Source organism: Desmonostoc vinosum (genome assembly GCF_059505385.1).
This window is the reverse complement of record NZ_JCACKM010000037.1, coordinates 1-52,499: the sequence shown is the minus strand read 5'-3', so window position 1 is coordinate 52,499 and position 52,499 is coordinate 1. Positions and strand designations below refer to the sequence as shown.

The window sequence follows — 52,499 nt, the reverse complement described above, 5'->3', positions numbered from 1 at the left end:
TCCCCAATCCCCAATCCCCAATCCCCAATCCCCAGTCCCCAGTCCCCAATCCCCATTTCCTTCTTCAATGTGCTGTTCAAAGTCTATGCTAGTCATGGGGGAAATCTCAGTTGAAAAGTTGGTAACTTTTATCTGCTTAACTTCTCCCGCCTTTTTTCTAATCAACATTAGGCGTAATTCCCCATTCCTGACAAATGCCTCGCACTCCCACATTAACTTTCAACCGCGGTACTCTAATTTTGCATCCACCACCACGCGGTAAAGCTTGGATGGATTATGCTACATGGGATGATAGAGTAGAAAAATTCCGCATTCCCGCGATTAAATACCGCTGTTTAGTAGAGGCACTACAGGCAGAAGAAACTGACTTTATCGATGATGCCAAAGAATTTTACTCTCTAGATTTGATTCCTAGTTTGGAGATGGAACCTTATCCCCACCAGAGTGAGGCGTTAGCAGCTTGGAAATTGGCAAAAAGGTGTGGGGTAGTGGTGCTTCCTACTGCGGCGGGAAAGACTTATTTGGCACAAATGGCGATACAAGCGACGCCGCGCACGACGCTAATTGTGGTGCCAACTTTGGATTTAATGCATCAGTGGTATGCACATTTAGTTGCGGCGTTCCCTGATGCTGAGGTGGGGTTGTTGGGAGGCGGTTCGCGAGATAAGACGCCTATTTTAGTTGCAACTTACGACAGTGCCGCAATTCATGCTGAAGCGCTAGGAAATCAATATGCTTTGATTGTTTTTGATGAATGTCATCATTTACCGACAGATTTTAATCGGGTAATTGCTGAGTATGCGATCGCACCCTATCGTTTAGGACTTTCTGCTACGCCGGAACGTACTGATGGTAAGCACGCTGACTTAAATATCCTCATTGGTAGAGAAGTATATCGCAAACGTGCTGAGGATTTAGCGGGGAAGGCATTAGCAGAACATGAAATCGTCCAAATTAAGGTGAAGTTATCACAAAATGAACGAGAAAGATACAACGAATTAATTCAAATTCGCAACGATTTTTTACGACAATCTCGAATCTCTTTAGGGAGTATTCAAGGTTGGCAAATGTTTGTACAAATGAGTGCGCGATCGCAAGCTGGACGCAGAGCTATGTTAGCGCACCGCGAAGCTAAAGAAATCGCTTTGGGAACTGATGGTAAGTTACGCATTTTACTTGATTTATTAGCAGAAAATTATCCGAAACGAGTTTTAATTTTCACTGCTGATAATGCTACCGTTTATCGCATTTCACAAGAGTTTTTAATTCCGGCAATTACTCATCAAACACCAGTTAAAGAACGACATGAAATATTAACCAAATTTCGTGAGGGTGAATATAATACTCTGGTTGCTTCTCATGTATTGAATGAAGGTGTTGATGTCCCTGCGGCTTCTGTGGCAATTATTTTATCGGGAACGGGTTCAGCAAGGGAGTATATTCAACGTTTAGGCAGAGTTTTACGTAAGGGTAATACTCCAGACAAGCGAGCAATTTTATACGAAATTGTTGCGGAAGATACGAGTGAAGAAGGGACTTCGGCACGGCGACGAGGTGAGCGGAAGACACGGGGACAGGGAGATAAAGAGAATTTGCAGGTTGTTTATGGAAGTGGAAAAAAGAGGGATTTGAGAGCTGCGGAACAGTTAGAAATAAATTATTCAAGCGAGAAAGGAAATGTTGCCGACAGAGTTACTGATGCATCGCCAAAATGGGGAGGAGATCATTCCGAAGAGACTGAAAATTGATGATAAAACTTCGGAGTTGGCAATTGAGTTGATTAATTATTTTCAAGCAGCTGTTAGTAAAACTCAGGGTATGCTTGAGCGTCAATTAACTGATTTTGAAGGAGATGCGACAGATTATCGAGTGAAGCGGGGATTAGCCTATATTCTTAAAAGTAGTTTTTGTACTTTTGAGGTTGTCAGTCCGCTAGAACCGCAAATGTTGAGAGAACGAGTGTTTTCTTTGGCTGCAAAATCGGTTGCTAGTCGTGAATCAACACAAGTTACTTTAGAAAAAATTGCTGATGAGTTAAGTCAAGAACTTGAGCGCGAAGTTTTATCAGAACAAGTTCGTGATGGATTATATGCTGATTTAAGCGAGAATAAAATTTTAACAGTTTTTGATGCGCCCACATCTACAGATTTATTGCATCGCTATAACTTGTCTCAAGTTCAAGGTATCTTTTATAAAGCTAGTCAACTTGTGTTGAATGCTCATCGCAATGTTCCAGGAGAATATAAGCTGTTATTTCGCTATCTGAAGTTATTTCAATTAATGGCTTATGTTGAGGGCGATGCCGATCACGGATTTACAATTACAATTGATGGGCCGACGAGTTTATTTAGTCCGAGTACGCGTTATGGTTTGGCAATAGCTAAACTCATTCCTGCCTTACTTCACGTGACAAAATGGAGTCTTTCATCTGTTTTACAAACTCGTGATTTCTATACAAATACTTGGAAAACTGGACGTTTTACTCTCAATTCTGAATGTGGTTTAGTGTCACATTACCCCAAAGGCAAGCCTTACGATAGTATGCTGGAAGCATCATTCGCTGATAAGTGGGATTCATTAAAAAGTGGCTGGATGCTAGAGCGAGAGGTAGATTTAATCCCTATTCCTGGTAGTGTGATGATTCCCGATTTTCGTTTGGTGCATCCTGATGGACGTAGCTTTTTATTAGAAATTGTCGGTTATTGGCGGCCAGAATATTTACAAAAGAAATTTTCTCAAGTGCGACGTGCTGGATGTGAAAACTTAATTTTGGCAATTTCCGAACGGTTGAATTTGGAAAAAGCGGGAGTCAAATTAAATAATGTCCCGGCAAAAATTGTTTGGTTTAAGGATAAGTTACTGCCCAAATCTGTTTTAGCAGTAATGGAATAAAAAATGGATCAGTAATATCAGGCTTCTGGTTCAACGCCGAGCGATCGCAATTGTTCAGCCAGGCGATCGGCTCGTTGGCGTTCTTGCTCGGCTCTTTCATCACCAGTCAACAATAAATTACCTTGCAAATCCCACCACCGTAGCCAGGGTAATTCCACATTTTGATATTCTCCCTGCCAAATGCCTAACTCCACTTCCATAGGTGCGATCTGATAATGTCCGCGCTCGTTTGCTGCTAATAACTGATATTTTCCACCAACCAATTCATAGACTTCTACACTAGCTTTTTTAACTTCATAGATACCGTAGAAGGCAGGACGAATAACCTGCTCATAAATCCAAAATTTACCTGTCCAAGGTGTTTTGTCTCGTTCTTCACTACCATCCCCAGAAACAAATTCTAAGACAATCGACGGGGCAATATATTCTCGCCAATATACATAAGACCTCCGCGTTTGTCCATTCAATAAAGGCGGTACATTCGGTACAAAAAACCAATCTGGTGCTTCTGCTCCTTTTTCTGGGGGATCGGTTAAGCGCCAATAAATACCCAAGTCTTGACCAATACAATATTGACCATTGGGATGTAATTGCTTGAGGACGGGTGTAATTGAGTCAGTCAATAAGATGCTTTGAGGATGTTCTTGCCAATTCTTCACAAATGTGCCATTGGAGTCTGGTAGCTGCGTATGGTCTGGGAAAGGAGTGAGTTCGAGATCGGTCGGTGGGTTGGTTGCAGAGGTCATAAGGCTACCTTTGCTTTGGGTAAGGGTGTCCCCTGAGCGGAGTCGAAGGGTTGTTTTTTAGTTTAGCAATAGAGGCGGGATTAAGCGATTGCATTAGTTATAAGAAGCTATTTAAGTCTTTCTTGTTTAAGCTGTTGCGCTTTTAATTTGCATGGTTCAAACCGCTAGAAAGACGCGGGGACGCGGGGACACGGAGACGCCCAGATGTAATTTGAATGACGATTAGCTTAAAACGTTTGCACCTTTTAACCAAAGACCTAAGCTTCTGGTTCAAAGCCGAGCGATCGCAATTGTTCAGCCAGGCGATCGGCTCGTTGGCGTTCGATTTCAGCTCGTTGACGTTCTTGTTCGGCTCTTTCTTCACCAGTCAACAACAAATTACCTTGCAAATCCCACCAACGCAGCCATGGTAATTCTATATTCTGATAAACTCCTGACCATATACCTAGCTCAACGCCTAAAGGATCTATAGGATAATGCCCACGTTCATTTACTGCTAATAACTGATACTGTCCATCAATCAGGTGATAAACTTCAACGCTGGCTTTTTTTACTTCATAAATGCCATAAAAAGCTGGATGAATTACCTGCTCATAAATCCAAAATTTACCTGTCCAAGGAGTTTTGTCTCTTTCCTCACTACCATCACCAGAGACAAACTCCAAGGCAATTAAGGGGGCAATAAATTCTCGCCACAGTACATAAGACCTGCGTGTTTGTCCATCAAGCAAAGGCGGTACATTCGGTACATAAAACCAATCTGGTGCTTCTGCACCTTTTTCTGGAGGGTCAGTCATCCGCCAGTAAATACCGCTATCTTGACCTATGCAATATTGACCATCAAGATGACGTTTTTGCAGTATCGGTTGAATCGAGTCTGTAATGAGAATGCTTTGGGGATGTTCCTGAAAGTTTTTCACGAAAGTGCCATCAGACTCTGGTAGCTGCGTATGGTCTGGGAAAGGAGTGAGTTCGAGGTCGGTGGCTGGGTTGCTTGCTGAGGTCATAGTGCTACCATTATTTCTGGTTCAGCGCCAAGCGATTAATTGCATTTTCGCCTATTAAGCGCATTAAATAATTCGTAATTCGTAATTCGTAATTCGTAATGACGCTCGCGGACTCGCTACCGCTGCGAAGCGCGTAATTAAGTTTTGTAATGGGGATTTGACCCCAACACAAAACTTGCCGGTTATAAAACCGGGGGACTTAAACCCACGGAACTTGTTAATCTAAACTTTCACATCTAAGGTACGTACCAAAAAAGCCCACATATCTGCGGCTTCTTCGATAATTTTAGCTGTGGGTTTACCTGCACCATGTCCGGCTTTAGTTTCAATTCTAATTAAAACTGGTGCATCTCCTGCATGAGCAGCTTGCAAAGCGGCGGCAAATTTGAAACTATGGGCAGGGACGACGCGATCGTCGTGATCGGCTGTGGTAATTAAGGTTGCAGGATAAGCTGTTCCTGGTTTGAGATTGTGTAGTGGTGAATAGGCATAAAGCGTTTTGAACTCCTCTGGATGATCTGGGGAACCATATTCAGAAGTCCAAGCCCAGCCGATGGTAAATTTGTGGAACTGCAACATATCCATCACACCTACTGCTGGTAAGGCTGCACCGAATAAATCAGGACGCTGAGTGATGCAAGCACCTACTAGTAAACCTCCATTGCTACCACCTGCGATCGCTAGTTTGGCAGGTTTTGCGTAACCATTGGCAATTAGCCACTCCGCAGCAGCTATAAAATCATCAAAAACATTCTGCTTTTTCTCTTTCATGCCAGCTTGATGCCATTCTTCGCCATACTCCCCACCACCGCGGATATTAGGCATAGCGTAGACACCACCCATCTCCATCCATACCAAGCGACTGACAGAAAAAACTGGCGTCATCGAAATATTAAAACCACCGTAACCAGAAAGTAAAGTAGGGTTATTTCCATCTAATTTAATGCTCTTTTTATATGTAATAAACATGGGCACTTGAGTACCATCTTTGCTTTGATAAAAGACTTGTTTAGTCTCATAATCACCAGAATTAAAATCTACTTTTGGTTCACGAAAAAGTTCGCTTTTTCCTGTCACCATGTTGTAGCGATAAATAGTTCCCGGTGTAGTAAAGCTACTGAAACTATAGAAAGTTTCAGTATCAGTACGCTTGCCATTAAAGCCACCTGCTGAACCAAGACCGGGTAATTCTACCTCCTGCACAAATATCCCATTGAAGTCAAAAACTTTAATTTTTGTGTGGGCATCTTGGAGATAATCAGCAACAAATTGGTTATTTAGTATATTGACGCTTTCTAAAGTTGCTTCCGATTGAGGAATAATTTCACGCCAATTTTCTTTATGGGGTTTTTGAGTATCAATCGCAATTAATCTACCGCGTGGCGCATCTAAATCTGTGCGAAAATAAAAGACATTATCATCATGCTCAATAAAGCCATAACCTGCTTCAAATTGATTAATTAGTTCTACAACTTCGGCATTAGGATTAGTCAAATCTTTGTAGAAAACTAAATTTTTAGAATCAGTTCCTAGCCAAACTGAAATTATCAAGTAGCGTCCATCTTCAGTTACCTCACCACTAAACCCCCATTCCTTTTGGTCAGGACGATGGTAAATTAGTATGTCTTCTGATTGGGGTGTATCCAATTTGTGATAATAGAGTTTTTGATAATAATTAACCTCTTCTAATTTGGTTTTCTCATTTGGCTCATCGTAACGACTGTAAAAAAAGCCTTGATGATCGTGTGTCCATGATGCACCAGAAAATTTAATCCAATTCAAGTGGTCTTCTAAGTCTGCACCAGTTTCAATATCGCGCACTTTCCACTCTTGCCAATCGGAACCAGAGGTAGATAAACCATATGCTAAAAGTTTACCGTCCTCGCTGATGGATAATCCTGAAAGCGCAACAGTACCATCTTCTGAAAGTTGGTTGGGATCAAGTAAAACTTTAGGTTCAGCGTCAAGGGTTTTTAAAGTGTAGAGAACGCTTTGATTTTGCAGCCCGTCATTTTTAAAATAAAAATAGCGTTCGTTAGAACCGTCTTGTAGAGATTCACCCTCTTTAAATGGGATGCCATATTTTTCATAATCCCAAAGTTTTGTCAGACGCTGTTGAATTTTTTCTCTAACAGAAATTTCGTCTAGATAGCTAAAAGTAACTTGATTTTGTTCCTCAATCCAAATCTTTGTTTCTTGCGAGTCTGGATTTTCTAACCAATTATAGGGGTCTGCAACTAGAGTACCGTGGTAGTTATTGATTTGCTCACTTTGACGGCTAGGTGGGTAGGTTAGACGCTTTTCAGAGTCGGGCATAATCTTAAATTAAATGCGATTGTGTTTAAGAGGGGCATCATTTATATTAGCTGTCTTCAGGGTAGTCTCAGCAAACATAAACGTCTTGCCGCAGGCTAGCGGCTACTCTGACAAATTCTCTGTAGAGTTTGGTAGTGGACTGACACAGCTAAAATAATGCAATAAAAAGGGTTCGTGGTTGCTCTGTATTCTCCCTCTTAACCATAAATATAATGCACAAATTTAGTTATGCCACGTTACTAACAACCAAATCGAGATACTATAATCCTAGCGATCGCGAAAAGTTGCTGATAATTTTCACAAAATATAATAGTTTGCGAAACTACGAAGTTCGCTGGAAAAAACCAGTCAAGCGTAAAAAATTAACCACCAATTTGGGTATAAATAGTATGGTGTGTCATTATGAATATTTAAGTATTTTCTGGGAATCAAATGCTTAAATATGAGTTTGGTTTGTTTTTAAATATCTTTTTGTATTGTTCATATTTGACTAAGTTAAACATAATTTGCTTAATTGAGATTTTATTTTTGATTTTAATAAATATTATAACTAAAGTTTGATTCCAATTATTTTTAAAGCTTCTATAGTAAAGACATGAATCAGATTATTTATATCAATACTGGCTCTAATTTCTAGCTTTTAGAGAGTATATATGCTTTTTAATATTCCAGTTACAAGTGCTAAGATACCGGAGGAATCAAAAAATAAAACCCGCTCAAATCATCGGGGATAGATTATTTCATACTTCCTTTCACTCAGAAGTTTTGAGGAATTAATCTCTATTTGAGGTACTATTGCTACTTCACTCAAACTAAGTGAAAAATCTAGAAATATTATGCGTGTTTTCTTGAGTTAAAAAAGCACGTTCTATTTTTTTGCGTTCAAGTGGTGTGGTTATTTGACATAAGTTTTAAGCAGTAAATATACAAAAGTAAGGAGACAAACAAATGCATGTGTTTGTAACTGGTGGTTCGGGGTTTGTTGGTCGTCACCTGATAATGACTCTTGTACAGCGAGGGGTTCAAGTACGGGCACTCGTCAAATGGGAGGATGAAATTGACATACTTAAGTCCTATGGCGCGGTTCCAATCTTTGGAGATATTAATGATAAAAAAGCGCTCAACTCTGGGATGGAAGGATGTAAAATTGTATTTCATGCGGCTGCAAAGGTAGATGATTGGGGAGTTTTAAAAGATTTTCAAGAAGTTAATGTTGGTGGAACAGAACAAGTCATTGCTGCTGCCAAAAAAACAGGTATATCACGTTTGATTTACGTAAGTACTGAAGCTGTATTGACAGGAGGAGAAGCAATCATAAATGCTAATGAAACCCGAATTCGTCCAGCAAAGCCTAACGGTTTTTACCCTTTGACTAAAGCAATAGCAGAAACAAAGGTTATTGAAGCAAACTCAGAAACTCTCACAACAGTGGTGGTTCGTCCGCGTTTTGTTTGGGGTAAAGGAGATACTACGCTGTTACCACGTTTTATTAAAACTATGCGTAATGGAGAATTTACTTGGATTTCTGGAGGTCACTATCTAACTTCTACCTGCCACGTAAAAAACTTGTGTGAAGGACTTATTCTTGCAGCAGAACGAGGTAGGGGAGGTGAAATTTACTTTATTAGTGATGGTTTACCTATAGAGTTCCGAAGCTTTATTACAGAGTTAGCACGCACTCAAGGAGTAGAACCAGGTACACGCAGCATACCGCGTTGGTTAGTGTGGACGTTAGCATGGTTTTTAGAAAGTGCTTGGAAGTTATTTAAATTTAAAGGTTCACCTTCTATTACTCGCACAGCTTTGTCTATGATTGGGTCTGAAGTCACGGTAGATGATACCAAAGCACGACGCGAACTAGGCTACACACCAATTATTTCGCGGCAAGAGGGATTATTAGAAATGTTATAAACCACCCAAACCTACTTCGTTGAGGTTTGGGTGGTTCATACCTTCAGGCCTGTAGATACTGCAAGACAACCCGCGCGCGATCGCGTGTTAAATCCATTTACTTTGGGCATAGCCTCCAGGAAGTTCTTGACTGTGTTCTAGGGGTTAATTTTCTTGATTCATGATTAAACAATAATTTTTTCCATGACAAAATTTGTAAACTTTTGACCTCTACGTTCTACTTCTTGCTTGATAACAATAATAAATCCCTTGTTTTCAAAGAAAGGCTTAGCTGTAATACTGGCTTCTACAAATAATTTGTTAATACCTAAAAATCTAGCTTTTAATTCAATTTGTTCTAAAATTTTTGTACCAATTCCTTTGCTTTGAAAATCTTGATGGCAATAAAAACAATCAATATGACCATTGGCTTCTAATTGCCCAAAACCAACAATTTTAGTTTCCTCCTCCGCTACATAGGTAAATTTATCTGCTAGGCGTTGCTGCCAATCCCCAAAATCCATATTGATTGGTGCCCAAGCATCTACTTGCTCTTTTGTGTAATCATGAATATTCACCTCATGCACAGTGTTATAGAACAATTCGATAATCTCTTGGGTATCTCTTATTTCATATGTGCGTACTCTCATAGACAAGTTAAAGATGTCCTTTCACAGTAACTTTCCAGTAATCAATAAAATGCGTCATTTCGGGGTTTTTAGTACTAAAATTATGTCTACCTTCATCATCTGTACTGATAATATAGTTTTCCGATTCCAACTGATTTATAAACCAATTGAGAAACATTTGCAAATCATCAGCAAAAACAAATTTACTATCTTCGTCTCTACCAAAATTAATAATTTGTCCTACTTTGCCATGCTTTCCAGGATCAAGATCCATGCCTAAGTGGTTTCCTCCCCAATCATAAACAAAGGGAATCCACTTTTTATTGGCATACATCTCTTTGATTTTTCCTCTCACATGAGATTCGCCGAGAATAATCTGATTTATACCTTCATCAACAAGTTCCGCCCACGATCGCCAATTTCTAAAAACCTCTTCTAGAGACAAAAATTCTAGTCCGTAAAAAAGTCCAGGATAAGCCCCACTCTTCTGACCATTATGCCATCTGTACAATTCTTTAAAAGCTGATGGTAGCTGAATTTGTATTTGATTTTCTAAAAGCTCAATCTCGCTTGCATTTGCTCCAGAATTCAAGCTATCTAATACTTCTGGTAGATGCTCTTGAAACCACGCTTCAATTCTATTTAATATCTCTTTCATACAACCTCATGATAAGTTTAGAGAAATCTTACCTTATAGATTGAGGCAATTAATTATAAGTATTTTTACTAATCTGTCTGGTTTAACAATCTCAGCTAGCCCTTGGGAGATTGAGAGTGACGTAATCTGTGGATTAGGCGAAAGCACCTAGCTTTTAGTGAAGTTCCAAAGCGATAGGTCTTGCGAACAATATCGAGCAAAAAGTAAGGTACTCGCAGCCGGAGTGGACACAACACAGGTAGATATAACCAGTAGTAGGCCTTTTTTAAGTTTTTCCATTTTGAGCAGGTTTCCTGATGGAGAAAGTCTGAAATATCTACGACTAAGCCTCTACCCTGATGCATCATCACATTACGACCGTGAACATCGTGAGGGTAGAGGCCACGACTACATGCATAATCTAGAGCTTCATCAATATCTTGTATAACCTGTCGGGGGATAGGTAAACCCAGATGCATACATTCGTAGAGAGTGACTCCGTATAACCGCTTTAAGACTAAGAAATCTTCTTGGGCATAGTAACATTCAGAAAAAGCAGGATGGGAACCCAAGCGACGATAAACTTCCACTTCCTCGTCAAAGCCTGGACGACCAGGTGCGTAAATTTTCACTACCTGGTTTGGGTGGTTGGGATGATAAAATACTGCGGCATAGTTTCCTGTACCGAGAAGTTTCCAAGGTTCCGGGAGATATTGTACTTTTACTGGATTATGGGGAACGACACTCTCAATTTGTAAGCTAGGAAGTAGATCTTCGTGAATACTTTTGAGCAACTGCTCTAGGTGTAATTTATCCATAGAGAATTGGCAAGAGATTTTCGTGCCATCATTGTGTGATTTGTCACATACTTGTCACAATAGTTCGTAATGGCGATCGCAAACTCGCTACCACTACAAAAATTATATTTAATTACGAATTACAAATTACGAATTACGAATTATTTGTCGCCTTCATAAGACTCTAAAATTCCACTACGAATCATCAGTTGTGGCCAGATAAACACAAAAAAGCTCATCCAAGTTAATACAGGGACGGATATCAAAATTGTTAACCAAATAGTTTTAAATATTAACCAACTACCACTAATCAGTGTTACACCTGTGAGCAGTATAGACCAGGGCTGACACCACCAGGGTTTGTAGTTCCAGGGATTGAGCAGCTTTTGTTTAGACATTTGTTTTAACTTACAGCCAATAACCAAGGCTAATCTAAATTAGACTTCTTAGTTTAAAAAATTTTCTGTACTTTGTCTATGCTGTGAGTGTTTAATAAGACATCCGAAAGTAAAAAAACACGAAAAGAAACTAGGGATTAGGGACTAAGGGCTAGGTATACTCAAGAATTTAAAAAGACATAAATTCAGTGATTAAGTCTATAAAAATATTCTGAATAGCTTGATTTTTTAAACCCTAATTATCAATAATCTACCCATACAAAAAACATGCAAGTAGGGCCATGACGCGTCTCTACTTCTCGTGGAATAACGAAAAACCACAGTATGAGTTGTGATTCAAAATATTTGTCACAATTGTTAATTAAAAAAATAAAATATAACATCATGACTTAAGTCTAAAAAAATATTTTTTAGACTTGTTTTATTTAAACTAATTAGAAAAAATACTGAAAGAACTAAATCAAAACTTTTAATGCTAAAGCCACCTTAACATCAAAGAAAAAACTGTTTCGATAATAGGATATTCAAACTATGCAATTCAAATCTCGGCTTTGGTGGCGCGTGCTACTTCTCCTAACTACTATGACTGGAACAATGATTATTTTTCCCCTTATATATCAGTATCAAATAAGAATTGAGCAATTTCCTTCCCTACAGGACGCCGCGCAAACAGAGACGCCAAGCAAAAGGGTATTAGATGCGAGAAACTGGGACAATTTGTATGGAAATGCCAACTCCAACCAAATTGTGAAATATAGTCTATTTCAGTATCCATTATCCAGTACACAGTCCACAAACCTTGAGCATCATCAATCAGGAAAAACACTTTGGGATTGGCTAAGTTTAGTTGGGATATTAGCAATTGCAATTGTACTATTCCGATTTGAGTATAGAGAAAAAAAACGGGCACAGGAACAATCTCAAATTACTAAAGATATAGCATATACTAATTTACGAGAATCAGCTTTACAAAACTATATTGATTATATGTCTTATTTATTAGTTGATAAAGAGTATAGAACAGAACTTTTAGATGATGAAAAACAAACTAATTTAAGTTACGGTTCTATACGAGATATAGCGCGTGTCAGGACATTAACTATACTACGTATCTTAGAAAATGATCAAGCAAGGATAGCCAGAGTTTTATATTTTCTCAAAGATACTGAACTTTCAAAATTTATTTTAAAAGGTGCCCATCTCACTGGTCTTAATCTTAAAGATACTTACCTCAAAGGTGCTAATCTGGCTCTTGCCAATCTGTTTAATGTTAATCTTTCTGGTGCTAATCTTTCTGGTGCTAATCTTGAGAGTGCCAAACTTAGAAATGCTGACCTTAGAGGTGCTGAACTCTTTCATGTCAACCTTGCGTATGCAGATCTTGTGAGTGCAGATTTGTTCGGTGCTAACCTGTTTGGTGCAGATTTGTTTGTTGCAGACCTCTTTAGTGCTAACCTCTCTGGCTCCAAGCTGACAAATGCTAATCTCTCTGGCGCTAAGCTCGAAGGCGCTAAACTCAGAGATGCCAACCTCAAAGAGGCTAACCTTCTTGGTGCTAATTTATTTGGTTGCGACATGTTTGGCGCAGATCTCGTTGGCGCTAACCTCTTTGGTGCAGATTTTGAACGTACCGACCTTACACTTGCTAATCTCTTTGGTGCAAACCTTGAACGTGCTAGAAACCTAACTTTTGACCAAGTTAAATGTGCCACAAATTGGCAGCAAGCAAACTACGATAAAAATTTTCGTGACAAACTTGGGTGAAGGAAATTGGGGGAGAAATGACAAATACACCAATTCCCCATTCCTAATTCCCAAATGTATCAAATTGGTAAGCGCACTTGAAACCGCGTGTTTCCTGGTTGGGAGAAGATGCGAATGTCGCCTTGATGTTGTTCTACGACAATGCGATAAACAATGTGCAAACCTAATCCTGTGCCTTTACCCACTTCTTTTGTAGTAAAAAATGGCTCAAAAATATGAGATTGAATTTCTGAAGGAATGCCAGGGCCATTATCGGCTATTTCTACTAGCAAAAAGTCATTTTCACAAGCCGTGCGAATCCAAATTTGCCCTTGACCATTGACGGTATCTACAGCATCAATGGCATTATCAATTAAGTTAGTCCATACTTGATTGAGTTCTCTACCATAAGCAGAGATGCGCGGCACTTCACAGTCATACTCCCGCGTTACAAGTACACCCTGTTTCAATTTATGGCTCAGAATTGTTAGTGTACTCTCTAATCCTTCGTGAACATCTATTTCTTGTATGGGTGCTTGATCCATGTAAGAGTAATCTTTTACTGCCTGCACAAGTGTAGATATTCGTGCCGTACTTTGCTCGATTTGGTTTAAAAGTTCCTCTTCTTGCAATGTTTTATCTATCCAAGTGATGATGTTTCCTAGCAGTAATTCGCCAATGTTGGCTTTGACATTCTCTAGCCAGTCGAGATCTAATTCTGCTGTTACCAATGTGGGTGCAAGTTTCCATGCATGGGAAATTTTATGCCTTTCTAGCCAGTTTATAACTTCTTCTTCGCGATCGCTCTGCGTCAATGGGTCAAGTTTGGCTGCTTTTCTGGCACGCGCTACAGTATCTTTTTGCAAGTCAGCTAAAAATGCTTTTTGAGTACAGGTTATCTGTTGCTGATTTAGCTTGATTGTCAATGGTTGCAATACTTGCACTGTCTCTCTCAATTGTCCCGCAGCCCTGCGACCAGCCGCAGCAGGATTATTTAACTCGTGTGCTAACCCCGCCGCTAATGTGCCCAATGCTACCAGTTTTTCCTGTTGCTGCGATATCGCTTGTACACTTTGCAATCGTTCCGCCATTGTCCGCAGGATTGCTGTCATGACGCAAGTGCAACTCGAAAGCATTTCCCAAAAAGCTGCGTTGGGTAATTCAAAAATATGACATTGAGTGACCGCGCGACCACTGGCCCAAAAATATTCTTGACCCATCAATACTGGTAATTCACCAAATAGTGTTTTCGGTTCGTACATTGCCAACAATATCTCTTGATTGCCGACTTTTTGCACTATTCTGACTCGGCCTTCTAGCAAGATAAATACATGGTCGGCTGGTTCTCCTTGATGACGGTGAACTTCACCTGGTTGTCGCCATACTTCTTTTCCTTGGGTTAGTAACCATTGCAATCGTTCTTCTGGTAGTTTGGTGAACAAGGGCACTTGGCGTAAAGTTTCAATGTTAAGCATAAATGTTTGGGAATGGCCGAGAACTAGAAGTTATTTAAGATAGCTTGAAATCTCTTTTGTTGTGGACAACCTAGTTTTGCCTGTTCCCTTTCATCAAATTGGTTTCTCTCTAGATTAACCACCAGCAACAGCAGGGACGATACTAACTTCGTCGCCATCTTTTAAAGGTGTTTCTGTCCCTTCCAAAAAGCGAATATCTTCGCTATTAACGTACAAATTCAAAAACCTGCGAGGTTTACCAGCTTCATCGCACAACCGCCCTTTGATCCCTGGACAGAGTTTTTCTAAGGAATCAAATAATTCAGCGATCGTGTTACCGCTACATTCTAAGGTAGCTTGGTTATTAGTCAGATTTTGAAGGGCAGTAGGGACTAAAACTGTTACGGACATAGTTATCAGTGATCAGTGATCAGTTGCTTGTACTGAGAGGCTTGCCTTGAGTGAAGTCGAAAGGAGTCGAAGTATCAGTTACTTGTCTGACTAAACGAGGACTTGTTGCCATTCCAGACGATCTAGTGTACGCGATCGCTCTAGGGCACGTTCAAAGCTATCGAGTTTGGCATCAATTGTCAAAGGTTCGCCAATATAGCCTTGGATTGCTTCTTGGGTTTTTAAACCATTGCCAGTGATGTAAACCACGGTCGTCTCATCTGGATCTATCTTGCCAGCTTCTACCAATTTTTTCAGCACGGCAACGGTTGTACCACCAGCTGTTTCTGTGAAGATGCCTTCAGTTTCTGCCAACAATTTGATGCCTTCGATGATTTCAGCATCATCAACTGTTTCGATATTACCGCTTGTTTTTTGAGCAACTTCCACAGCATAGATGCCATCCGCTGGATTGCCAATTGCAATCGATTTAGCGATTGTATTCGGTTTCACCGGCTTGATAAAGTCGCGGTTTTCTTTGAAGGCTTGAGCAATGGGAGAACAGCCTTCAGCCTGGGCCCCGCTAAAACGCACGTTCTTACCTTCTACTAAACCAACTTCTACAAATTCTTGGAACCCTTTGTAAATTTTAGTAAAGAGCGAACCAGAAGCTAAAGGAGCAACGATATGGTCGGGTAGTTGCCAACCCAGTTGTTCAACTACTTCATAGCCCAAAGTTTTAGAACCTTCGGAGTAATAGGGACGCAAGTTGATATTGACAAATCCCCATCCATGTGTATTTGCAACTTCTGAACAGAGGCGATTGACCTGATCGTAGTTGCCTTTTACAGCCATGAGGGTAGGACTATAGATTAAGCTACCCAGAACTTTGCCGACTTCTAAGTCTGAGGGGATGAACACGCAGCAATCTAAACCGGCATGGGCGGCGATCGCGGCTGTAGAATTAGCTAAATTACCTGTACTAGCACAAGAAACAGTGGTGAAACCCAACTCTCGTGCCCGACTGAGGGCAACTGACACCACCCTATCCTTAAAGCTCAGGGTGGGCATGTTGACGGCATCATTTTTAATGTAAAGCTTATTTAAACCCAGGCGACGCGCTAGACGATGAGAACGCACCAAAGGTGTCATACCAGTTCCCACATCTATAACGTTGTCAGTTGCAACGGGCAAAAAGGGACGGTAGCGCCAAATCGAATTTGGCCCTGCTTGGATTGTTTCACGAGTCACAGTGCGACGTAGAGCGCTGTAATCATATTTGACTTCCAACGGCCCAAAGCACAATTCACAAACATTTTTAGCTTTGAGTTCATATTCTGCTCCACATTCCTTACACTTCAAAGCTTTAAATGTGGCTGTTGCTTGGGTTTGGGTTGTTGTTGCCTGAGTCATAAACTAGCTTTCCCTGTTTTTCCGTCAACTGTCGGATGAATACTAACACGAGCAAAAATCCCAGTCAAACATACCCGACTATTTTTATCGGGTATTGCTAGTACCCAAACCAGTAATTACTGTAAAATTTAAATATAAAGATACGTACACACCCGACTTTTACTGAAAATTCTCCTCTTTACTGAACAAAAGTAGTAGTTTAAATTACTCAATTTTATTACTGTGATTTATATGTATCAATTTTAAAGTGAAACGGTATAAGATTCCATCTCAGAAGGTTTATTAGACCTCTTGTAAAAGTCGGATACTCGCCAGAAAATAAATTTTCTGGCTGATAACTCAAGTCGGTTGAAACCGACTAATAACAGTATTTTTAGTCCGTTTCAACGGACTTTTGCTATTAGGCAGAGACTTGAGTCTCTGACGGTTCAAGTATTTTTGCAAGAAGTCTATTACTTTGTGTTGGAATTTAAATCTCCATCACAAAACCACATTTCTGATTGATTTCAGATCATGATTTTGAGATGTTAAAATAGTCAATCTCCAAAAGCATTGTTATATATGACTTTTATTATTTTTTTAAAAAGTAAAAAGCAAATGTTGAATATACTTATTCCTTTTTGTATAAGTTAGTTGTTTATACTGAAGTTAATTTATAAAACGAAATGTACATTTATACTTACACGTAATCGAGGGCGAGTTATTCACAGCATATAGCAAGTAAATGAAGTACAAATTTTCATCAAAAAGTTAGATAACAACAGACTTTCAACCCTGTTCCCTGCTACAAGTAAACTCCCTCAATAAATTTTTGAGGTGAGCTAATAATTTAATTCCCTCAGATATATAGGACTCATATTTGATTTTTGAAATATATGTAGTGGCGTTATGCCGTAGGCTAAAGCACCGTCCAAAGGCTTTGGTGCCGTACTCTCGCTGATAACACACCCTACAGATACTTAGATTTTTTCAGAAATCAAATCGGATTCCTACAGATTCCCAAAATACTAAAGCTCTGGGTTGAGATGACTGGTAGTTCCATAGGAATTACCAAGTTTTATATTGCTTAGAAATCGCAGATAAAAGTCCGAAAATCAACAAACACTTTTCTATGGTAAAACGAAACCAATCTATTAATCATCGGCGTAAGCGCTACCGATATTTGATAGCATCAGCATTATTAACTAGCAGCTATTTTCAATTGATTGCACCTGTATTAGCTGAAGGTACAACAGCTGGTCAATCAATCACCAACAGAGCAACTGCTACCTATGAAGATCCATCAGGAACAAGAGTTGATGCGACTTCCAACACAGTTACAGTAACTGTGGCAGAGGTTGCAGGTATCACCGTTACCGCCTCTGGAGTCACAGATAACAATGGTGGTAGCGTCGCTGTCAATGATTTATTGATATACACCTACACCATCACGAACGTAGGTAACGACCCAACCCTATTTAGAATTCCAAACTTCGCTTCTACAACCGGGCCGGGTACAGTATCAGGAACCTTACCAGGTGGTACAGCTAATAACCTGCAATACAGCACCGATGGCGGTAAAACTTGGGTGAACATGACTGGTAGTGAAGTCCTTACACCTTCGATCGCACCTGGTAATACTGTACTAGTACGCATACCAGTTACTGTACAAGCTGGGGCTATATCTGGCGACATCATTAAAGTTACTCTAGGTAATACTCCTGGTAATGCTCAAAACCAATTGCGGGTTCCCGATGGTGGTGACGTTTACACGGTAGATAATACAGGCACAGCGAACGGTGATATTGCTGGCGATCCTGTCAACGGTACACGTGAAGCTAGCGCCATCGATCAAATAACTGTTGGTTCAACAGTCAAAAACTACACCCTAGCAACCGTTCTCAAAACTCTCAGTGCTAATAATAATGCTGGCACATCCCAGATTACAGATGACAAACTCACCTACAATTTGAGTTTGCGGGTTGAGTCTACTGACTTAACAGGAAAAGGAATTACCCCAGCGCCATTGATAGGTACAAGTATCACTGTTGATGGTGTTGCTGGCGACTATATCTTAGTTTCTGATGCCATTCCTGCGGGTACAGATTTAGCAGCAGCACCAACTCCACCGCCTAATTGGGAAGCTGTTTACACAACCGATGCCATTACAACTGATGCGAATACAGCGAGTTGGAAGACTTTCCCTTTAAAAGGCGCTGACACACTTCCAGGCATAACCCGCGTTGGTTTTATTAATAGACCAACTAATCTAGGGTCTGTTGCTCCTGGTACAACAGTAAGCGGCTTCTCAATTCAGCTAGCTGTGGAATCAACAGCTACCTCACCATTGACCGTTGCTAACATCGCTCAATTGTTTGGTAAAACCCCTAACAATAACTTCCCAGTACACGACGAATCCGGCGACCAAAATCCCAGTAACTACAGTGGTTCTCCGGGTAATATGACACCTGCTGCTGGTACAGATAGTCCCGTTGGAACTGACCCCGGTGATGGTATTCCCGATACCCTACCTGCTGCTAGTGTTGATGATGGCTATATTAATAACCCAACCACACCTGAAACCGGAACCGACCCAGCTAATAACAACACTGGTGATGGTTCAGTAGGTGGTGAAGCAAACATCATTAAATTGGAAGTAACTGCCGCCTCAGCAATACTCAATGGCCCACAAAATGCACCAGATGCAATTGGCCCATCAGGTGGTACTAACGATGACTTCACAAACAAATCTTCCCTCGTTCCTGCTGGGACAGCACCGGGTAGCACACTTGACCCGTCAACAGTCGGTTTCACTAACACAATCAAGAATAGTGGTACGGCTACAAACAGTATCTCTCTTTTACCGACACCACCCGCTAACGCCGCTGATTTACCGACCAATACAATTGTCGTCATCACCTACAATAGTGAGTCAAGAAGCTATGTATGGAATGGTACGCAATTTTTGTATGATGCGGACGGGAACCCCAGCACACCAGGTACTGCAATTAATGCCACTTCTCAATACATTACAATTCCTAACGTAGCAGGGGGCGCTAGCGTCAATTATGGCGTAGAGGTCAATTTACCTTCAGGTACACAATTATCTACTGATATTGAGAGAGGTTTCCCTGTTCCGGTGACGGCTTTTGTAGATGATGCAACCCCTGGTTTAGGTGCAGAGACAGTCAAGAATATCACAATTGATCGCGTTTACACTGGTTTCTTAAAACTGACGAAGGTGTCACGAGTTTTACAAGGAACTGGCCCCGCAGTCCAAGGTACTGATGGTACTTTCAGTAGTACGTTGAAGAAGCCTGCTCCTGGGAATATTATTGAGTACCAGATTCAATACAAGAATATTTCTGATCCTCAAGCAGGTAGTGGAAATGTGATTTTGAATGCCGACAAGGTTGTGATTACTGAGGATGGTACGCTAACTCCCAATAATTGGGCGTTAGATAATGACGCTAATGGAAAAATTGATACTAGTAATGTTGTAGGTTCGGCGAAAGATTCTGGAACTGCAAATATGCAATTTTTCAGTGGTAATCCTGCTACTACTTCTAGCATTGACCAAACGGGAACTACGGTGAACACTGATATCACAAAATATGTGGATAGTGTGACTGGTCAAGTAACCCCAGGTGAGCAGAGAACGTTTACTTTCCAACGCAAGGTTAATTAGTAAGCTGTTCCACATATAACTTGCATAATTAGGGCGGGCAAGATGCCCACCCCACAAGAGTTTTATTTAATTTGATTATGTAATTTAGATGTTTTTTAGCTTACTCTGGCAACCCAAAATTACTGGGTTGAGTCTGACACAAAGACTTGGGGAAGGGGGACGCGGAGTTCCCTCCCTACACCAATAAATTTAATTTTGTGCAATTACTTATCAATCAGCAATTACAGTTTCAGAGGTTGTCTATTATGAATCGGGTTTCTATTGCAAGTGTCGGTGTGTTGGCTTTCATCGCCACAGTTCCTTTTGTTGGTTTCGTGTCGGGAATTTCGCACTCTCCAATTGCTGTTGCTCAAAATATCAAACCTCAACCGCAGTTGCAGTTACGGCTGGAGGCTGAAAAGCAAGTTGTAACTCAAAATCAGCAAGGTAAACAACAACTTAGCTGGCAACCACTGCAAGGTAAAGCCGTAGTACAACCAAAAGATGTGTTGCGTTATACCTTAATTGGTGTAAATAAAAGCGATCGCCCAATCAAAAATTTAACTCTCAATCAACCCATTCCCCAAGGAATGATGTACGTCTTGCAATCTGCCAATGCTAGCAATGATGCCAAAATTACCTACAGCATTGATGGCGGACGCAATTTTGTTGAAAATCCCACCCTTAAAGTTACTCTCCCCAACGGCAAAGTAGAAATTAAACCAGCACCAGCCAGTGTTTACACTCACATCCGTTTACAAATCCCATCATTAGCAGCAAAGACGACAGTCAAAGCAATCTATCAAACCCAAGTGCGCTGATTAAATCAGTGATCAGTCACTTGTGTTGATAACTGATCACTGAATCGCTGATAACTGATAACTGTCCAGGAGATGTGTTTAGTGAGCCGTCCTCAAAAACAAAAGCGGATTAATTCTCAAGGTGGCTGTTGCCGACGGTTAACAGCTACTTTTCTGCTGGGAAGTGCTTTGTATATAAATATACTTAAACCAGCAACAGCGCAACAAGTTAAAGAAATCTTCAATCAAGCTACTTATACATATACAGAGCCAGATAGTAGATATAGATACGAAGGAATTTCTAGTCGGTTGAATTTGAGTACTAACTCATTAATTGACCCATTTGGGAGGATTTTGGGTTGTGCAGGTACGCTCTTGCCTGATTATACAGGTTTTTCGGTCAGTATATACGAACCTAGCCCTGGCGATCGCACAGGAACAGAGTTGGGTAATTTGGTTTCTCTGACTCGCACAGAGTTGCCGGATGTGCCAAATAATCAGGTTCCTAGTGGTATCCAACCAAATATTGAAAATAGTAATCCCTACTTCCTGACGAATAACCCTGCCGGTCAATACAATTTCCTGCTTGATCCGAGCAAGGGTCAAACAAATGCAGGGAAAATTTATATTTTTGTGGTTAATCCCCCGGCGAACTCCATTTACAAACAGCGAAGGATCAAAATTCAAATCGTTGATAGTAGCGGCACAGTGGGTAATGAGGTTGTGCGTTATATTGCAACTTCTCTAGATGGTCAACCTATATCAATTACAGGTGAAACTACGGTAGAGGCAACAGTTGTTTCAGTTCCTAATGCAGAAGTAATAGGACTGAATTTATTAGCTTTTGAACTGACTACAAATATGTGTCCACCCAATCAGGTGCAGATTATTAAAACAGGCGATCGCGCCACCGCTGAACCTGGAGATACGATCATCTATCGCTTATCGGTCAAAAATTTGACTGATGTCGGTTTAACAAATGTGGTTGTCACGGATAATTTACCTTTAGGATTCCGGTTTTTAGCTAACTCTGTGCGGGGAGAGATAGATGGTCAATCAGTGACGGTGACTTCTGAACGCAGTGGAAATACGGTAATATTCCGTACAGATGCAACTATACCTACGGAAAAAGTCTTAAATATTGCCTATGCGGCGCAGCTGACGAGCGATGCTTTGCGTGGTAATGGTCGCAATAGTGCGATCGCCAATGCTCAAAGGGTTGACAACCTGTTTGGCGCTAAGGATGGCCCGGCAACACACCAATTAAAAATTCGTCCCGGAATTGTCTCTGACTGCGGCACGATTATCGGCCGGGTGTTTGTTGATAAAAATTTTGATGGTGAACAGCAACCTGGTGAACCGGGAGTACCGAATGCGGTGATTTTTCTGGAGGATGGCAACCGGATTACTACTGATCCTAAGGGTTTGTTTTCTGTGGCTAATGTTTTGCCTGGAAGTCATACGGGTGTATTAGACCTGAGTAGTGTTCCTGGTTATGCGATCGCTCCTAATCGAAAGTTTCGGGAACGCAATAGTTTATCTCGTTTGGTGCGTTTGTCACCTGGGGGGTTGGTACGGATGAATTTTGCAGTCACGCCTACCTCTGTGGAGCCAGTGAAAAAATGAATCCCAGACTGGATTATGCAACTATTTTTAATTTGAGGTTGATCGGGATAGTTACAGGGGGATTGAGTCTGGTTTTATACTCTGCTGTGGTCAGGGCTGAATCTGTAGAGCAAACACTGGTTTCTTGTGTGGGTCTAAATTCTAGCGTTGCTGAATTTGGGGGTGAATGTCTCACGCAAAGGCGCAAAGACGCAAAGGTAAGATTTGAAAGTGACATTGAAACTGCTGCACAAGGATTTCAACCAACCGCTGAATTATTTAGAAGTTCACGTACAATAATTACTGCTCAAGCTCAAGAGCAAGTTACTGCCTCATCTCCTCTGAAAATCCTCGCTCCAATGCCTGATGCTGTTCTGGATGTGCCAGCGACTACGGTGATTTTGCAATTTCCTGTTGGTAATCGGGTGGAATTGCGGGTGAATGGGAAGTTGGTGGATTCTTCGTTGATGGGCAAGACGGAAACTGATACTAGCACCAATTTGATAACGCAGACATGGTACGGTCTTTCGTTGATGGCAGGTGATAATAGTATCTCTGCACAGGTTGTGGGAGGGACTGAACCGCCTGTGACGGTGCGTGTGATGGTACGAGGGACGGCGCAACAATTGAAGTTGGAGACGGTTGAGTCTCGTATCCCGGCTGATGGACGTTCTGTGGCTACAGTCCGGGGTCAATTGCTGGATAAGAATGGGAATCGGTCTGATCAAAATGCTGTTGTGACTTTGAGGGCGACTGCTGGGGAGTTTGTTGGTACAGATTTTAAACCTGAGCAACCCGGTTTTCAAGTGGAGGTGCGTAAGGGGGAGTTTAACGCAAGTTTGCGATCGCATATCAAAGCACAAACTGTACAAATCCAAGCAACAGCTAACAATTTAGAAGCCTTTACCCAACTGCAATTTGAAACAGCACTGCGTCCTAGTTTGGTGACTGGGGTGATAGATTTGCGCTTGGGAGCCAGAGGCACAAATTATTATGGGAGTTTCCGTGATTTTCTGCGTCCAGATCAGGACGAAAGTACGCAATTAGATATCAATTCGGCGATATTTGCGACAGGTGCGATCGGGGATTGGTTGTTTACTGGAGCATACAATAGTTCTCGTAGCCTCAACGAAGATTGTAACTGTGATAATCGTCTGTTTAAGACGTACCAATTCAGTGAGCAAAACTACCCCGTCTATGGCGATAGCTCTAAAGTTGATGTATTTGCCCCTTCGATTGACAGTGTATTTCTACGTTTTGAGCGATCGTCTCCCATTCCCGGGGCTGCCCCTGATTATGCTATGTGGGGAGATTATAACAGTGAGGAGTTCGCCCGTTCATCGCAGCAATTTACTGCTATCACTCGTCAACTGCATGGCTTTAAAGCTAACTACAATTTGGAGAATCTGCAAGTTACGGGTTTTTATGGCAACCATCTAGAAGGGTTTCAACGCGATACTATTGCTCCTGATGGCACTAGTGGCTTTTACTTCCTGTCGCGGCGGATATTGGTTCCAGGTAGTGAAAATGTATTTGTCGAGTTAGAAGAACTCAATCGTCCTGGGACTGTGCTGCAACGTCAACAGCTCGACCGAGGGGCAGATTACGAAATCGATTACGATCGCGGTACTCTCATATTCCGTGAACCGATTCTCCGCACTGATATCGATCAATTTGGTCAAGTGTTAGTACGTCGGATTATTGTGAGCTATCAATACGATAGCCAAGACTCTGATAGTAATATCTTTGCTGGTCGTCTGCAATATCATCTTTCTCGCACACTCAACCACGAAAGTTGGTTAGGAGCTACTTATATCCAAGAAAATCAAGGGGTGCGTGATTTTCAACTCTATGGTGCAGATGCACTAATCGCTTTAGGGAATAGGGGTAAGTTAATCGCAGAGTATGCCCATTCCACCAATGATTCGGAACTGATGGGAGAGGTTGATGGTGATGCTTATCGTTTGGAAGCTGAAGGACAGATTACTGACGGTATTCAAGGACGTGCTTATTATCGCTTTGCGGATACAGGCTTTGCCAACAATGCCACTATCAGTTTTGTCCCTGGACAAACCCGCTATGGGGCGCAGTTAATAGGTAAGCTCACTTCCAGTACTAATGTCAGAGTGCAATATGACCACGAAGACAATTTTGGTATTGCACCCCAACCCCTAGATACTTTTGAAGAACTATTTACACCGCGATCGCAAGCTGTACCGGGTAGTAAGGTCGATAATTCTCTGACAACAATTACTGCTGGGATTCAACAACGTTTTGGTAAAGCCACTGTCGATTTAGATTGGATTCACCGTGATCGAGATGACCGTATCGCAGTGAATGCATTAACTACTAATTCTGATCAATTGCGATCGCGTTTTACGTATCCCCTAGCTAAAAATCTTACTTTCCAAGCCCAAAATGAATTAACTCTCTCTTCTGAGGTTGATTCTATTTACCCAGACCGTACTATCTTGGGGTTGAATTGGGCAGTAATTCCCGGTATAAATGTTAGTTTAGCTCAACAATTTTATACTCGCGGTCAGTTTGATGGTAACTCTATCACTAGTTTAAGTGTGAATGGCGAACACAAACTTGGCTCGGATACTATCTTAAGTGGTCGTTATTCGATTTTGGGTGGTGCTAACGAACTAACTACTCAAGGGGCAATAGGTTTGAATAATCGCTGGATGATTGCTCGTGGATTACGGCTCAACCTGGCGTATGAACATGTATTTGGCGGCTTCTTCGGACGGACTGCCACAGGTCAACAATATGCTCAACCCTACGCTTATGGTCAAGCTGCATCGGCGATCGGGTTTGAGGGTGGCGATAGCTACAGCGTTGGGCTGGAATATTCTGATAATCCGCAGTTTCAAGCTAGCGCTCGTTACGAGTATCGCTCCTCATCTAGTGGTTCTAACACGGTAATTTCCGCTGCGGCTACAGGTAAAATCTCTCCAGCCCTCACAGCCTTGGTACGTTATCAACAAGCCAACTCCGCCAACCAGAAGTTTTCGGGATTGGGAGATACTGCCAATCTCAAACTGGGTTTAGCTTACCGCGACCCCAACAACGATCAATTTAATGCTTTATTGCGTTACGAATATCGCCAAAATCCAGCCACTATCCCAGACACGATTTTATTAGGTAGTGGTACAGGTTCTGAAGACCATACCTTTGCTTTAGAAGCTATCTATGCCCCCAATTGGCAATGGGAATTCTACGGTAAGTATGCTCTGCGTAACAGTACCTCATACTTAGCTAACGATTTAGTCGGCACAAGTATGGTTAATCTGGCACAACTCCGAGCTACCTACCGCTTGGGCTACAGCATGGATTTAGTCGGTGAAGCCCGTTGGATTGGTCAATCTAACTATACAGAGACGGGCTTTGTTGTCGAGTCAGGGTACTATCTCACGCCGAATCTGCGCCTTGCTGCTGGATATGCCTTTGGTAATGTTGATGATCGAGATTTCTCTGGCACGCGCTCAGCAGGTGGGCCATATTTGGGTTTAACCCTCAAACTTAATGAATTATTCGACGGTTTTGGACAGCAAAAAGCTTTACCACCGCCACAACAATCCACAACTTTAGTAAATAGACTCAAGAATGCAACATTGGGTAGAAATTGAGGAATTAAATATATGACATCACTTAATCAACATGGTAGATTTGCGGATACATTGGGCAACCTAGAGAACAAAGAATTTAAGAATGTGGTAGTGCGATCGCTGTTATCCAATCAAAATCAGGAGCTAGTAAAGCATCAATGAGTCTACTGTTAAAATGTCTTTTAGCGGTCAATCACAACCCCCTCAACCGCTATAAAAAACTACTAAGTAGCCTTGCTCTCTCATTATGCGCCCTGAGTTCTGGCATACAAGTTGCTCAGGCGGAAGGCAGTCGCACACTATACCCAAGTAGCGCTCCTGCCAACAGTAACAGAGCTAACATCGATTGGCGTACTGATAAGTATGGTAATCTCATTTTGCGGCGTACCCTGCTTAAGGTCTTTGCCAATAAAGATGAGTATATTCTTTTGGGTTCCAGCGCAGTTGGGGTCGATAATGGTAACATCCGCGTTTATAATCCTGGTCGTGTAAGTGGCAGTATTGGTAGTGAAACTGTTCCCAACACACCAGATTTTATCTGTACTTCTCAAGCTGGACGAGGCTTTATCTCAACTCGCCAACAAGAGTTAAATGGCCCCCGCGCTATTTCTGGTGGAGGCAATCCTAACGGCTACATTCCCTGCTACTATCAAGCTCCATCCACCGGAGTTTATGACATCGTTTTCTATGGCCCTTTGGGAGATAACTCTTCAGAAAATGCTACTCCCACTGGTGAGATTGGTTTGAGTAGTGGGAACAACTTTAATGCTGAACAAAAAACAAGTGTTGCAGCTTGGGATGTAACTGTCAGGAGTAGTGATCAAACTTCAACAACCGATATAAACGGACGGCTATTCAGCTATTATCTGGCTTTATTTACTGGTAATAACGGTCGATATCTGAATTTCTCGGTCTATCCAGTGACTACAGATGGCTTCCGATACAAAGTAGAACTTAGAGGCACTGATCCCAATGGATTCGCTCTCTATGGTAATCAAGCTGGCTTTTTTGACAGTGATGGTAAAACGCCTCTCTACCACGACGTATTAGGCTCGAGTAGTCAGCTGACTAGCTTGGAAGGTAGTGTTAGTTTAGCTCGTCCTCAATACGCTACCTTTTTTAACCCCATTGACGCCAACGTACTTCCATACGTTGAACGTTACAAACAAGATGGTACTTTAGAAGCAACTGGTACTCCCATTAACCCAATTATTCCTGTTATTAATAACTTACAGTTCAACGGCACAGTGACAGGAAATAACAGTACTTACGGTACGGGTGGTACTTTTAGCTTTGGCAGCAATGTTACAGGTACTTACGAACTAATTATCAGCCGAGATGGCAGCAATTTTGATCCCAGCAATTCACAAAACCGTATTTTGCGAGGGGTTATGACCACAACGGGATCACAAACGGTTAATTGGGATGGTAAAGATAACAGTAACAATTTTTTCCCAGTTGCCAGTGATTACAAAGTCCGCGTCCGAACTTTTGGAGGTGAATATCACTTTCCCTTACTGGATGCAGAAAACAATTTTACTGGCGGCCCTACCATTACAATGCTGAATGCTACTAATCCTATAGGCAATACTAGAGGATTCTATGACGATCGCGCTTATAAAACTATCGGTGGTACTCAAATCGGTATTGCTGGGCAAGTACTCTGTGGTATCAATCCACCAAACCCAGCCTTCAGCGACCCAATTAACGGTTTTGACACCGCCAGCAATGACAGGAAGTTTGGTCAATCTGGTAACGCTGGTAACGCCGGGACATCATGCAACGGCTCTTTTGGAGATACCAAAGGACTAGATTTATGGACTTATTATCCTGGTCAAACTGAACCAACTCCATTTAATATTGTTGATGCAGTTTCCACCAACGCCGGCAAAATCATCATTAACGAAGTTTTGTATAGCGAAACGGGTACTACTAGCAGCGCTAACGATGAGTTTATTGAAATTTATAATGCTTCTTCTTCAGCTGTAGATTTAAGTGGTGTTAAGTTAGCAGATGGACACCTAACTGCTAGTGATAACGATAATACTAACGGTTTTACTTATACATTCCCTAACGGCACAATTTTACAACCAGGGCAATATGCAGTAATTTGGATTGGCGATAACAACACTAATCATCAAGCCACAGCCGCCGCTTTTCAAGCTTGGTTGCGACAAACTCCCAAACTCAACAACTTGGGTGATGATATCTGGCTGTACGATAATCAAGATAAAATTATTGACTATGTAGCCTATGGCAGTGCTAACGAGATTAACACGCCTCCCGCAAGTGTGCTGAATCTCTGGAATAATACTTATCAGGCTTCTCTCGTTGGGGCTAGCAATGGTCAATCGATTAGCTTGACCCCTAATGGTCAAGATACTAATACTAGTGCTTGCTGGGAAGCCAGCACCAGCGGAAACGCCAGTACACGCTGTCCAAACTACCTGCCAACTAGAGACACTGATACTATTACGGGTCGTGTGACTAGCGTCGGCGAGAATAATAACGGTGCTACTGCTGCTAGTGCCAAGTTGCTGTTAGTAAAACGCATCACCCGCATTAACAACCAAGACTTAACTGATATTGTGGATGGTCTGAGTAGTGTTCCTACTAGCGCTGCTAACTATGTACCAGAACCCTATGCAGGTGATGATAATGATTCTATCTGGCCTGCTGGTTACTTGCGGGGATTGATCAATGCTGGCACTGTTAAGCCGGGGGATGAGTTGGAATACACTATTTATTTTCTATCTAAGGGTGCGAGTAGTGCTACTAACGTGAAATTCTGTGACTTAGTTCCTAGTAATAGTACTTTTATCCCTATTGCTTTTAATGGTAATACGCCATCCGACGGTGGTTTACCAAAATCAGACCAAGGTATTGCATTGGGGTTTAGTTCTAATACCCCTACGGTTTACCTAAGTAATATACAAGATACAAGCGATCGCGGGCGTTTTTATCCTGTCAATGACCCAGACACACCGTTATCCTGTGGTTCCAACACCAATGGCGCTGTGTTCGTGAATGTCACACGAAATCCAGATTTACCTAATTTACCCGCAGCTACTCAAACCAACAAGCCAGCCAATTCTTATGGTTTTATTCGCTTCCGCGCTAGGGTTAAATAATTCGTAATTCGTAATTACGTCTGATGTGAATTAAAAACGGCTCTATCGTACTTGTTATACTAAATAAACACTCTGTTAAGAGGGAACAGGGAACGGGGAACAGTGAAAAGAGCAATCTGAAAGAGTCGATTGCCTCGTGAATTTCTTCAGAATAGTTTCAATCCCTAATAGGTTGTTTGAAAAGTCTAAATTAATACTAAAATAGGCGATTAGAAATCGCGACTATACAGACAAAACCTACCTTCGTGGGTTTCAAGAACTCGATTTTCCGTATTTTCCAAAGGAGGTGGACTTCGCTTGTGTAGTAGCGAATTATATGAGACTGTTGGTCAATTCACGATGGGTTAAACCCCCCACCCCTAAAGCCTTGTTTTTGCGTTTCTTTCCCGCCCTGCAATAAATTGATTGCTCATAGCCCAAGTGCATTTAAACGCACTGAAATTAAAGAAATTTAAGATTGATTTGGGCTGATGGGTTAGACCCCTTATCAATTCGCCAACAGTCTCATTATATTCGCCCAAAACTTTTCAAACATCCTCTTAGGTTAATTAAAACCAACTGGGAATTTAGCGCTTAAATAGCTCCTAAATTCGTTTCAATCCCTAATAGGGGTTTAGGTTAATTAAAACCCAAGAAATTAGTCAATAGAACGCGATCGCCTTGTTTCAATCCCTAATAGGGATTTAGGTTAATTAAAACGTAAGTAGTGGCACTAATTCTTCAACATCTGCGTTTCAATCCCTAATAGGGATTTAGGTTAATTAAAACTGAGTGAAAATTATAAACATTTGGCGAATCATCAAACTAATGTTTCAATCCCTAATAGGGATTTAGGTTAATTAAAACCCTTATCCGACTCCCCATCTACAAACAATAAAATGTTTCAATCCCTAATAGGGATTTAGGTTAATTAAAACGCTGTGCCTCCATCGCATCGAAAATTTTTTGTTGAGTTTCAATCCCTAATAGGGATTTAGGTTAATTAAAACCTGGTTAAATACCCGACACAATAGACATAAAATGTTTCAATCCCTAATAGGGATTTAGGTTAATTAAAACGTTTCTCGAATTAAAGTGGAATATTGACGGCAAGACGTTTCAATCCCTAATAGGGATTTAGGTTAATTAAAACAGGATGGAAAAAGCTTTGTCATCAATGAAAGTGATGTTTCAATCCCTAATAGGGATTTAGGTTAATTAAAACAATTGAATTTCAAGGGATTGTCCAGATTTTTTGATGTTTCAATCCCTAATAGGGATTTAGGTTAATTAAAACCGAACTGAACCCACAGAAAGAAGATTATCTATGGAAGTTTCAATCCCTAATAGGGATTTAGGTTAATTAAAACACCCTCACCTAAAGATGGTTCAAGGCTTGTAACTTGTTTCAATCCCTAATAGGGATTTAGGTTAATTAAAACACACCATCAACAGCACCCAAAATATTTAATGTCGTTGTTTCAATCCCTAATAGGGATTTAGGTTAATTAAAACCCTTAGACTCCATCATTTGGTAATTAGTGAGTGTTTGGTTTCAATCCCTAATAGGGATTTAGGTTAATTAAAACTTTCTTACGATATCGCCCTAACACTGGATACCAGTTATTTAGTTTCAATCCCTAATAGGGATTTAGGTTAATTAAAACTCAACTATTAGGAGTATAAAAATTTTAAAGATCGTTTCAATCCCTAATAGGGATTTAGGTTAATTAAAACAAAATAAAAATACAGTTGGCAGTTCAAATGTAGGGTTTCAATCCCTAATAGGGATTTAGGTTAATTAAAACTTTCTGAGAGTAATTATTTTTGGTCAAAATTTCCAGGTTTCAATCCCTAATAGGGATTTAGGTTAATTAAAACGGATTAAATAATTAATTACCTAATATTTTGTTCGTTTCAATCCCTAATAGGGATTTAGGTTAATTAAAACGATGTGAACTGTGAGCAACTGCCCAAGCTGTAATTGTTTCAATCCCTAATAGGGATTTAGGTTAATTAAAACTTGAATCCGGCTAGCAGTTCAGTGGCATTTATGCGTTTCAATCCCTAATAGGGATTTAGGTTAATTAAAACCTCTTGAAGAAGACAGAAAGCTCCGTCTAGGTAGTTTCAATCCCTAATAGGGATTTAGGTTAATTAAAACGTGATGTTCTGGCTACGAAAAGTTTACTTACAATGGTTTCAATCCCTAATAGGGATTTAGGTTAATTAAAACTGAACTACGGAGGATACATAGATTTATTAGAACAAACGTTTCAATCCCTAATAGGGATTTAGGTTAATTAAAACCGTAAGTGTCAGCAATATCAAATGTCACTGAAGAACGTTTCAATCCCTAATAGGGATTTAGGTTAATTAAAACGTTGTTCCGTTTTCACCAACTACAAAGGTTAAAACGGGTTTCAATCCCTAATAGGGATTTAGGTTAATTAAAACTGTGGCAGAGCAAGTATCTTTAGTGGTTGCGAAAGACGTTTCAATCCCTAATAGGGATTTAGGTTAATTAAAACGGGTATTGTTGCCGTGTGGGTAGCGTCAAAGATGTTTCAATCCCTAATAGGGATTTAGGTTAATTAAAACGGCCGGGGTCTGCGAGCCTTGGTATATTTGGTTTTCAAGGTTCAAAAGTGGCAACCTGTAGCTAAGATACCTTTTCAGACGTTTGGTTGTCAAGAGCGCAAGAATAATAAATAACCTCAAAAGCAATTGTGATAAGGATTTGAGGGGGTGGTGTCAACCTCCAAAACACTCAAAGAGGATTCAAAGCTAGAGAGGATAAGCTTTTCAGGCGCAAAATTTTGTTTTGTTTGAAAAACACCTACTGGTTGACCCCATAATTACTAATTCACATTAGGCGTTAATTCGTAATTCGTAATTACGCTCCTTCGGACGCTCGTACCTCGCTCTAAGCGAGGCTATACCGTAGGCTTTACGCTGCGCTAACGCTACCGCTACGAAGCGCATAATTCGTAATTAAGTTTTGTAATGGGGATTGAGCGCCAAGTCACCAGGGGGAAACCTGCGCTCTGACGGCAGTTGTTCATGGGGGAAACCACGCCACTTGCGCGGCTGCTGGGAAACCCGTCCAACGCAGTGGCTCCCCAAGATCACACTGCCTCAACTTTGTGATACCAATTCTCTAAAATTCGGCTACACATTCAAACTCCGAAACCCATACTAAATAAGAGTTTCTTAATTACGAATTACGAATTACGAATTACGAATTGGTATAAGACAGACTCCAACACAAAACTTGCGGACTTAAACCCACGGAACTAGTTAAGGGAGGGGTACGCTAACAAAGCTGGCTGGGCTAACGCCGAAATTCCCATTACCCCTAATCCCCACTCCCTTTCACAACGATCGCCTGATCTATCGCCTTGTCAAAAGCTTGCAGTGCCTGGTTGACTTCTGCCTCTGTGACAATCAATGGAGGTACAAATCTCACAACTTTTGGCCCGGCTGGTACAAGCAATACGCCCTCATCGATGGCAGCTTTGACAATATCAGCAGCAGTTAGCTGAGTATCAGATGTCAATTCCAAACCGTTGATTAAACCCCAGCCGCGAATCTCCCTAATCTGGTGCGGATATTTGGCAGCGATCGCTTTTAATCCAGCACGTAACTGTTCGCCTCGTGCTTGCACATTCTGCAAAATGTTTTCTCTTTCTAATGTTTGGCAAACAGCAAGTGCTACTCCACACACAAAGGGATTACCGCCAAAGGTGCTAGCGTGTTCTCCGGGTTGGAAAACATCACAGAATTTCTTACTCATCATTGCCCCAATGGGGATACCACCACCCAAGCCTTTAGCACTGGTGAAAATATCCGGTTCAACACCCAGATGTTCGTAACCCCACCAATAACCAGTGCGCCCCATGCCAACTTGCACTTCATCGAAAATTAACAAAATCCCGGTTTCGTCGCAAATCTGCCGTAGCTTTTTGAAATAGGCGACATCTCCCGGACGCACACCGCCTTCTCCCTGCAACGGTTCAATCAAAATCGCCGCTACACGGTAGTCACCTTCATCTAACTCGCTAATCGCTACTTCCACAGCGTTAATGTCGTTGTAATTGACGTAATGGAAACCAGGCATCAAAGGATCAAAATGTTTTTGATACTTTGGTTGCCCTGTGGCGGTAATCGTTGCCAGAGTCCGCCCGTGGAAACTAGCGTTGGCGGTTAAGATAATTGGTTTTTCAATGTCTAATACCGTGTGGGCATATTTTCGCGCTAGCTTAATTGCCGCTTCGTTAGCCTCAGCCCCAGAGTTGCAGAAAAATACGCGATCAGCGCAGGAATGTTGAATAATCCAATTTGCCAACTCACCTTGTTCTGGAATGTAGTACAAATTAGAAACATGATGCAGCTTTTGGATTTGACGTGTCACCGCTTCCACCATTGCTGGATGGGCGTGTCCCAAAGTACAAGTGGCAATTCCTGCTACAAAGTCCAGATATTCCCGCCCCTGTGTATCCCAAACCCGACATCCAGCACCCCGTTCTAAAGCTAGGGGAAAACGGGCATAGGTAGACATGACAGCCTCATTGAAGCTGTCTACATTAAAAGGACTAGAAGCGATGGAATCGGAATTTGGGGGAATGGTGGCTTGTTCAGCTAGAGTTTGTACGCTCATTACCTCTCCTCCTGAAAGTTTTTGATCATATATATTTACTAGTGTCCTCGAAATCCTTAAAAAATTTTTACGAAAAAAAGTAAAGATTCAAAATTGAACTGGGCTTTCCCCGTTACCAAGAAGACGCGGAGACGCGCTTAAGGGGAGACGCGGAGCGCGACCCTTCTCAAGGTCGAAGCACTGGTCAAAAGCCCCCGAATGCGAGTTGTGGAGGCAAAAAATGTTTTCCTTGCTTGAATCCCCTAGCTTTTAGTTATGGGGACTCTCCGCGTCACCCGAAGGGTGACGCTCGCAAGCTCGCTAACGCAGTCGCCTGCGGAGGGAAACCCTCCTTTACTCGCTGTCTCACCGCGTCCAAACGTCTCCGCGTCCTCATCAACTCACACCCTTTTTAAACGCCTTATTTATCACTTTTAAGCGTTCCCTCTTCCCTTGAGGCTAACGCTGAAATATCCTCAAACATATCGCAGTAGTAAAAAACTTTGTACTCAACTCTTGAGCAAAAATATCAACGTATCCAAAAAGAACTAATGATCGGAGCGATCGCTCTGGGCGGAGTTTTCCTCATTGGTACTTTGTGGTATAGATTTATAGAGGGCTGGTCTTGGGAAGACGCGGCTTACATGACAGTAATTACCTTAGCTACTGTAGGATATGGAGAAACACATCCACTTGGTAGCCGAGGCAGACTATTTACAATTGCTTTAATTTTTTTAGGTGTCGTCAATATCGGCTACATTGTCAACAGATTCACAGAAGCGATTATTCAAGGCTACTTTCAAGAGGGTATTCGCATACAGCGACAGAGGCGATTGATGGAATCTCTCATAGAACATTACATCATCTGTGGATTTAGTCGCACTGGTCGTCAAATTGCTAAGGAATTTCGGGCAGAAGGCGTCAGCTTTGTTGTGATTGATTCAGAACTAGAATCTGTCCAGAGGGCACAAGTAGAAGGTTATACAGTATACCAAGGTGATGCAACACTTGATGATACACTTTTGAAAGTTGGTGTTGAAAGAGCGATTTGTATTGTTGCGGCTCTGCCCTCAGATGCAGAAAACTTATACACAGTATTATCAGCAAAAACACTTAATCCCAAGATTAGGGCGATCGCTCGCGCCAGCACAGAAGAAGCCTTACAAAAATTGCAGCGTGGTGGGGCGGATGCGGTGATTTCCCCCTACATTACCGGCGGTAAACGGATGGCTGCTGCTGCTTTGAGACCACAGGTATTAGATTTTGTCGATGGTATTCTCACAGGTGCAGATCGCCAATTATACATGGAAGAATTTTTACTTGACCCGGCTTCTTGTCCCTTTGTTGGTCAAACTCTGCAAAAAGCGAAATTGCGATCGCAAACTGGGGCATTAGTTCTGGCAATTCGCCGCTACGATGGCACCCTCATCGGTGGCCCCACAGGTGACACAGTTCTGATACCAGGAGATACCCTAATTTGCATGGGCACAGCTGAACAACTACGTAGCCTCAACCAAATTCTCGGCCCCATTGGTTCACAGAACTTGCGTAAACCAAAAAATACATAAATTTTGGCCGGGTGTTTGTGGGCTGGCAGGCTAACGTTGCCCATTCACCCGCCGCTAGTAAACTTTTAGACTCAACCAACCATTCTTATACAGTCGGTGTGCAACGCGATTATTAGACCGTTTTTACAGGAATTTGAAGTATAAACTCTGTGCCTTGTCCCAATAAAGAATTCACTTCAATCGTTCCACAGTGCTTCTCAACGATGATTTGGCGAACGATCGCCAATCCTAAACCAGTTCCCTTACCCACACCCTTGGTCGTAAATAAATTCTCAAAAATCTTTTGCTTAATTTCCTCGGTCATCCCGATCCCATTGTCTTGAATCTTGATCATTGCCCATTGCCGATCATTTGATAGTTGGATCGTGACCGTGATTCGGTTAGGGTGTAACTGAATTTCTGAAAAACTTTTACCTTGATTAGAATCATCCAGCGCATCGATCGCATTGGCGAGTAGATTCATAAAAACCTGATTCAGTTGTCCTGGAAAGCACATGATAGATGGCATCTCATGATAGTTTATGACAACCTTAATGGCTGGGCGATGTTCATTTGCCTTCAGGCGATGCTTAAGAATAAGCAACGTGCTGTCAAGACCTTCATGAAGATTGAAGAGGACTCGATATTCTGCATCGCTTCTAGAGAATGTTCTAAGACTAGTGCTGATATTTGCAATACGCTTGATGCCTTCACGCATGGAATAGAGTGTTTTGGGTAAATCTTCCCGCAAATAAGCGAGATCGATTGTTTCGATCTTCTCCTCAATTTCCCGCCCTGGATTGGGAAATGTTTTCTGGTATAGATCAACCAACCCAAATAGATCTCGCACATAGTCTTGTGCAGGTTGCAAATTGCCTGACAGAAAACCAACTGGATTATTGATCTCATGGGCGACACCGGAAACTAGGTTGCCAAGGGCTGACATTTTTTCCCGTTGGATGAGTTGTAGTTGAGAATGCTGTAATCGCTCTAGTGCTAATTGCAATTGAGAGGTTTGAAGTTCAAGCTTCTGATTCAAGTCTTGTAGAGCAATATCTGCTTGCTTCCGCTCGGTAATGTCTTGATAGGTTCCAAGGATTCCGATAACTTTACCACTTGCGTCGTGCAGAGGTGCCTTGTTGGTTTCCAGCCAAGCCTTTTTTCCATCCCCTTGAAGTTGGGGTTCTACGATTCCCAGTTCAGCATGATTGGCTAACATGACACGGCGATCGCACTCTCGAAAGAAGTCTGCTTCTTCTGTCTTCCATGCCAAGTCATAATCAGTTTTGCCAATAATATTTTTGGGAGAGCCGACTCCTGCATCTTCTGCAAAATTTTGGTTGCAGCCCAAGTAAACTGAATTTCGATCTTTCCAGAAAATCGCTTCGGGCAGTGTATTCATGACCAATTGCAAAAGATGCTGAGAGGCTTTCAGTTCACTCTCTACTTGTTCACGACAAATACTTTCTTGCTCATGAGCTTGTTTGAGTGCTTTGATCTCTGCCTGAGATTGGCTAAGTGCTTGCTCTAAATCCATAATCACCTCGTTCAGCCGACTCAAGGGATCATCTAACTTATCCATCACCACACCTCCAAATAAGAGCAGGAATTTTCTGTTAGAGTTCCCAGATGCAGCTATCGGTCTAACGTTGCCCATCACCTGCACACAATATGGTTGGTAGAGACGCTTCAAAAGCGCCTCTCTACATCTGGTGGAATAACAAAAAATCGCAGTATGAGGGGTGATACCCCTGAATAACCAGCAGTATCCTTTGAGAAGTCGGGGATCTGGACACCGCGAATTTTCACAAATCACATAGGACTGCTACAGTATTGATGATTAGACTTCTTGCAAAAATACTTGAACCGTCAGAGACTCAAGTCTCTGCCTAATAGCAAAAGTCCGTTGAAACGGACTAAAAATACTGTTATTAGTCGGTTTCAACCGACTTAAGTTATCAGCCAGAAAATTTATTTTCTGGCGAGTACCCGACTTTTGCAAGAGGTCTATTGCAGGCAAAATTTAAAGAGGGAACAGGAAATAAGCTTAACTGTTTCCTGTTCCCTGCTTCGGTTGTGTCTGTCTTTGTGCGAATCTAGCCTAACTTATCCGAAATCATGCTGACATCAACAGCTAGCTTTTGTCCCAACTTGAGCAACTGACGGCACTGATGCACATCTTCTTCATTATTTACAGTTGTGACACACAGCGGTACGAGCTGATTGTGCAAACGGCTAAAGTAGAGTTCTTGGGAACGCTGTAGAGATATGCCAAGATTTAGTTGATCCCCGATATCAATCAATCGCTCCAATCGTTGGATGTCTGCATCAAAACTACCATTAGCATCATGCAATAATTGCCAAAGCGATCGCACAATCAACTGCTCTAGCATTTGTCTACCTTCGGGAATATCCAACCGACAACGCAGATGTTTCGCTTCAGTGGCGATCGCTTCTAATTCTACTATGTGGTTCCAGCTTGCTTGGGATTCAGTGATATCTTGCTCAAGCGATCGTAATGTTGTCATACAACGATACCCTAAAGCTATCTCCGCTGCTACTTGCAATTCTTGCGGTACCACTAATTCATCCCGATAGAACGCCATGATGATACCATAATTTTCACGGTACGCTTGGGTATATAGTTGGTCTAATCGTGTCAGTGTTTCCTGACTTAGCAACCGCATAATCCGGTGGCGTTCTTCAGCAAAAAGATTTTGTAAACTGAAAGCCTCTTCTCCAAATAGCTGCGTCATCACCAAAATAGTATGAGCCGCACTTGCCTGTTGCAGCGCCCCAAACAGCTTTTCTTTTAATTGGCTGTAATCGCGTCGTCCAACAAATGGTTGAATGCAACAGTGAAAATCCCAGCCTCCCAAATGCAGTACAGCAAATACTAAATGTTCGCTTTCCCAGGTAATTTCTGACACCAGCTTTAAATGTCCCACCACCAAAGTTAATGATCCCAAGCGTTGTAGTTGGTAATCTAGCTCATTGGCGGTGTAGCAATAAACGCGCTTTTGCTGAGTACTGGGTAATGTTAGCGGTAGCGGGGCGTTTAGCCCGTGCTGAGTGCTGTTAGCGGTAGCGGGGCGTTCAGCCCGTTCTGAGTCCTGAGTGATTACTGGGTGTTGGGTTTTAGATGTTGATCCCTGGTTGTTAAATAAAGAAGTAATTGCATAATGTGCTGCTACTTGCTTAAAATCAACCTGAGCAGTTAGCACCAGTTGGCGATAAATTTCACCACCATGTTTGAAATGGTCTACATTACTAGGGGCTAAACCCAGGTGTTTGAGAAAACCTGCTTCCAATTGCACACCCGATACATCCCCCGCCAGTTCCAAAGCACGGGCAGCGTAGCGGAGAATTTGAGTGCCTTCTGGGCGAGAAAGTTCTTCAAAAAACCAGCCACAACTAGTAAACATCAGTAACGCGTGACGCTGCATTTCCAACAAGCGCAATGCATCTACTTGCTCAGCTGCTGTCAGTTTGTGGGTTTGATGGTGGGAGAGAAAACGACTAATATTAGCAGGAGAGCGATCGCGCATGACTTCGATATATTCATCTCTTGCTTGCCAGGGATCACGAAATAGTCGTCTACCTTGTTCCTCATACACCTCAATTAATTGATCCCGCAACCAATTTAAAGCATTCCGCAACGGACGACGCCATTTTTGATGCCAAAGACTACCTTCACCACCACAACCACAGTCATCTTGCCATCTATCTACACCGTGGGCGCAACTCCATGCTGTGACTGACTTTAATTCTACTTCCCAGGTTGGTGCATTTAAACTCAAGTAGTGAGCAAAGTTTGTCACCGCCCAACCGTGTTGAGGAAATTCCTTGGTAAAGGCGTAGGCCAAAGTTTTCTCGGTGCCTTTTTTGTGGTGTCCAAAGGTTTCTCCATCTGTCGCCACAGAGATCAATTGTGCTGGACGATGATCCCCACGCACCGCCGAACCAATACGTCCCGCAAAGTGATGGGAATTATAGACGACATCACTAAAACCCATATCTCGTGAGATGGGGCCATCATAGAAAAAGATATCTATATAAGGTTTATTTACCTCACTCCCCAACGCCACTGGCTCTACTTGGGGAGACCCCAACGCAGTGGCTCCTCCCGACTCCCCACTCCCTCTTAAATAACAACGATAGGGACGGGTGGGATCAATTTGACTACCGCCAACTTCATACCATTCGGGATCGCTTTGATCTGCGGTAGGGAGGGGACGGCAACGCTGTGCTTGCGAGGGTGCGAGAATAATGAAGCGAATACCTTCAGCAACTAGTGCTTCTAGGGTGGCATAGTCCACACCCGTTTCCGCTAGCCACATACCTTCGGGATCGCGTCCAAAGCGAGAGCGGAAGTCTTCTTTACCCCAACGAATTTGAGTGTATTTATCGCGTTCGTTCGCCAGAGGCATGATGATATGGTTGTATACTTGCGCGATCGCATTTCCGTGGCCATGCAGACGTTGGGCACTTTTCACATCAGCCTCTAAAATTCGCTGATAAACCTCCACATCATAACGTTCCAGCCACGACATCAGCGTCGGCCCGATATTGAAGCTGAAATACTCATAGTTATTGACGATCCCCTTCACTTCGCCCCGGTCATTTAAAACCCTAGCAAAGGCATTCGGTCGATAGCATTCCCAGTGAATTCGCTCATTCCAATCATGGAAAGGTGCAGCACTAGGTTGACGTTCAATCGCATCCAAGTAAGGGTTTTCCCTTGGTGGTTGGTAAAAATGACCATGTACTGTCACATAAACACCAGTAGCTTTTCTCAGGGGATCAGCCTGTTGAGTGTTTTTGTGATCTGGATGGAACGCGAATGTTGAGCCAGAACTGGCAGGCATTTCAGCAGCAGAAGTCATGTATATTTATCCAAAATCAAAAACTTGTACTCGTACCGGAAAAAACTTATGTAGACCTTTCTACAACGGGTTGAACATCAAATCCGGTATAGACGATAACTATGGTTTATAACCAAATTTTCCAGAAGGCGGTCTTTAACAGTTCAAAAGTCACAAATGTGATCATTGCAGGCATCCTGGCTATTAATCTGGATGCAAACTAAAGCAAAGGTATACCAGTATAGCGGGAAATCTGCGTTATCGCACAGCCTTTTCCCCCGAAGGCTTAAGTGATTTGGCATTGAACAACGCCTCAGATAGGAGTTTTTTCGTCGGTAGCGATCATCAAAAACTTAATTGTCTTTTAATATATTAAACCTCATTTTTGGTGTAATACTTCGGCTGAATTTCATAGTTTTGCAACGAAAGATTACATAAACTCCGTAAATCGCAATCTTATTTTACATATCTTGCCTAGACCTGAAAACAGTAGAATTTCTAGATTAGCCTCCAGATGGGGACGTGGGGATTGAAATGTTGGGAGATTATAAAGGTTATGTTTTTTGCGCTAACTACTGATCATGAAGTATCTTCAGTTAACACTCCGATAGAATATCCTCAATTCAAGGTTGCAAATGTCAGGTAAAAACATTCTTTTTCTCGTTTTGTTATTGTTTATCCCCGTCTCTTTCGCGGCCCACTTTTTGCACTGGAAAGATTTGATAGTTTTCATTACAGCTGGGTTGGCAATACTGCCTTTAGCAGCTTGGATGGGTACAGCCACAGAAGAAATTGCTGTAGTAGTTGGGCCAAGCTTGGGGGGGTTGTTAAATGCTACCTTTGGCAATGCAACAGAATTAATCATTGCCCTCATTGCTCTCAAAGCTGGATTAATAGATGTAGTCAAAGCCAGTATCACGGGATCAATCATTAGTAACTTATTACTGGTGATGGGCTTGTCGATGCTTTTAGGAGGACTGCGCTACAAAGAACAGACATTTCAGCCAATTGTAGCGCGAGTTAATGCAGCCTCGATGAATTTGGCGGTGATTGCCATTTTGTTGCCAACAGCGATGAACTTCACCTCTGTGGGAATTAGCGAACAAACGTTGCAATATCTTTCTATTGCCGTTGCTGTGGTGTTAATCCTGGTTTACGCCCTGACGCTGCTGTTTTCAATGAAAACCCACTCCTATCTATATGATGTTGGTGTAGCAGAGACCGAAGTTGAGGATAATTCTTCTCATACCAAACCAAACATAGTATTGTGGACTGGTGTGCTGCTAGTATGCACGCTGTTTGTGGCAGTTGAATCAGAATTGCTAGTTGATTCTCTAGAGGTAGCTACATCTGAGCTAAATTTAACGGCACTATTTACAGGGGTAATCATAGTGCCGATTGTCGGTAACGCTGCTGAACACGCTACAGCCGTCACCGTGGCAATGAAAGATAAGATGGATCTCTCTCTTTCTGTGGCTGTGGGTTCAAGTATGCAGATTGCTTTATTTGTAGCTCCTGTGTTGGTAATAGCAGGGTGGGCAATGGGACAACCAATGGATTTGGATTTTCAACCTTTTGAATTGGTTGCTGTCGCTGTATCAGTGTTGATTGCGAATACCATCAGTTCTGATGGTAAGTCCAATTGGTTAGAAGGTACTTTACTTTTAGCTGCCTATACAGTTTTGGGGTTCGCTTTTTACTTTCATCCAGTAGTAGATGGTATAGGTTAGATGATACAAGAGCGATCGCTTGTAGTTTAAAAGATAGCGATCGCTCTTTTTTATGTCCATTTGTATATATTCTCAGTATTGATTAAGTATCCAAAAAATCGGCGATAATTCCATCTTGTACAAATCGACCAATTTTAATAATGACTCTAAATCCTCGGCTTTTAATACAAAACTATCAAAAAAGTCAGTATGAAACATCAAGCATGAAAGATGAAATTCTTGATCCTTACACATATAATTAGGCCAATCTGCTTGATGCCATTCCCATGAGATCACATACTATGTTATTGTCTAAACCGTTGATTTAGGCGATAGCTTTCACAATCTGTTAGCTAAATTACAGATATAAATTGTAGCAAAAGTAACTACAGTCAGCCAATTAAACTGGTTTAAAGGAGATCAAATGTTTGGAAAAATTAATACATCAGAATTTATGCATCTGTCATATGTATCTAGGAAATAGAGAAAAAATATGACACTTGTATAAATCCCATAGATTATTAAGCGTTGCTGAATTTAGGGATGAATACCAATTTCGATTTGCCCCTCAACAATATTCTGGAATAATACTGATCTAGTAAAATAAAATACAATGACTGAATTTGGTTTGCTGATGACGGGCATGTTAAATACAAAACAACCTTCTTTGCCCAATCTACCGGAGCAGCAACCATTTCAGATGGAAGGCGTACAGCAGTCAATACAGAGTCAACTACCTGAGTCAGTTCTGGCTGCTCAAGTCACACCACCTGAATTCATGCTTACAGATACAACCTCCCAGCCTCAGCCGTCAGCGCTCAAACTAAAGAAAGAAAATACACCAAAGAAAGTCAGAAAAAATAATCAGTCTCTAGGTTCTTCTGGCCTAGCTGATTCCATAAAGTATGCTCAGGCTATAGGCAAAAGCAGAGCCAAAAGTGTAGGAAGACTGCAAAAGTTGAATCGTCAATCTTTGCCAACTCTCCATTTTGGTAGCTCTGGTGTCGCCGTCCGAGTCTTACAGCGGCTGTTAATTTCTAACGGCTACATCATTCGAGTTGATGGAGATTTCGGCCCACTCACAGAAACTGCTGTCAAAGCATTTCAAAACCAACAGAATTTGTCAGCCGATGGGGTAGTCGGTCAACGAACCTGGCAGGCTTTGACTAGTTGAATTGTGCGTTAAGACCGCAGGGGAGCAGGGGGCAGGGAGCAAGGCAGAGGGTTTGAAGCTTTTACTTACAACATCAATAGTGCAATTGATAAGTGCGGCAGCTGATCCCAAATTTGCGTTTAGTAGGGTGCGTCAGTGCGAGAAAACCAGCTAAGCTAATCTGCCTTTAACTTGCATAATCCTTTGCCTCAGAAAGACGCAAAGAGAAGTTGCGTGCGGGGGTTCCCCCCGTTGAGCAAACTTCGGAGGACGCGCTTAAGGGGAGACGCGGGGATGCAATTTGAATGATTATTAGCTTACACTAAAAGATTATTTACTGATGCACCCGACATTTTGGAATTTGTTTATCTTTTTTACCGATACTTATGCTGCTCCAATAATTGTTGCGCTCTCGGCTTGTAAATTAAATAAAACAAAGTCTCGATGTAACGCAACAAATCTTCTCGATTTTCTTTTGAGGTAAAGTTCCAAAAGCCATAAATCCGTGCTAAAGAAAGCAGCTTGGTAGTATGAATTTTCCACGTATAGGTGCTATAAACCCGATTAATAGCACGTTGAGAAATTTCCTGCCAATTATGAGGATTTTGTTCGCATTTGGTGACAAAATCTATGATTTTTGTGGCTGTTTCTTCTAAATTTGTTGGGTTAATATAAAAACCATTAACCTGATCTTGAATAATCTCTAATGGCCCACCAAACTGTGTAGCAAAAGTTGGTAATCCCGAAATCATCGCCTCTAAAATTGTCAAACCAAAAGCTTCAAATAAAGCTGGTTGCACAAAGATTCCTTGATGATCTGCAATGACTCGGTAAATTTCACCAGAATCACTTTTGGATAGACGCACACCCAACCAACGAATCCTCCCGTGGAGATTGTACTCGTCGATGATGTGGTAGAGTCTAATAATTTCGTCACGTTCTTCGTTGTCGCCTGACTCTTCTGTACGCAACTTACCCGCTACTAAAATTAAGTTGCAATGCTCTTGTAATTCTTTACTCTTACCAAAGCATTCAGCTAAACCTGTGAGGTTCTTAATCCGGTCAAGACGAGCCATAGAAAACAGAGGACGCTTGTGAGGCTCGTCAAGCCTACCAAAGATTTGGCTAGGATCTTCCAAAGTAAAAAGTGTTTCTGCAAGGCGTTGGCGATCGCTTTCTACTCGGTCTTGAGTTTGCGAATAGGGGAAGTAGTAATTCTCATTTACCCCAGGTGGCACAACATTAAACTTGGGACTAAATAATTCAATGCCATTGACCACATGGTACAGTTCCGGCATGGTGAAACACTTGTAAGACTCATATTGTCCCACACTATCCCGCGTGCCGACAATTTCTTGGTAGGTGCTGCTCACAATAAAATTGGCAGCATTCATGGCAATTAAATCAGCAGTAAATTGCAGCGAAAAATGATATTTATCCTCCAAATCTTGCCAGTAGAGGTTACTAAACAAGTATTTAGATTTTTCCAGCGCATGGGCAATATTACATTGCGTAACTTTCATACGTCGCGCCAGTAAAAACGCTACTAAATTACCGTCAGAATAGTTACCGACTATTAAGTCGGGTCTACCTTGTAATTCAGCTCGCAATTCTTTTTCAGAATCAACAGCGAAGGTTTCTAGATAAGGCCAAAACTCAAACCGGGAGATCCAGTTTTGAGTCATATTCGGATTAAATTCCCGCAAAGGTACGCGCAAAATCCAGGCATTTTCTGTACCGTAGACTTTTTCTAGTCGTTGATTACAAAGAGTGCCGTCGCTATTAGGAATTAGGCGACTGAGAATAATCACTTTTGGCTGGACGTTCAGATTCTCTAAGCCAGCAAGTAAAACATCTTCTTGCAACTGTTTTTCTAAATTCTTGGCTTGGTCGAGAACATAAACTACCTGACCCCCAGTATCGGGGCGTCCTAGCACTCCTTCTTGACCAAACCAACCGTGGGCCGACACCAAGACGATTTTAAAAATCATCGGCACACGTGAGATGAAAGCTTCTAAGGTTTGGGGGTCGGGAGAGTCTATCAATTCATCAAGAATGTTCAGAGTGTCACGCACCCGCCCCGCTGTGTTACCCCAACCCGGTTCAAAACCCATTGTTTGCAACTGAAACTGGAATTGTTCGTAAGATTCATCGTTGGGGCGTTCATTGACAAAAGCGATCGCTTTTTTCACTTGCTGTGAAAGTTGCTGCTGCGATTGAATGTGATTGTTTACCAACAGTTGAATCCCGTTGTATTGATGGAGGCGCAAGAAATTCAATAAGCTATCTAGCAGTTGTTTGGAGTCTTGAAAGATTTTGCTGGATAGATAGCGGTTGAGAAACTGCACTCCTTTACCAATATTTTTCGGGTCTCGAATTACTGGAGTGTAGTCGTAAAATGGCCCAAAGTCCAACTCTAGCAAGTCGCCATCGTTGGGATAAAATTTATTCACCAGGCGATCGCGTAGATCCAGTAGATCCTGCACTGTCATCGGCTCAACACTTAAATCTTCCGTCAGCCAATATATTTCTTGGCTGGCAATCTGAGAACGGATAATCAAACAGAAGTTTGAGTCCTCCTGAATAATTTCTTGAGTATAGTAAATGAGTTTGCCTAAGTTAGAAGAAGTGTAAAATTTATCGGGTTTCTGATACTTGGAGCAATATTCAGCATACACATTGAGTATGTCATTCCGCAGCAAATACCTCTTTTCTTGTTGGCGTAATTCGCTAATAAAAGAACGCAAATCACTTCTTTCTTCACTATCGAGGACTGCTTGGAGCAATTCAGACATAGTAACTCCACTAAATGACTATCTTGCTTTTTGATTTTCCAGGTGAAACTAGTAAGGTCTACCTTTTGTTACACCATCTATAAACCTTAATTAACACAGATAAACATGTTTATCTGTGTTGACTACTGGTGACTATTTTACAGTAGTACTTAAATCTTGTTTGTCTTCACTTAGATTATTCTAAAACTCAGTATTTTTTGCTCTAACTAAAGGAATACAATTTTCTTTTCTTTTGGTAGATGTTAGCAAATATACAACATCAAATGGTGTAACTGAAAACTTTTCCACTCTCCACCTACGCAAATAATTTTATCAATCAAGTCAGATTATTATAGTTTTGTAATCATTAATTGAGTGTTGACACTCATTTTTGTCGTACATATATATCAGCTATTCTACAATTAGAATCAGAGCTTTAGCTCTAATAATTTCGGGCATAACTAATAGCAAAACGACTGAAAATTAGTCTTAAGGCTGATACAAAAATTAACTATTTTTTTAAGATTATAGATTGTCATTTAAACTTAAATAAATTAATATCAATTTTTAACTGAATCAAGACTAATTGCGATCCACCCTAGTTATAATTTCAGCGTAAAGCCGTTAAAACATGGGTTGGTTTATATGACTCACAATACACACAAGTTAACAAATACTGACCATAGCGTAGGCAATATCATGATCATTTCTTTGCTTGCCTTCTGTGGATTGACTTTTATCTTTCTTTTAGGCCTCTTTTAATAGTTGATAGTGCATTGAAAAACTTTTGAGGAAGCAGATATAATTAATCTGCTTCCATTATTTATGTGTTTATAAAAGGGAACAGGGAGCAGGGAAATAAGCTACCCACTAGCGTCTAAAGCACCGCCAGATCGTATTGGCATGTCTAGCCTTAAATGTTTGTTGCATTAAAAAGAACTCTTGTGGGATGGACCGAAAAGCCATTTGTGTCAACTTAAGCTAGAAATAGCTTCGGTGTTGGCTTCCTCACCCGCCAAGAAATAAATTTCTTGGCTAATAAGCTGTTCCATATATAACTTACATAATTAGGGCGGGCAAGATGCCCACCCCACAAGAGTTTTATTTAATTTGATTATGTAATTTAGATGTTTTTTAGCTTAGCTCAAGTCTACTGAAGTAGACTCAAAATCTTGGGAGATATTCAGTCATCTTTAGATGACTTTCGCTATTAGCGAGGAACTGAAGTTCCTTGCGGGACATAACTTTTACGTTAAGTTGACACCAATGGCGTCTAGCCCGTCCGTGGCGGGCTTTTCGTCTCATCCCACAAGAAAACTTATTACACCATTTTTTTAACCTTGCCACGCCAGTATGGTGCGTTATGCTGGTGCGATAACACACCCTGGTATATCAAAGGACAAATGGCCAATGACAAAAGACAATCCTGATGTAAATTTGCTGATATACATCAGTATTTAATTGACACTCTCCGACCTAAAGGTGCGGAGATTCTTAAGACCTCACGGACTTAATATCCTGTTTATACAGGTACGCGCGGCTCACTACGTTTGCCCCATAGGGCGTAGTGATATCTCCTCAAGGTTTTTCGGGCGTAAACTTTCCCCCAGTCCAGGGGTAGGTTTTTAAATCTTGTACTGATTAAACTATTTTAACATGGCTGAGTCTTAAAGGACTTAATTAGCCTTCATCCCCTGCCTAAAGTATGCTTGGATGCAACTACGTTGCTGTTCGGAGAGGGTTTTCGGCATATTTTTATAAGTTATGCTAATAGTAAGTACGCTTCGTTTGTCATCGCTTTAGGTTTTCAAGCTCCAAGATGACAAATTCCTGCTACAGTGACAGTAATTACTCTTCAGCAGCAAAGCATGTGCTTCCAACAAAGTATGCATTAAACTGCTGTATGCTTATACAGGGCGAACGACGGGACTTGAACCCGCGAGTGGTGGAACCACAATCCACTGCCTTAACCACTTGGCTACGCTCGCCATTCATTTTCTGAATATAGCATTTTTTGGATATATTGATCCAAAGTCTTTTAGCTGGAACGGACTTTGTTGATCCCAAGTCTAATGATTATACAGATGCGTACTTGGCAAACATGAAAGCCTCAAACATCATTGCATATGCTGGAGCAGCAGGACTCGTTGTTTTGGGAGTGGCGTCGGCAACGACAAATCCTAGTCAAGCTCAATATGAAGAGTATGCTGTGCAACGGTTGACGGCATACTTAAAAACCGATTTTTGTGATAAAACGCCAAAAATATTAGAAAAATTTATAGATTTTAAGTGCAATCAACTGATTGATTCGGCTAACCCGCACATCCAAAAAATTATTGCTGGGACTACAGAGAGTAAGAACTATCTTCTTTTTACTATTTACCGCACAAACTTAAAAATCGATTCTTGGATACCTACTTATAAATTTGAAACTGTAGGAGCATTTAATAACTTTTATACCTACACTGCTGAACAGCAATAACTAAAAAAATTCCATCAGTTTGGGGAGCAGGTGAGGAAGAATCTAATAATGATCTTCGCTTTCCAAATTGGATAATTTATTCAAGCTAATAAAGTTTGAAACCGGGCTAGGCTAGGCGTATGATTACCTTTATCCAAAGTCCAGTAAGTTTTGATCCAGAAGTTATGGACAGTACATTAGTTAAGATATTAACACAAGCATCTTAAATTTTTCCACTGATTTGTATCGATTGGCGTCAGTATCTGATAGATACTGTAAAGACTCTCAATTTCGTGTCTCCATAGATATTCTTAGATATACAACCGTTAACTGAACCTTAACTGTCCGCTAAGCATTTTGCACTCAACATTGGTTAGGTAGCAAAAAAAAATTAATAAAAATTTCAGGAGTCTAGACTCCATATCTAACAGCCTGGACTACCTTAGTAAGTGAGCAGCTTTGAGATAACGTAGTAAATTCATTTAAGTAAGCCGTGAAGATTCCAAGTTCAATCTGGACATTACTAATTGGCATCGTACTAACGCTAGTCAGCTTTTGGTACGGTCAAAATCACGGTCTGTTACCAGCAGCCGCATCGGATGAAGCCGTCTTAGTAGATGGTCTTTTCAACACGATGATGATCGTTTCTACAGGGATATTCCTGATAGTTGAAGGTGTCTTAATTTACTCTGCATTTAAATACCGTCGGCGTGCAGGTGACAATGAAGACGGCCCGCCAGTTGAGGGCAATGTGCCGCTAGAAATCCTCTGGACGGCGATCCCAGCAATTATCGTTATCGGTATTTCTGTTTACAGCTTTGAAGTTTACAACGATATCGGTGGTTTCGACCCCCATGCTATTCATGAAGCCCCGGTTTCTCAACAATCAATGAAAATGCATGGGGCTGCGATCGCTGCTACTCTAAACGATACTCCTAGCAGCACCGAACCCAACCTCAACCAAGAAAAATCTGATCAGGCAATGCAAGACCCAGCAACAGCAACAGTCCGCAATGCCGACCAAATTCCCCAAAAACAAAATGCCCCAGGTGTAGGGAGTGTTGCACCCACCATTGGGCCGAGTCCTGAGAAAGCGGGGCAACCACCAGAATTACTTGTTAACGTCACAGGTCTCCAGTACGCTTGGATTTTCACTTATCCAGAAACGGGGATTACTACTGGCGAACTCCACGTTCCCATCGGGCGGGAAGTGCAAATCAACATGACAGCTAACGATGTCATCCATGCCTTCTGGGTTCCAGAGTTCCGTTTGAAACAAGATGCGATTCCTGGCAGACAAAGCGAAATTCGCTTCACACCCAGCAAACAGGGTGATTATACCTTGATTTGTGCTGAACTTTGCGGCCCTTATCACGGTGCAATGAGAACCCAAGTAGTAGTCGAGTCGCCAGAAGCATTTGATAAATGGATGCAAGAACAACTAGTTGCCAGCAAGGACACACTCAATCAAGCCGTTGCTGTCAACCCTGCGGATTTATCCCCGCATGAATTTCTCTCTCCTTACACCAAGGAGATGGGAATCCAACCTGAAATCATACATCAAGTTCACCATTAGTTCAGTGAACAGTTATCAGTGAACAAGCTGATAACTGATAACTGACTACTAACTCTTATGACACAAGCCCAGTTGCAAGAAGCTGCCAACATCCCTGCCCATGCTGAGGGGCCAGGGATCAGAAAATGGCAAGATTACTTTACCTTCAATACCGACCATAAGGTGATTGGGATTCAGTACCTAGTCACCACGTTCATTTTTTACTGTATTGGCGGTGTTTTAGCTGACTTAGTTCGCACGGAACTACGAACACCAGATGTAGATTTTGTCAGCCCGGAAGTTTACAACAGTTTGTTTACGCTGCACGCCACAATTATGATTTTTTTGTGGATTGTGCCAGCTGGTGCTGGTTTTGCTAATTTCCTGATTCCCCTGATGATTGGGGCCAAGGATATGGCATTCCCGCGTCTCAATGCCGTCGCCTTCTGGATGATCCCACCTTCTGGTTTGATGCTAATCGCTAGTTTATTGGTAGGCGATGCCCCAGATGCCGGCTGGACTTCTTACCCCCCCTTAAGCTTGGTCACAGGTCAAGTGGGTGAGGGAATCTGGATTATGAGTGTTCTGCTGTTGGGTACATCATCGATTTTGGGGGCAATTAATTTCCTGGTGACGATGCTAAAAATGCGGACTCCGGGATTAGGTTTCAATCAATTGCCCTTGTTTTGTTGGGCGATGTTTGCTACCTCGGCGTTAACCCTGGTATCGACACCAGTACTAGCAGCAGGTTTAATTCTGTTAGCTTTTGACTTGATTGCCGGCACAACATTTTTTAACCCAACTGGAGGCGGTGATCCGGTTGTTTACCAGCACATGTTCTGGTTTTACTCCCACCCAGCGGTGTATATTATGATTTTGCCTTTTTTTGGGGCAATTTCTGAAGTTATTCCTGTACATTCGCGTAAACCGATTTTCGGCTATAAAGCGATCGCTTATTCCTCCCTAGCCATTAGCTTTTTGGGGCTAATCGTTTGGGCGCACCATATGTTTACCAGTGGTATCCCTGGTTGGTTGCGGATGTTTTTCATGATCACTACGATGATCATCGCCGTACCCACAGGAATTAAGATTTTCAGCTGGTTAGGAACAATGTGGGGTGGCAAAATCCAACTCAACAGCGCTATGTTGTTTGCTATGGGTTTTGTAGGCACCTTCGTGATTGGCGGGATCAGCGGCGTAATGTTGGCAGCTGTACCTTTTGATATTCACGTCCACGACACTTATTTTGTCGTCGCCCACTTGCATTACGTCCTGTTTGGTGGTAGTGTCCTCGGCATTTATGCAGCGATTTACCACTGGTTCCCCAAAATGACGGGACGGATGCTTAACGAATTTTGGGGTAAGGTTCACTTTGCCCTGACAATTGTGGGTTTAAATATGGCCTTCTTACCCATGCATAAACTGGGGATGATGGGCATGAACCGCCGTGTCGCGCAATACGACCCCAAATTTACATTTCTCAACGAAATTTGTACCATCGGCGCTTATATCCTAGCGGTTTCGACATTTCCCTTCATCTTCAACGCCATTTGGAGTTGGTTGTACGGAAACAAAGCAGGTAATAATCCTTGGAGAGCATTAACCTTAGAGTGGATGACTACCTCACCACCTGCGATCGAAAATTTTGATCAACTCCCAGTACTAGTGACAGGCCCTTATGACTACGGTTTGGAAAAAGCCCAAGAAGGTGTACCCTTATCTGATCCTAATCCTGTCTTATCTGGTGGCCCCAACTCAGTTTTAAGAGCAGAACCCGACCCGGCGGTCGCTGCCAACCCTGAAGATAGGGGCTAGGGACTGGGGACTGGGTACTGGGAAAGAATTCTCATAACATCCCGATTCCCAATCCCTGATCTCCAATCCCCGAACCCTACTCCCTACTCCCCACTCCCCACTCCCCACTCACTTATAAAAATTCATGCAAAGTCAAATAATTGACCCAGCTAAAACGGAACTCAATCATCATCACGCTGCCCAAGCGGCGGTTCATCACGAAGAACATCCAGACCATCGCCTGTTTGGGTTAATTGTCTTCTTGATTGCTGAAGGAATGATTTTTATGGGTTTGTTCGGAGCTTATCTAGCTTTCCGTGCTACCTTACCTGTGTGGCCGCCAGCAGGCACACCAGAGTTGGAATTATTACTACCCGGAGTTAACACGGTCAATCTGATTGCTAGTAGCTTTGTGATGCACAACGCTGATACTGCAATCAAAAAGAATGATACGCGGGGTGCGCGTACTTGGCTAGCGATTACTGCGGCGATGGGGGCAATTTTCTTGGTAGGTCAGGTATATGAATATACCCATCTAGAATTTGGTTTAACTACCAACTTGTTTGCCAGTGCGTTTTATGTTTTGACTGGCTTCCACGGGTTGCACGTTACCATCGGTGTTTTGGCAATTGTTGCCGTGTTGTGGCGATCGCGCGTCCATGGTCACTACAGTAGTGAAAAGCACTTCGGTATCGAAGCCGCTGAAATTTACTGGCACTTTGTTGACGTGATTTGGATTATTTTGTTCGGATTACTGTATTTACTTTGAGTATCAATTAATAGTTGTTCGCGTGGAGTGAACAACTTAACAAGCCCCCTGTAGGGGGTTTTTTTATGAAAAAATTAACCCCCCTTCCCAACGTGGCTATCCATTAGTCGCATCTTTCTTAACATTGCTGTAAGTCAGACGCTGAGGGA

The 52,499-nt window shown here is 41.9% G+C and carries 34 protein-coding genes, 1 tRNA gene and 1 CRISPR repeat array; of the genes, 19 read left to right on the top strand and 16 right to left on the bottom strand.

The window, feature by feature from the left end; translation table 11 throughout:
• The first annotated feature begins 194 nt into the window (after positions 1 to 194).
• On the top strand, positions 195 to 1,748 hold the full coding sequence (locus tag AC5JMF_RS06020) for a DEAD/DEAH box helicase family protein (protein ID WP_495794796.1): 1,554 nt from the start codon (positions 195 to 197) through the stop codon (positions 1,746 to 1,748).
• Complete coding sequence (locus tag AC5JMF_RS06015) at positions 1,678 to 2,892, top strand: DUF790 family protein (protein ID WP_495794795.1); 1,215 nt, start codon at positions 1,678 to 1,680, stop codon at positions 2,890 to 2,892. Before AC5JMF_RS06020 ends, AC5JMF_RS06015 begins: the two co-directional genes overlap by 71 nt.
• A gap of 17 nt (positions 2,893 to 2,909) precedes the next feature.
• Here the strand turns inward: AC5JMF_RS06015 and AC5JMF_RS06010 are convergent, their stop codons facing one another.
• The 3 genes from AC5JMF_RS06010 to AC5JMF_RS06000 all read right to left on the bottom strand — a co-directional run bounded on the left by AC5JMF_RS06010 (position 2,910) and on the right by AC5JMF_RS06000 (position 6,961).
• Positions 2,910 to 3,638, bottom strand: coding sequence for a Uma2 family endonuclease (locus AC5JMF_RS06010; protein WP_495794794.1), 729 nt, complete (start codon positions 3,636 to 3,638; stop codon positions 2,910 to 2,912).
• A gap of 257 nt (positions 3,639 to 3,895) precedes the next feature.
• Positions 3,896 to 4,645 carry a Uma2 family endonuclease gene (locus tag AC5JMF_RS06005; protein ID WP_495794793.1) on the bottom strand — a complete coding sequence of 250 codons (750 nt, stop codon included), beginning with the start codon at positions 4,643 to 4,645 and terminating at the stop codon, positions 3,896 to 3,898.
• A 222-nt stretch (positions 4,646 to 4,867) separates the two neighbouring features.
• Positions 4,868 to 6,961 (bottom strand): prolyl oligopeptidase family serine peptidase, encoded by a 2,094-nt coding sequence (locus AC5JMF_RS06000; protein WP_495794792.1) that lies wholly within the window; start codon positions 6,959 to 6,961, stop codon positions 4,868 to 4,870.
• Between the two features lie 212 nt (positions 6,962 to 7,173).
• Between AC5JMF_RS06000 and AC5JMF_RS05995 the strand changes: the two genes are divergently transcribed.
• Both AC5JMF_RS05995 and AC5JMF_RS05990 read left to right on the top strand, forming a co-directional pair.
• Positions 7,174 to 7,401, top strand: a complete 228-nt coding sequence (locus tag AC5JMF_RS05995) for a hypothetical protein (protein WP_495794791.1) — start codon at positions 7,174 to 7,176, stop codon at positions 7,399 to 7,401.
• A 508-nt stretch (positions 7,402 to 7,909) separates the two neighbouring features.
• Positions 7,910 to 8,872 (top strand): NAD-dependent epimerase/dehydratase family protein, encoded by a 963-nt coding sequence (locus AC5JMF_RS05990; RefSeq protein WP_495794790.1) that lies wholly within the window; start codon positions 7,910 to 7,912, stop codon positions 8,870 to 8,872.
• A 164-nt stretch (positions 8,873 to 9,036) separates the two neighbouring features.
• On the opposite strand, the gene AC5JMF_RS05985 is transcribed toward AC5JMF_RS05990, so the two are convergent.
• From AC5JMF_RS05985 to AC5JMF_RS05970, 4 genes are all read right to left on the bottom strand, one after another.
• On the bottom strand, positions 9,037 to 9,501 hold the full coding sequence (locus tag AC5JMF_RS05985) for a GNAT family N-acetyltransferase (RefSeq protein WP_495794789.1): 465 nt from the start codon (positions 9,499 to 9,501) through the stop codon (positions 9,037 to 9,039).
• Between the two features lie 7 nt (positions 9,502 to 9,508).
• Positions 9,509 to 10,138, bottom strand: a complete 630-nt coding sequence (locus AC5JMF_RS05980) for an SMI1/KNR4 family protein (protein WP_495794788.1) — start codon at positions 10,136 to 10,138, stop codon at positions 9,509 to 9,511.
• A 95-nt stretch (positions 10,139 to 10,233) separates the two neighbouring features.
• The gene (locus AC5JMF_RS05975) at positions 10,234 to 10,935 is read right to left on the bottom strand and encodes a protein kinase family protein (RefSeq protein ID WP_495794787.1); all 702 of its coding nucleotides are present in this window, start codon (positions 10,933 to 10,935) and stop codon (positions 10,234 to 10,236) included.
• Between the two features lie 140 nt (positions 10,936 to 11,075).
• Positions 11,076 to 11,312 (bottom strand): DUF6737 family protein, encoded by a 237-nt coding sequence (locus AC5JMF_RS05970; protein ID WP_495794786.1) that lies wholly within the window; start codon positions 11,310 to 11,312, stop codon positions 11,076 to 11,078.
• 531 nt (positions 11,313 to 11,843) lie between these two features.
• Here AC5JMF_RS05970 and AC5JMF_RS05965 point away from each other — a divergent pair.
• Complete coding sequence (locus tag AC5JMF_RS05965) at positions 11,844 to 13,076, top strand: pentapeptide repeat-containing protein (RefSeq protein WP_495794785.1); 1,233 nt, start codon at positions 11,844 to 11,846, stop codon at positions 13,074 to 13,076.
• A gap of 59 nt (positions 13,077 to 13,135) precedes the next feature.
• Here AC5JMF_RS05965 and AC5JMF_RS05960 read toward each other — a convergent pair whose 3' ends face one another.
• The 3 genes from AC5JMF_RS05960 to thrC all read right to left on the bottom strand — a co-directional run bounded on the left by AC5JMF_RS05960 (position 13,136) and on the right by thrC (position 16,312).
• A complete protein-coding gene (locus tag AC5JMF_RS05960; protein WP_495794784.1) occupies positions 13,136 to 14,530 on the bottom strand; it encodes an ATP-binding protein in 1,395 nt (464 codons plus the stop codon).
• 114 nt (positions 14,531 to 14,644) lie between these two features.
• Positions 14,645 to 14,920, bottom strand: a complete 276-nt coding sequence (locus tag AC5JMF_RS05955) for a MoaD/ThiS family protein (RefSeq protein WP_495794783.1) — start codon at positions 14,918 to 14,920, stop codon at positions 14,645 to 14,647.
• 90 nt (positions 14,921 to 15,010) lie between these two features.
• Entirely contained in the window at positions 15,011 to 16,312 is a 1,302-nt protein-coding gene (gene thrC, locus AC5JMF_RS05950) for a threonine synthase (protein WP_495794782.1), read from the bottom strand.
• A 348-nt stretch (positions 16,313 to 16,660) separates the two neighbouring features.
• Between thrC and AC5JMF_RS05945 the strand changes: the two genes are divergently transcribed.
• From AC5JMF_RS05945 to AC5JMF_RS05915, 7 genes are all read left to right on the top strand, one after another.
• The gene (locus tag AC5JMF_RS05945; protein ID WP_495794781.1) at positions 16,661 to 16,816 is read left to right on the top strand and encodes a hypothetical protein; all 156 of its coding nucleotides are present in this window, start codon (positions 16,661 to 16,663) and stop codon (positions 16,814 to 16,816) included.
• A gap of 607 nt (positions 16,817 to 17,423) precedes the next feature.
• Positions 17,424 to 19,979, top strand: coding sequence for a beta strand repeat-containing protein (locus AC5JMF_RS05940; RefSeq protein WP_495794780.1), 2,556 nt, complete (start codon positions 17,424 to 17,426; stop codon positions 19,977 to 19,979).
• Between the two features lie 245 nt (positions 19,980 to 20,224).
• Complete coding sequence (locus AC5JMF_RS05935) at positions 20,225 to 20,779, top strand: hypothetical protein (protein WP_495794779.1); 555 nt, start codon at positions 20,225 to 20,227, stop codon at positions 20,777 to 20,779.
• A 72-nt stretch (positions 20,780 to 20,851) separates the two neighbouring features.
• Entirely contained in the window at positions 20,852 to 22,384 is a 1,533-nt protein-coding gene (locus AC5JMF_RS05930; protein WP_495794778.1) for a hypothetical protein, read from the top strand.
• Positions 22,381 to 25,995, top strand: a complete 3,615-nt coding sequence (locus tag AC5JMF_RS05925; protein WP_495794777.1) for a TonB-dependent receptor — start codon at positions 22,381 to 22,383, stop codon at positions 25,993 to 25,995. The genes AC5JMF_RS05930 and AC5JMF_RS05925 overlap by 4 nt, the downstream gene beginning before the upstream one ends.
• Positions 25,996 to 26,007: 12 nt before the next feature.
• Complete coding sequence (locus tag AC5JMF_RS05920; protein WP_495794776.1) at positions 26,008 to 26,136, top strand: hypothetical protein; 129 nt, start codon at positions 26,008 to 26,010, stop codon at positions 26,134 to 26,136.
• A complete protein-coding gene (locus tag AC5JMF_RS05915; RefSeq protein ID WP_495794775.1) occupies positions 26,133 to 29,105 on the top strand; it encodes a lamin tail domain-containing protein in 2,973 nt (990 codons plus the stop codon). Before AC5JMF_RS05920 ends, AC5JMF_RS05915 begins: the two co-directional genes overlap by 4 nt.
• A gap of 592 nt (positions 29,106 to 29,697) precedes the next feature.
• Positions 29,698 to 31,685: direct repeats of the CRISPR family, unit length 37 nt; unit sequence GTTTCAATCCCTAATAGGGATTTAGGTTAATTAAAAC.
• A gap of 757 nt (positions 31,686 to 32,442) precedes the next feature.
• Here the strand turns inward: AC5JMF_RS05915 and AC5JMF_RS05910 are convergent.
• Positions 32,443 to 33,744, bottom strand: coding sequence for an aspartate aminotransferase family protein (locus tag AC5JMF_RS05910; RefSeq protein WP_495794774.1), 1,302 nt, complete (start codon positions 33,742 to 33,744; stop codon positions 32,443 to 32,445).
• A gap of 482 nt (positions 33,745 to 34,226) precedes the next feature.
• Between AC5JMF_RS05910 and AC5JMF_RS05905 the strand changes: the two genes are divergently transcribed.
• Entirely contained in the window at positions 34,227 to 35,291 is a 1,065-nt protein-coding gene (locus tag AC5JMF_RS05905; protein WP_495794773.1) for a potassium channel family protein, read from the top strand.
• A 112-nt stretch (positions 35,292 to 35,403) separates the two neighbouring features.
• Here the strand turns inward: AC5JMF_RS05905 and AC5JMF_RS05900 are convergent, their stop codons facing one another.
• The 3 genes from AC5JMF_RS05900 to AC5JMF_RS05890 all read right to left on the bottom strand — a co-directional run bounded on the left by AC5JMF_RS05900 (position 35,404) and on the right by AC5JMF_RS05890 (position 40,156).
• Positions 35,404 to 36,852, bottom strand: coding sequence for a sensor histidine kinase (locus AC5JMF_RS05900; protein ID WP_495794772.1), 1,449 nt, complete (start codon positions 36,850 to 36,852; stop codon positions 35,404 to 35,406).
• Between the two features lie 258 nt (positions 36,853 to 37,110).
• Positions 37,111 to 37,272 carry a hypothetical protein gene (locus AC5JMF_RS05895; protein WP_495794771.1) on the bottom strand — a complete coding sequence of 54 codons (162 nt, stop codon included), beginning with the start codon at positions 37,270 to 37,272 and terminating at the stop codon, positions 37,111 to 37,113.
• Between the two features lie 94 nt (positions 37,273 to 37,366).
• On the bottom strand, positions 37,367 to 40,156 hold the full coding sequence (locus tag AC5JMF_RS05890; protein ID WP_495794770.1) for a DUF3536 domain-containing protein: 2,790 nt from the start codon (positions 40,154 to 40,156) through the stop codon (positions 37,367 to 37,369).
• 614 nt (positions 40,157 to 40,770) lie between these two features.
• Between AC5JMF_RS05890 and cax the strand changes: the two genes are divergently transcribed.
• Together cax and AC5JMF_RS05880 are read left to right on the top strand one after the other, a co-directional pair.
• Positions 40,771 to 41,865 (top strand): calcium/proton exchanger, encoded by a 1,095-nt coding sequence (gene cax / locus AC5JMF_RS05885; protein ID WP_495794769.1) that lies wholly within the window; start codon positions 40,771 to 40,773, stop codon positions 41,863 to 41,865.
• Between the two features lie 592 nt (positions 41,866 to 42,457).
• A complete protein-coding gene (locus AC5JMF_RS05880) occupies positions 42,458 to 43,018 on the top strand; it encodes a peptidoglycan-binding domain-containing protein (RefSeq protein ID WP_495794768.1) in 561 nt (186 codons plus the stop codon).
• Between the two features lie 353 nt (positions 43,019 to 43,371).
• Here the strand turns inward: AC5JMF_RS05880 and AC5JMF_RS05875 are convergent, their stop codons facing one another.
• Together AC5JMF_RS05875 and AC5JMF_RS05870 are read right to left on the bottom strand one after the other, a co-directional pair.
• Entirely contained in the window at positions 43,372 to 45,792 is a 2,421-nt protein-coding gene (locus AC5JMF_RS05875) for a sucrose synthase (protein ID WP_495794767.1), read from the bottom strand.
• A gap of 1,894 nt (positions 45,793 to 47,686) precedes the next feature.
• A tRNA-His gene (locus AC5JMF_RS05870) sits at positions 47,687 to 47,759 on the bottom strand.
• Between the two features lie 113 nt (positions 47,760 to 47,872).
• On the opposite strand from AC5JMF_RS05870, the gene AC5JMF_RS05865 reads away from it, so the two are divergent.
• The 4 genes from AC5JMF_RS05865 to AC5JMF_RS05850 all read left to right on the top strand — a co-directional run bounded on the left by AC5JMF_RS05865 (position 47,873) and on the right by AC5JMF_RS05850 (position 52,350).
• Positions 47,873 to 48,253 (top strand): DUF4359 domain-containing protein, encoded by a 381-nt coding sequence (locus AC5JMF_RS05865; protein WP_495794797.1) that lies wholly within the window; start codon positions 47,873 to 47,875, stop codon positions 48,251 to 48,253.
• Between the two features lie 472 nt (positions 48,254 to 48,725).
• Positions 48,726 to 49,808, top strand: coding sequence for a cytochrome c oxidase subunit II (locus AC5JMF_RS05860; protein WP_495794766.1), 1,083 nt, complete (start codon positions 48,726 to 48,728; stop codon positions 49,806 to 49,808).
• Positions 49,809 to 49,865: 57 nt separating this feature from the next.
• Entirely contained in the window at positions 49,866 to 51,602 is a 1,737-nt protein-coding gene (gene ctaD / locus AC5JMF_RS05855) for a cytochrome c oxidase subunit I (RefSeq protein WP_495794765.1), read from the top strand.
• Positions 51,603 to 51,726: 124 nt separating this feature from the next.
• The gene (locus AC5JMF_RS05850) at positions 51,727 to 52,350 is read left to right on the top strand and encodes a cytochrome c oxidase subunit 3 (protein WP_495794764.1); all 624 of its coding nucleotides are present in this window, start codon (positions 51,727 to 51,729) and stop codon (positions 52,348 to 52,350) included.
• Positions 52,351 to 52,499: the final 149 nt, after the last annotated feature.

Excerpts from the sequence above, each read along its gene's own strand:
- AC5JMF_RS06020 (WP_495794796.1), top strand. The coding sequence starts at position 195 with ATGCCTCGCACTCCCACATTAACTTTCAACCGCGGTACTCTAATTTTG.
- AC5JMF_RS06015 (WP_495794795.1), top strand. The coding sequence starts at position 1,678 with ATGTTGCCGACAGAGTTACTGATGCATCGCCAAAATGGGGAGGAGATC.
- AC5JMF_RS06010 (WP_495794794.1), bottom strand. The coding sequence starts at position 3,638 with ATGACCTCTGCAACCAACCCACCGACCGATCTCGAACTCACTCCTTTC.
- AC5JMF_RS06005 (WP_495794793.1), bottom strand. The coding sequence starts at position 4,645 with ATGACCTCAGCAAGCAACCCAGCCACCGACCTCGAACTCACTCCTTTC.
- AC5JMF_RS06000 (WP_495794792.1), bottom strand. The coding sequence starts at position 6,961 with ATGCCCGACTCTGAAAAGCGTCTAACCTACCCACCTAGCCGTCAAAGT.
- AC5JMF_RS05995 (WP_495794791.1), top strand. The coding sequence starts at position 7,174 with ATGCACAAATTTAGTTATGCCACGTTACTAACAACCAAATCGAGATAC.
- AC5JMF_RS05990 (WP_495794790.1), top strand. The coding sequence starts at position 7,910 with ATGCATGTGTTTGTAACTGGTGGTTCGGGGTTTGTTGGTCGTCACCTG.
- AC5JMF_RS05985 (WP_495794789.1), bottom strand. The coding sequence starts at position 9,501 with ATGAGAGTACGCACATATGAAATAAGAGATACCCAAGAGATTATCGAA.
- AC5JMF_RS05980 (WP_495794788.1), bottom strand. The coding sequence starts at position 10,138 with ATGAAAGAGATATTAAATAGAATTGAAGCGTGGTTTCAAGAGCATCTA.
- AC5JMF_RS05975 (WP_495794787.1), bottom strand. The coding sequence starts at position 10,935 with ATGGATAAATTACACCTAGAGCAGTTGCTCAAAAGTATTCACGAAGAT.
- AC5JMF_RS05970 (WP_495794786.1), bottom strand. The coding sequence starts at position 11,312 with ATGTCTAAACAAAAGCTGCTCAATCCCTGGAACTACAAACCCTGGTGG.
- AC5JMF_RS05965 (WP_495794785.1), top strand. The coding sequence starts at position 11,844 with ATGCAATTCAAATCTCGGCTTTGGTGGCGCGTGCTACTTCTCCTAACT.
- AC5JMF_RS05960 (WP_495794784.1), bottom strand. The coding sequence starts at position 14,530 with ATGCTTAACATTGAAACTTTACGCCAAGTGCCCTTGTTCACCAAACTA.
- AC5JMF_RS05955 (WP_495794783.1), bottom strand. The coding sequence starts at position 14,920 with ATGTCCGTAACAGTTTTAGTCCCTACTGCCCTTCAAAATCTGACTAAT.
- thrC (WP_495794782.1), bottom strand. The coding sequence starts at position 16,312 with ATGACTCAGGCAACAACAACCCAAACCCAAGCAACAGCCACATTTAAA.
- AC5JMF_RS05940 (WP_495794780.1), top strand. The coding sequence starts at position 17,424 with ATGGTAAAACGAAACCAATCTATTAATCATCGGCGTAAGCGCTACCGA.
- AC5JMF_RS05935 (WP_495794779.1), top strand. The coding sequence starts at position 20,225 with ATGAATCGGGTTTCTATTGCAAGTGTCGGTGTGTTGGCTTTCATCGCC.
- AC5JMF_RS05930 (WP_495794778.1), top strand. The coding sequence starts at position 20,852 with ATGTGTTTAGTGAGCCGTCCTCAAAAACAAAAGCGGATTAATTCTCAA.
- AC5JMF_RS05925 (WP_495794777.1), top strand. The coding sequence starts at position 22,381 with ATGAATCCCAGACTGGATTATGCAACTATTTTTAATTTGAGGTTGATC.
- AC5JMF_RS05920 (WP_495794776.1), top strand. The coding sequence starts at position 26,008 with ATGACATCACTTAATCAACATGGTAGATTTGCGGATACATTGGGCAAC.
- AC5JMF_RS05915 (WP_495794775.1), top strand. The coding sequence starts at position 26,133 with ATGAGTCTACTGTTAAAATGTCTTTTAGCGGTCAATCACAACCCCCTC.
- AC5JMF_RS05910 (WP_495794774.1), bottom strand. The coding sequence starts at position 33,744 with ATGAGCGTACAAACTCTAGCTGAACAAGCCACCATTCCCCCAAATTCC.
- AC5JMF_RS05900 (WP_495794772.1), bottom strand. The coding sequence starts at position 36,852 with ATGGATAAGTTAGATGATCCCTTGAGTCGGCTGAACGAGGTGATTATG.
- AC5JMF_RS05890 (WP_495794770.1), bottom strand. The coding sequence starts at position 40,156 with ATGACTTCTGCTGCTGAAATGCCTGCCAGTTCTGGCTCAACATTCGCG.
- cax (WP_495794769.1), top strand. The coding sequence starts at position 40,771 with ATGTCAGGTAAAAACATTCTTTTTCTCGTTTTGTTATTGTTTATCCCC.
- AC5JMF_RS05880 (WP_495794768.1), top strand. The coding sequence starts at position 42,458 with ATGACTGAATTTGGTTTGCTGATGACGGGCATGTTAAATACAAAACAA.
- AC5JMF_RS05875 (WP_495794767.1), bottom strand. The coding sequence starts at position 45,792 with ATGTCTGAATTGCTCCAAGCAGTCCTCGATAGTGAAGAAAGAAGTGAT.
- AC5JMF_RS05865 (WP_495794797.1), top strand. The coding sequence starts at position 47,873 with ATGAAAGCCTCAAACATCATTGCATATGCTGGAGCAGCAGGACTCGTT.
- ctaD (WP_495794765.1), top strand. The coding sequence starts at position 49,866 with ATGACACAAGCCCAGTTGCAAGAAGCTGCCAACATCCCTGCCCATGCT.
- AC5JMF_RS05850 (WP_495794764.1), top strand. The coding sequence starts at position 51,727 with ATGCAAAGTCAAATAATTGACCCAGCTAAAACGGAACTCAATCATCAT.